This window comes from Vibrio sp. Isolate23 (genome assembly GCF_022398095.1).
Classification (GTDB): domain Bacteria; phylum Pseudomonadota; class Gammaproteobacteria; order Enterobacterales; family Vibrionaceae; genus Vibrio; species Vibrio coralliilyticus_A.
In genome coordinates this window covers 1-57,671 of sequence record NZ_JAKEUV010000004.1, presented here as the reverse complement: position 1 = coordinate 57,671, position 57,671 = coordinate 1, and the positions used below count along the sequence as shown (strand labels likewise).

Sequence of the window (57,671 nt, the reverse complement as noted above, 5' to 3'; positions counted from 1 at the left end):
GTACAAGAATGGATCCATTTTCGAGAGCAATGGATTTATGAGATAAGCCCTTTTTATCAAGAGCTTCAGTGACAGAATCCAGCGTTGACATATCTACAGAGGCGCCACGCGCCCCTGTAACTTGAATTGCCGGATCTTCACCGTAGATATTTGGAAGTGCATACAATGCTGCGATAGCGATGGTAAACACCACCATCAAGTACTTCCATAACGGATAGCGGTTAAGCACAGCGAGGATCCTTTAGCTGTTTTATAGAGACTTCAGCGTACCTTTTGGTAGCACTGCAGTAACGAAATCTTTCTTGATCACAACTTCGTTATTCGTGTTTAGCTCGATTGAGATGTAGTCGTTGTCTTCTGCAATCTTAGTGATTTTACCCACTAGGCCACCGCTAGTCAGAACTTCATCACCTTTGCCCATGGAAGACATCAGGCTCTTGTGCTCTTTCACGCGTTTAGCTTGTGGACGGTAAATCATGAAGTAGAAAATTACCGCGAACATACCAAGCATGATTAGCATTTCGAAACCGCCGCCTGCTGGTGCACTTTCTGCTGCGTAAGCTGGAGAAATAATCATTAAAACAATCCTCTATTATTTTTTATTAATATTCCAAGTTGGGCCTACGCTTTTGAGTTTCAAGAGAAAGAGTGACTATTAGAGATCACTCTCTCAAAAATTCACTGCGTCTGCCTACTTTATTAGCAAAAGCCTCTGGCGGAATGCCAAAGGCTTTAATTCTTTTATCTAGTCAATTACTGCTCTTTCGCCAGTGGTGGCACTTCGCGACCACGACGCTCATAGAACTCTTTGACAAACTCATCAAAGCGATCTTCATCAATCGCCTTACGGATACTTTCCATCACACGTTGGTAGTAACGCAAGTTGTGAATGGTATTCAGGCGAGCACCTAGAATTTCATTACAGCGATCTAAGTGGTGTAGGTACGACTTAGAGTAATTCTGACAAGTGTAACAGTCACACTCTGGATCCAATGGTGTTGTATCCGTTTTATGTTTCGCATTACGGATCTTGATCACACCACCAGTCACAAATAGGTGACCATTACGGGCATTACGCGTTGGCATTACGCAGTCAAACATATCAATACCGCGACGTACACCTTCTACTAAATCTTCTGGTTTGCCAACACCCATTAAGTAACGAGGTTTGTCTTCCGGAAGCTGTGGACAAGTGTGCTCAAGAATACGATGCATGTCTTCTTTTGGTTCGCCAACAGCCAAACCACCGACAGCGTAGCCGTCAAAACCGATTTCCGTCAGGCCTTTCACCGAGACATCACGCAGGTCTTCGTAAACGCCGCCCTGAACGATACCAAATAGGTTGTTCTGATTTTCTAGCTTATCGAAATGATCACGTGAGCGCTGAGCCCAACGCAGCGACATTTCCATCGACTTCTTCGCTTCTGCGTGCGTCGCTGGGTATGGCGTACATTCATCGAAGATCATCACGATGTCAGAACCAAGGTCTTTTTGGATTTCCATCGACTTCTCTGCGTCCATGAAAATCTTGTCACCGTTTACAGGGTTACGGAAGTGTACGCCCTCTTCAGTGATCTTACGGATGTCACCTAGGCTGAATACCTGAAAACCGCCTGAGTCTGTCAGGATAGGACCGTGCCAGTTCATGAAATCGTGCAAGTCGCCATGCATTTTCATGATTTCCTGCCCCGGACGTAACCAAAGGTGGAAAGTGTTACCAAGAAGAATCTCAGCACCTGTGCCTTTAACTTCTTCAGGCGTCATACCTTTAACAGTACCGTAAGTACCAACAGGCATAAACGCAGGTGTCTGAACAGTGCCACGTTCAAAGGTCAGTTGACCACGACGTGCAACACCATCTTTCTTCTTAAGATCAAATTTTAACTTCACGAAGCCTCCAATTGTCAGAGAAACAGTCTGACGATATTTTCGGGGTTATCCCCATTAGGGAGCGGTCGCCTTCCATGCGAGATACAAATCAACCTATTGATTTGCGTCCTAGCTTACTGCTAGCACTCGTAAATAACTCAATTTAAAAAAGCTGACTAGCGTAAGAGGCAGCTAGTCCATTGTTTTCCTGATGAACATCGAATCACCATACGAGAAGAAACGATACTTGTTTTCTACCGCATGTTTGTACGCGTTCATCGTATTTTCGTAACCTGCAAATGCACTGACCAACATGATCAGTGTCGACTCTGGCAGGTGAAAGTTAGTGATTAAACAATCCACTAACTGATATTCGTAACCTGGGTAGATAAAGATTTCAGTATCACCAAAGAATGGCGCAAGCGTAGTACCTTTCTTCAGTGCATCCTGAGCAGCACTTTCTAGGGAACGTACCGATGTTGTACCCACTGCAATGACTCGACCATTGCGCGCTTTGGCAGCGTTAATCGCATCCACCACTTCTTGTGGTACTTCCACATACTCTGCGTGCATGTGGTGATCGTTGATGTTGTCGACCTTAACCGGTTGGAATGTACCTGCGCCTACGTGAAGCGTCACATAAGCAAACTCAGCACCTTTCGCTTTCATTTTTTCAAGCAAAGCTTCATCAAAATGCAAACCTGCTGTTGGCGCCGCTACTGCGCCTGGTTTTTCGTTGTAGACCGTTTGGTAACGCTCTTTATCTGAGTCTTCATCAGGGCGATCGATATAAGGAGGGAGCGGCATATGGCCAATCTCTTCCAATACCGCTAAAACGTTTTGTTCTGCATTAAATTTCAGCTCAAACAAGGCATCATGGCGGGCAACCATTTGTGCTGAGTACTCGTCGTTCTCACCAATGAAAATGGTTGAGCCCGGTTTAGGCGATTTAGAACAGCGCACATGAGCCAGAATACTTTTTTCATCCAGCACACGCTCCACCAATACTTCCAGCTTACCACCTGACTCTTTACGGCCGAACATACGCGCAGGAATCACACGAGTATTATTGAAAACCACGAGATCGCCTGGCTGTATTTGCTCAAGCACATCGATAAACGTGCCATCGTTAAGCTCACCGCTGTTGCCGTCGAGTTGAAGCAAGCGGCTAGCAGTTCGCTCTGGCTGAGGGTAACGAGCAATAAGCTCATCAGGTAAATCAAAGTGGAAATCGGATACTTGCATGTTACTAATCTTTTGTCGTGATTTCTTAATGTCGTGATGGAAGTCGAACTGATTCTGTCACAAACAGACGACGAGTTTTTCGCAGCCGACTAGTATATTCCCCACCAGCTCAATAGCAAGGATTGAGGTGTGAATTATTGTAATCCGTATTGAATTAATTTGAGTGAGCAAGAGGGCTGTAAATCTGGCTGGATTCTCTGTACACAATTCGCCACATTATTTTCAAGGTTATCGGAATGAAAATCTATCCAGCTCTCATACTGCCAAGCAGAAAGTTACTATATTAAGAGAGAACAAAACAATAACTCAGGAGGCAGCCATGATAAAAGTCGAAGATATGATGACGCGCACCCCTCATACGTTACTGCGCTCACACCAACTTGCCGACGCTAAACACACCATGGAAGCACTAGATATTCGCCACGTCCCCATCGTCGATGCTAATCAGCAATTACTGGGCGTGGTTTCTCAACGTGACGTGTTGGCCGCACAAGAATCAAGTTTACAAAAAATTCCCGAAAATCAGTCATACACCTTAAACACACCACTGTATGAAGTAATGAAAACCGGTGTCATGACAGTTTCTCCTCAAGCTGGGTTGAAAGAAAGCGCCATCTACATGCAGAAGCACAAGGTTGGCTGTCTACCTGTGGTCGAAAAGGGTCAGTTAGTCGGTATTATCACTGACAGTGACTTTGTTGCCATCGCTATCAATTTGCTAGAACTGCAAGAAGAAGCCGAACCTGAAGAAGTTGAGTGATAGCCAAAAAAAAAGAGCCTCATAACTTATTATGAGGCTCTTTGTAGTCAAAGAGTGTTTGGTTGTTTCAGAATCCAAAACTGTACGCATGTTCATCGTTAATTTCTAATTGTATTTTATATACGTTAACAAACACTAACTCATTTCTGCAAAGTTGTACTGAAATTTTCTCGACTAGCATTGCTCATCTGTTATTATTTTTAACTATATAAACAGGCGCTAAATAAAATCATCCTTACCTAAGAAATAAGATTTGTTCCTCTTAATTTTATATTCATCTCTTACCCCTTTTATAACACCGAATCCAAAGACGATGTTTAAAGATGAGAATGAAAATAACAAATCAAAGTAGTCTGAATTTTCATTATGTTGGGAATGAAAAACCACATTCAACTCCCTAAGGGGAACAAAGCTTTCCGACCATGCGACAACTATCCCTCCAATGGACAGCAGCATAATGGTACATATAAACAAACAGTAACGCTTCGCTTGTGCTAAGTTAGTTGGTAAAAAGCAATTATCAAACCAAGCAACTATTACTGCTGTTGGAAAAACCACTGAGCTAGCAAATAAAACAGCCCAATAAATCATATTTATCGAAAGGCATAATTCATTTTCGATTACCTCGGACACTAATTCTGAATGTTTAATAATGGTGCAGTATCCATAGGTGTCAAATTGATACACTGTCCATATTGCAAACCCAAAAAAACATGCTCCACCTACGCACAGTATTTTTTGTATAGTTTTTTTTATCATAAATTTCAGGCTCACTTAGAAATTCACTAACGTCATTTTGAACGTAGGTGTTATCGAATACACCAGATGAGGAAGTATTTGAACGCTTTCCTTGTTACTGTCTCTGTTTGAATCTGTACTACTTTCAGTAGGCGCATCAACTTTCGATGAAGAAACACCCGCATGCGCAATGGAACAGGGTATGATACTCATTACACTTCTTGAATGGCATAGATTGGATCCATGCTACCAACCAGTTCACTCCCCCCTCCTTAAATAAAATGTTAGACAATATTACATACTCTGAAACAAGAGAAACTACTGAGCAGGAAGAAGAATAAATAAAAGCTATCAACTAGTAGGAAAAAAATGCCATATAACAACATATTGAGGAATGCAGATTGTTATTATCAAATAATAAAAAAACAACAAATAATTTATGTGATGAATGAGACTTTTGAGGCGTGCGAGGAATTTATATTAATTATAATGATACAAATAATAATATCTGAATAAAAAAAGAGCGACTTAATGTCGCTCAAAGCATGTCAAAGTTTATGCCTAAACAGAATATCGATGACCGAAGGCTAGTAAGTAATAGCCTTGGTCATCATGATAGGGATACTTTAGAACTGGTCCTCTTCTGTTGAGCCAGTCAGAGCCGTGACTGATGAGCTACCACCTTGGATGGTGTTGGTCATCTTATCGAAGTAACCTGTCCCCACCTCTTGCTGGTGAGCAACGAAGGTGTAGCCTTTCTCTGCTGCCTGGAATTCAGGGCGCTGTACTTTCTCAACGTAGTGGCGCATACCCTCACCTTGTGCGTAGTCATGCGCAAGTTCGAACATGTTGAACCACATATTATGAATACCCGCTAGTGTGATGAACTGGTACTTGTAGCCCATGTCAGATAGCTCTTGCTGGAATTTAGCAATGGTTTCTGCATCCAAGTTCTTCTCCCAGTTGAAAGAAGGAGAACAGTTGTACGCAAGCAGTTGGTCTGGGTATTCAGCGTGAATCGCTTCTGCGAACTTACGCGCTTCTTCCAGACACGGAGTTGCCGTTTCACACCAGATAAGGTCAGCGTATGGTGCGTAAGCTAGGCCGCGAGAGATAGCTTGGTCAATACCTGCACGTACACGGTAAAACCCTTCTTGAGTACGCTCACCGACAATGAAGTCTTTATCGTACGGATCGCAGTCCGAAGTCAGTAGGTCTGCCGCGTTTGCATCCGTACGAGCAATAACCAGTGTAGTGGTACCTGCTACGTCAGCAGCTAGACGTGCAGCAACTAACTTCTGGACTGCTTCTTGAGTCGGAACCAGAACCTTACCGCCCATGTGACCACATTTCTTCACGGATGCTAGCTGGTCTTCAAAGTGAACACCTGCCGCTCCTGCGTCAATCATCGACTTCATTAGCTCGTAAGCATTGAGCACACCACCAAAACCGGCTTCGGCGTCTGCAACAATTGGTAGGAAGTAATCGATACCGCCTTCATCCGCCGGTGATTTACCGCCAGACCATTGGATTTGGTCCGCACGACGGAATGAGTTGTTAATGCGCTTAACCACTGAAGGCACTGAGTCAACTGGGTAAAGTGACTGGTCAGGGTACATGGTCGATGCAGTATTGTTGTCAGCCGCTACCTGCCAACCCGATAGGTAAATCGCTTCAATACCCGCTTTCGCTTGCTGCACCGCTTGACCACCTGTCAGTGCACCCAAACAGTTTACGTAGCCTTTCTTAGCATCGCCGTTGACCAAAGACCACAGTTTGTCCGCACCGCGCTGTGCAATTGTGTTGGCTGGCACCATCGAACCGCGCAGTTCTACGACTTCTTCTGCTGTATATGGACGCTTTACATTTTTCCAGCGTGGGTTAGTTGCCCAGTCTTTTTCAAGAGCTTCGATTTGTTGGCGGCGAGTTAAATTAGTCATCGGTCTATCCCTCTTTTGATGTGCGCTGCTATTTGTTGACAATACGGGCGCTGTTTTTATTTTTCTCTGGCGGTACATCCTTCTCCGCCTCGAAATGTTCACGTTACTGATGTTGTTATTGATTCATTAGTCCAGATAGTCATAACCTGGAATGGTTAAAAAGTTCGTGAGTTCGTCGCTGGTGGTCAATCTGGCCATCAGTTCAGCCGCTTCTTCAAAACGACCCGACTGATAACGCTCATCTCCAACTTCTTCTTTCACGACGTCAATTTCTTCACTAAGGTACTGCTCAAACAAGGCTTTGGTTACCACCTGACCATTGTCGAGCGCTTTTCCATGCTGAATCCATTGCCAGATAGAGGCTCGAGAAATCTCTGCCGTTGCGGCATCTTCCATCAAACCGTAGATAGGGACACAGCCATTGCCAGAGATCCAAGCTTCAATGTACTGAAGTGCCACTCGAATGTTGTGGCGCATGCCCTGCTCTGTTCGTTCTCCTTGGCAAGGCGCGAGCAGATCATTGGCAGTAATTGGCGCATCGTCTGAGCGGGAAACATCAAGTTGATTGGTTCTCTCACCCAGAACACTGCCAAACACTTCCATTGCTGTATTGGCCAATCCAGGGTGAGCTACCCAAGTGCCGTCATGACCGTTATTTGCTTCCAGTGATTTATCGTTTTGAATTTTGTCGAGAACCTTTTGATTCTCCTGTGGATCTTTTGCTGGAATGAATGCTGCCATTCCCCCCATTGCAAATGCACCACGACGATGACAGGTACGAATAAGTAAACGCGAATAGGCATTTAAGAACGGCTTATCCATGGTCACAACCTGACGATCCGGAAGGACACGATCTGGGTGCTTTTTCAGTGTTTTGATATAGCTAAAGATGTAATCCCAGCGGCCGCAGTTAAGACCAACAATATGTTCTTTAAGCGAAAATAGGATCTCATCCATTTCAAACACGGCTGGCAGTGTTTCAATCAGCACGGTGGCTTTGATAGTACCTGTGTCTAGGCCAAAGTAATCCTCAGTAAAATGGAACACTTTGCTCCACCACTGTGCTTCTTTATGCGATTGCAGTTTTGGTAGGTAGAAGTAAGGGCCGCTGCCCTTTTTCATTAGCGCTTTGTAGTTATTGTAAAAATAAAGCGCAAAGTCGAATAAAGCTCCCGGAATGATCTCACCATTAAACGTCACGTGTTTTTCTTTTAGGTGTAAGCCACGCACTCGGCAGATCAAAACCGCTGGTTCATCCTTCAACTCATATTGCTTACCATTAACCGGGTTGGTGTAACTGATGTTGCCCTCTACCGCGTCACGCAGGTTGATTTGACCATCCAACACCTTGTCCCATGCGGGGGACATCGAGTCTTCAAAGTCCGCCATGAACACTTTCACGTTCGCATTCAGCGCATTAATCACCATTTTACGGTCAGTAGGACCGGTGATTTCTACGCGGCGGTCTTGCAGATCTTGAGGGATCCCGAGAATTTTCCAGCTACCTTCTCTGATATCTTGTGTATCTTCGAGAAAGTCTGGCAGCTCACCGGCATCGATACGAGCTTGCTTTTCTTCACGCTGAGCAAGCAAGGTATCGGTCTCACTGGCAAACTGAGCACACAGAAGAGATAAAAAGGTTTGGGCTTCAACAGGGAAAATCGCCTGATGTTCTGGTGAAAGGGTACCAGTCACTTCAAGCATGCCTTCTTGGTGTAAAGTTTCTTGGGCTTCAGCTGTTGTTTTTTCTCTATCTGGTGTGTTGGCAAGCATATTCTTCTCTTCCTTTAACGCCCCGATACAACGACGATGTTTTGGGGTTGTATCAGTGGTTGCTCGAATTTTCGAAGAGTTACATTTGTAACTATAAAACAACAATCAAACATCCTAATTGATTACTATCTTCTTCGTTTATTTTGTCTTATGAACTCTACCTTGGCTAACTTGGTTTGCCTTTTCAATCTAGACATAAGTCTTACAGAGCCTTCATTTAAACTACACCAACATACGGTAGAGCAAAAGACCTAAAGCAGCCTTTAAACTAAATTCAAAGTTTTATTCCGCTGCCTATAAGTTGTTGATTTTGATCACCAAAATGTAACCATTTACGTAATTTAATTACAGTAAAATTAAAGCTGTAAAACCGTTTCAAACACACGTTTAACTTACGAGTGAGTTAGGCACCGCTTTATCAGCAAGGGATTTCATGGCTATTGCGTAGGTAGGTCAAACAGAGTATTTTTAGTGAGTAGTAAAATTGACACTGTGAAATTTCACAATTTAATGAAAGCTTCATTAAGATTTCTTTGTAAAATTTTACAAGTTAAAGTTCACCAACAGAATAAAATGCTAAAAAGCACACTAAAACTAGTGTGCTTTTGGAAGGTATCATCGAGATTTGGTCTAATACTTAACGCTAAAGCAGCTCTGACACGACTTGTGCCAGTTGATTAAAAGTATTCACTCTTGAAGAGCTGGGGCGCCAAACTAATCCAATGTGACGATGCGCTTGCTGCCCTGGAGCGTCTACAACCACCAAATTCTGGTTATCGAGCAGCCCGTGATCGATCGCCATCTGAGGGATAAAGGTGGTTCCTAACCCATTGGCAACCATCTGAACTAAAGTATGTAAACTGGTTGCTGAAAATGGGTTAATCTTCTCTTTCTTAGTCAGCTGGCAAGCAGAAACGGCATGTTCTGTTAAACAGTGTTCTTTTTCCAGTAAGAACACAAACTCATCAGGTAAGTCATCGTACTTAATTGGGGTCTGAATCGCGTCGGCCTGATTGCGGCTGATGATCATTCGAAAGGGGTCATTGCCGACGATTTTACTTTCCATGCCATCTATATCAACTGGCAAAGCTAAGATCAGTACATCTAATTCACCATGGCGCAGCGCCGCCAGTAAATTGGTTGTAGTGTCTTCTCTTAACAGTAAATTCAGCAATGGGAAACGCAGGTTCACTTCCTGCACCAAGTCACCGAGCAGAAAAGGCGCAATGGTTGGAATACAGCCAACACGCAGTTGTCCTTCCATTTCATCTCCCTGACAAAGACGACCAAGTTCCACTAGATCTTGTCCTTTTGCCAGAAGTTCACGCCCTTGTTGGACAACTTGCTCTCCCGCCAGTGTAAACACTAATGGGCTTTTCTTATCTTTCTTCTCATAAAGCGGGCAACCAATCAGCTCCTCGAGGTTTTGAATACCTTTACTGAGCGTTGACTGACTCACGAAGCACCGTTCCGCCGCCTCACTAAAGTGGCGTGTTTCGTGAAGGGTAATCAAATAATGTAATTGCTTGAGACTAGGCCACTTATTCATAATTTTATATGTAACTCTTACTCATCCAGTGATCGAAGGAATGATTTATCTATCATCGCTTTTTTCGATTAACTCAATCTATTTATTTCGCTTTTTTCAATACTACTATCTGTACTATAGTTTGTCGCGTACAAACACGGACCAAACCTAAAACTCATAGTTTGGTTTGGAACTAACCATATATTTTAGGAGCAAAAAAATGGTACTAGTAGGTCGTCAAGCCCCAGATTTTACTGCTGCAGCTGTTCTAGGTAACGGTGAGATCGTTGATAACTTCAACTTTGCAGAGTTCACTAAAGGTAAGAAAGCGGTTGTTTTCTTCTACCCACTAGATTTCACTTTCGTTTGCCCATCTGAGCTAATCGCATTCGACAACCGTCTAGCTGATTTCCAAGCTAAAGGTGTTGAAGTAATTGGTGTTTCTATCGATTCTCAGTTCTCTCACAACGCATGGCGTAACACTGCTATCGAAGATGGCGGTATCGGTCAAGTTAAGTACCCACTAGTTGCTGACGTTAAGCACGAAATCTGTAAAGCATACGACGTTGAGCACCCAGAAGCAGGCGTTGCTTTCCGTGGTTCTTTCCTAATCGACGAAGAAGGCGTTGTACGTCACCAAGTTGTTAACGACCTACCACTAGGCCGTAACATCGACGAAATGCTACGCATGGTTGACGCTCTAAACTTCCACCAGAAGAATGGTGAAGTATGTCCTGCACAGTGGGAAGAAGGTAAAGCAGGTATGGACGCATCTCCAAAAGGTGTTGCCGCTTTCCTATCTGAGCACGCAGCAGACCTAAGCAAGTAATTTTGCTTTCGCACCCAAGCTCAACGGGTGTCTTGGTTGGACAATATAAAGCGAAAAAGCAAACGCCAATCAGTTTAAAGTAAAGTCTTTATTTAAAGAGCCCGAAACTCAGTTTCGGGCTCTTTTTATTTTGCTTTCACACTCAATAACCATTATCGCCCTCACAACTTCCCTATATAGATAAAAAGACAAAATATCGCTAAAGAGACAAAACGTATCGACCTACAGACTTTATCTGTTTCCGCTCTTTAAAGTCGAAAAAGCTCTCTTTATGATGAACTCAACTGATTTGGAGGAAGAGATAACTCTTCCTGACTGACGATTACTACACGGAGATTCAACATGGCTTACTTTTCTCTAGCCTTCGGTACGGCAACCAAAAACCGCGATGGAAAAATCATTGAAGCATTTTTCCCGAACCCAGTTCTTAACCCGTCGGACGCACTAGTAGACGCTGTCTCAAAAGTAGCGGGTTACGAGCAAGGCAACCAAGCGATCGAAATCTCTGCGGCACAAAGTGCAGAACTTGCTGGTGTATTCGAAGCAAACGGTGATGCTGCAAACGCCTCATTCGCAGCTAAAGCAGCAGAGTCTTCACAACCGCTGGTGCTAGTTATTCTAGCAACTGATGAGAAGCCAGCTTCTGTAGCTGAAGGCTTCCTTAAGCTACAACTGATCTCTAACCGCCTAGTTCAACCTCATGGTACTGTGCTTGACGGTATCTTCGGTCTACTACACAACATTGCTTGGACTAACGAAGGCCCTATCGATCTGCCAGAACTGGCTGACCGCCAAATCGAAGCACGCCTAGCAGGCCGCAACCTATCTGTCGATTGTGTCGACAAATTCCCTAAAATGGTCGATTACGTGGTACCTGCTGGTGTTCGTATCGCTGATACTTCACGCGTTCGCCTTGGAGCTCATGTTGGTGAAGGCACAACCGTTATGCATGAAGGTTTCATCAACTTCAACGCGGGTACAACGGGTGTAAGTATGGTTGAAGGCCGAATCTCTGCTGGCGTTGTAGTTGGTAACGGCTCTGATATCGGTGGCGGTGCTTCAATCATGGGTACACTGTCTGGTGGTGGTTCGGTTGTCGTTTCTATCGGTGAAAGTTCACTGCTAGGCGCGAACGCAGGCCTTGGTTTCCCACTGGGCGATCGTTGTACTGTTGAGTCTGGTCTGTATGTCACTGCGGGTGCTAAGGTTCGCATGCTAGATTCAGAAGGCAATGAAGTAGAAGTGGTGAAAGCACGCGACCTAGCTGGCGTGTCTGACTTGCTGTTCCGTCGCAACTCAGTGACTGGTCAGATTGAATGTCTGGCGAACAAAACGGCAGTAGAGCTGAACTCTGAGCTACACAGCAATAACTAAGCTGGTAGCCGAACAGAAAAAGGGTTGATGTGTATGCATCAACCCTTTTTCTTCTAAGTGAATCTCATAGCGCGCGAATGCAGCCGTTACCTACTTAACCAGGATGACCATCGACTCTCGCTTTTAGCAACATAGGGCCAAACTTAATCACATACAGAGTAAAAGCCAGTACCCATAACAGCCCGCTGATATCGATCATCAACATCATTTGAGCTGGCCACAGAACCACACCAACGCTGCGAACTAGCGCAGCAGTCGTCAGCATAGCGAATGCTAACGCCATGCTTGGCCCCCGATAAATGGCTCGCCCAGTATGCCCCATGGTGACACGAGCTATCATCGCCAGTATCAAACCACCGAGCGCCCCTATAGCAAACAGATGCAACATATTGTGGCCTGCAAGTGGGTTATCGAGTAACCCTCTCAATAATAGGCTGACTGGAATACATAAGTAAGCTAAGTGCAGTGCCCACACTAACGGCTCTTTAACAGTGCGCCACGGCTGCCATCTCATCACACGTACTAAATGCGCTAAGCCGGAAATGATCATCAGAGAAGGCCCAAGCTGAGCAAAAGTGACGGGGAAAAAGCTCAGAATAAATAAACTGACCAGAGGTAGGTTTGCCGTCCATTCTAGCCAAGTCATCGGCTGTGGTTTCTCAAAATTAAACCGCCGCGCAGTGAAGAATGGGATCACTCGCCCGCCCATCACTGACAGTAAAATTGTAAACCACCACAACATTGCCTGCCAGACCGCCGAAGAAGGAAACGGCGGCATCCCCTTAATGGTCGCGTAGCTGGCAAAGTTCGCCACAATCGCTAAAACAAACAAAGGCACAAAGAACAGATTTTTCCACCCTTTGACTTTGATTACTCGGCTACCAACTTCATACGCTGAAAAAGCGATAAACAGAGCCTCGATCGATGAAATCAACCACAAAGGGGCAGGTGTCCAAAACAGCACACGCGGAAGTAGCCACAAGCCAACCAGTAGCGCCAATCTATGGTGCTTGGTGCCATTGATTCCCGTCCAGTTTTGCACTGCGGTCAAGACAAACCCCACCACAATCGCCATCGAGAAACCAAACAACATCTCATGCACATGCCACCACAAAGCAGGCACCCTTAACGCCGCTGGCTGGCCGTTTTGAAACATCCATACCCACAAGGCGACAGCAATAACAGCGTAAACGGCCCCGAGTAAAAAGAAGGGCCGAAATCCCAAACGTAAAATCGGCGGAATGGCTTGTTCGACTTTTTTGTCAGTAATATTGAGCACTATGGTCACTCCAAATATTGAATCTAACTCTAAAAAGCAATATCCATTCCAGTCTTAAATCAACCATAACTCAACAGATTAAACATAAAATCATGTCTTTATGACTCTTTATTAAAGATACAAAAGAAAACACAGAGGTCATAAAGACATAATTGGTAATTTAAAGGTTTTTGACATGTTTAATGAACCGAAATCACCTAAAAATAGAGTTACCAAACTCCAGTTTCTAATATTTTTACTTTCAAACAAAAGGATAAAAAAGACAATAATAAACATAAATAACTGATATTAAATAAATTAAACGGAAATTATTCAATTAATCACAGTTAGATCAATTATTGAGTAAGATCACATTCCAAATTCATAGTTACAATAATTTAGTAAATGCATTTCTAATACACTAAATTTTGTTGACCGTTTCCTCCACAATCACCCTCAGATAAAACAACAAGTTCCGCACAGTTCGGAACCAATCGGGGTAAACGAGATGATCACAGATTTAATCAATAAAGAGTTGATTTGCTTAGATCTCCAGGCAACAACCAAACAGGAAGTGTTCGAAGAACTGATCGACCTACTAAGTAGCAACCACCGCATCAGTGACAAAACTCAATTCCTCAACGACATTCTGGCTCGAGAAGATGTTGGTAATACTGGTTTTGAAGACGGCGTCGCACTACCACATGCCAAAAGTGCCGCGGTTTCCAAGCCCGCTGTCGCGATTGGTATTAGCCGCCAGGGGATAGAGTACGGCGCGGAAGACGGTCTACCGAGTAAGCTATTCTTTATGATTGCCTCTCCTGATGGTGGTGCCGATCATCATATCGAGGTGCTGGCTGAACTCTCTTCAAAACTGATCGAAGACGGATTTATCGAGCAATTTATGCTGGCTAGCTCTGCTGGAGAGGCATTGGAATTACTGCTCGCCAAACCACGAAGTCAGCAAGATAACCCTGAAACTCATCAAGGCTTTTTAATCGGTGTTACCGGCTGCCCAGCAGGGGTCGCGCACACTTACTTAGCTGCCGAAGCCTTAGAGAAAGGTGCCGCTGAACTTGGCTATCAAATCAAAGTTGAAACCAATGGTTCTATAGGGGTAAAAAACACGCCGAGTGCAGAAGAGATAGCTCAAGCTGATGCTATCATTGTCGTCTGCGATAAACAGGTTGATATGAATCGTTTCACTGGGAAAAAAGTCATCATAACCAACGTCAAAGCTCCAATCAGCGATGCCAAGGGATTGATAGAAAGAGCGCTACAAGCGCCACTCTATACAGCGAGTGAAGAAAACCAAACGACTGAAACAGCCTCTTCGAATGCACGTAGTGACTTATACCGCTACCTGATGAATGGTGTTTCGCACATGATTCCATTTGTGGTCACAGGAGGCCTGCTGATCGCACTCGCGCTGGCCATTGGCGGCGAGCCAACGTCAGCGGGCATGGCAATTCCTGAAGGCAGCATGTGGCAAAAGGTCCTAGATGTCGGTGTGGTTTCATTCACCTTGATGATCCCTATCTTAGCCGGTTATATCGCCTATGCGATTGCAGATCGTCCAGGTCTCGCACCAGGATTAATCGGTGGCTGGATTGCGAACAATGGTTCTTTCTATGGTGCGGAAGCTGGCACAGGCTTTATCGGAGCCATCGTTGCAGGCCTACTGGTCGGCTATTTTGTCAAATGGCTGACGAGTATCAACTACCATAAATTTATTCAGCCATTGGTGCCTATTATGATTGCACCAATACTAGGATCTTTGTTTATCTCCAGCCTGTTCATCTTCGTCATTGGTGCCCCCATTGCAAGCTTAATGGATAGCCTGAATGCGATGTTAGTCAGCATGAGTACCGGCAGTGTCATTCTGTTGGGAATTGTCTTAGGTAGTATGGCTGGTTTTGATATGGGTGGGCCGTTCAACAAAGTCGCATTCTTGTTCTCTGTCGGCATGATCGCCAGTGGTCAGACGCAATTTATGGGCGCTATGGCGTGTGCGATTCCTGTAGCACCTCTTGGTATGGGTCTAGCCACTTTCCTTGGTCGTAAATTCAATCTATTTGAAGAATCAGAAATCGAAGCTGGTAAAGCGGCTGGCGCCATGGGCCTAGTCGGTATTTCAGAGGGGGCAATTCCCTTTGCCGCGCAAGACCCAATGTCTGTGATTCCTGCTAACGTGCTTGGCTCTATGGTAGCAGCCGTAATGGCATTCTCATTTGGCATCACCAACAGCGTCGCACACGGTGGTCCGGTTGTCGCACTACTTGGCGCTATGAACCTACCATTGATGGCACTAGTTTGTATGGCGGCAGGTACCGTCGTGACCGCCCTGACCTGTATTTCACTTAAGAAGATGCGTAAAGCGAAAGCACAGCTAGCAACCGCTTAATCATTTAAGCACCTTAAGCGCCATCCACCTATTTTGCGCGCTATTCAGACCCCGTTTTTACGGGGTCTTTTCTTTTGTGATAAAAACCTTTAGGTTATTTGTTGAACACAGAAGGAAAATACATGGCAATTTACATCTTTGGCTACGGCAGTTTAATGAACTCCGCATCGAGACAACTGACGGGAAAAACCGCCCAAGCTTTACCTGCCATCGCTCACGGTTTCAAACGCTACTGGGGTAAAGTGGATGACAGTTATATCCTTTCGCCGCTGGTCGTAAATCAAGGCGAAGGTTTAGTTAATGGCGTATTACTCGAAATCAGCGAAGATGAGCTAAGTGAATTTGATGTTCGCGAACGAGGCTACCATCGAGTGGAAGTCCCCCATTCACAGCTTGAGTGCGATAACCCGTTTCATGCCAATGATCAGGTATGGGTGTATATCAAAGACAACCCAGAGCCACCATGTAGCCTGAGCCCTATCATGCAAACCTATGTCGATACCGTATTAGCAGGGTGTCTGGAGATTTCCGAACCATTTGCCAAACAATTTATTCAGCACACCATCGGCTGGCACTTCCCACGAGAAGACGACCGGCATGCGCCTAAGTATGGCAACCTCGCCGGGGTAGAAGAACACCATTATCCGGTGATTGATAAACTAACAAAGGGAGCGTAATGCTCCCTTCCTCTATTCGCTAGAATGACGATCAGAATTTGTAGTCAAGACCTAAGAACATTGTGTCCATATCGAAGTCAGCATTATCGTATTCTGCCGTTGTTGTACGGTATCCAGCGTTAATGCTCCAATGGTTATTGAATGTATATCCAGCTTCTACACCGTAAAGCACTGAAGAGCCCGAAGCCGTAGAACCATTGGACTCGTTTTCAGCACCAACACCACCGATACCAAAGATTCCTCCTAGGTAGAAATCGGAGTTACCAAAATAGAATTGAGGTTTTACGTTCAAATTAAAAGCAGCAAAATTCAGATTCCTCACCGTACTACTATTATTTAATACCACATCAAAAGAGCCGTAATAAGCGTACTCAGCTTCGAAACCAACAACAAATGTGTCAGCAATGTGGAAGTTATAACCAATCGCCAAAGCAGCGCTCGTAGATGACACTTCACCAGTAGAGCTCACGCCATCCCAATTCTTGGTATTCAGATCAGTATCAATGATATCTGCGCCTAAATACCAGCCATTTGCAAGGTGACCACGTCCAGCCTGCTGTGTCTCTACGCTTTCCGCACCAACTGCCTGAAATGACACTGCCGCTATTAGAGCCGCTAATAATTGTTTATTCATTATAATTCCTATATATTTTGAACTACTTCATAAAAGTTCGCGTGCGAATATAGGAATCCCACCAATAAATAAAACCATTAATATTTAATATAATGATCAATATCTCATTATTATTTAAAATATGAATGCTAATTGTACAGTCAGGCTAGCGATACAATCTCTAGGCTAAACAATACGCGTCTCCGCCGGCATTGATCGTTCAGGAGTCAATAAAACACTTTCTGACTCATCATCGGCTTCAGCGCACAGCAACATACACTCAGAAGTTTCTCCACGTATCTTGGCTTTAGCGAGGTTACATAACATCACCACTTCTTTGCTCATCAGCTCTTGTTCCGTGTAATAAGGAACTAAGCTTGTCACGGCCTGCAGTCGCTTTTCCCCAACATCGATTTGAACAATGTACAGTTTGTCGGCGTTGTGATGACGGGAAACTTCAATGATCTTGCCCGTTCGCATCTCCAGTTTTGAAAAATCAATGTAAGCGAACGCATTCACGATAAAGGCCAAATAAATTTTACTAAAAGATAACGTTTACACTAAAGCTTAGATCTTACTATTAAAAGTGGTAAAAATTGTATCTATCACAGTAAGAAATGTCTCAAATTGCTTCACTTTCACAAACAGTGTTTAATGTTCAGGTTCAATTGATGAGGTAAAAAGATGGCAACGATCAAGGACGTAGCAAAAGAAGCGGGCGTTTCTGTCGCAACGGTTTCTCGCGTAATCAACAAATCCCCGAAAGCTAGCCAGTCGTCCATTGACTCCGTAACTAAAGCAATGAAAAAGCTTGGCTATCGTCCCAATGCTGCTGCACGCGCATTAGTCAGTCAAAGTACCAATACCATGGGTGTGCTGGTTAGTGATGTCTCCGATCCGTTTTTTGGCACTTTAGTTAAAGCCGTCGACACTGTTGCTCATGAACATGGTAAGCATATTTTGATTGGCAATGGTTATCACGACGCGGAGCAAGAGCGAAAAGCGCTCGAGCTTCTGATTAATAATCGCTGTGATGCCCTCGTCATCCATGCTAAAGGCCTGTCCGATGAAGAATTGATCGGCTACGCCAAAGAAGTCAAAGGTATGGTCATCATCAATCGTCATATACCTCAGTTGGCGGAACGTTGTATCTCGCTCGACAACCATAAAGGGGCTTACCTAGCAACGGAATACTTGATTCGTCACGGTCATACCAAGATTGCCTGTGTTGCCTCTAACCATGCCATCGAAGACTCACAGCAACGCATTGAAGGATACCTTGCTGCATTGAGAGATCATGATATTGAGTTGCCAACCAGCTATATCGAATGCGGAGAGCCGAATAACGATGGCGGTGAAGTTGCCATGACCAATTTGCTGACTAAGTCACTAGAAATCAGTGGGGTAATCGCTTACAACGATTACATGGCGGCTGGTGCACTATCGGTTCTTGATGCAAATGGTATTCAAGTACCGCAGCAGGTGTCGATGATGGGCTTCGATGATGGCTTAATTGCGCGCTATGTACATCCTCACCTCACAACTGTACGTTACCCGATTCAAATGATGGCCGATAAAGCAGCTCGTCTTGCATTGTCTTTGGCGAGTCAAGACCCTTTAGAGAGTGGCACAATGATCTTCTCACCTACTGTAGTGCGAAGAAACTCGGTAGAGAAAGTCACCTAACAGGCTAAATAAAACCATTAGCCGCAACATACAAACAAATTGCATAAGCATAATCTATACTTTGTCTGGGCAATGGTGCCATCATCGTGTGCAGGCTAACCAACATGACAAAAACCCCACCTATCAATCATCTACCTACTTACTTATGCCTTTTTGTCAGTTACTTGTTGCTCGCCACGCTTTCTCTTGTGCTCAGTCGTGGAGAAGGCACTTTGGCAACGGTTTGGTATCCAAACATTGTTGCAGGATTTATTATTGCTCAGTTGCCAGTAAGAACATGGCTGGCGTGCCTTGTTATCACCCTAGTCGCTAATGTTGCCGCCGATTACCCCTTTAGCAACAACTTAGTTTCATCACTTATATTTGTACCCGCAAATATGTGTGAGGTTTTTTTGATTGCTTGGATGATCAGGCAATCAAAAGATATGGCTCACAGCCTAAAAAACTTGCCAGCATTCATAAGATGCCTTACTTCCACCTGTTTAGTCCCTTCTTTTTTTGCTTCATTAATCGGTGCGATATCCTTGAGTATTCATTATGAGAAATCTGTAATGGAATTTTGGGAAGTTTGGGCTTTAGGCAGTATGGTCGGTGCCATTACTTTTTTCCCCTTCTGCTTACTTCTGCTCTCCAAGGCCACCACTTTTTCATTACGTGAATTCTTAGAGCCAAAAGAATTAGCCATTATTGGGCTCAGTATCTTTGTCACCTATGGTAGTTTTATATTCCTACCATACCCATACGCTTACCTTTGCGCTTTCTTATCTTTCGCTGCTATTTTTTCTCGCTTCGCTACACTCAGCGTTGCAATAGCTCTCACTGGCGTACTCACGACTTATATTATCTCCAATGGTGTCTACCACCCCATTACGGATGACTATGACCATAAAGCCTTCTTTTTTTACGTACCGATGTTATTGACATTTATCACCCCTAGCTTTCTCTCAATCAGTATCGAGGTAACTCAACTAGCCAATACATTATTAGAGCAAGCCAAACAAAGTTATGTCGATTTATATGAAAAAACGCCTTCCGCTATGCATTCCATCGGGCATGATGGAAAACTGGTGTCCGTCAGTGACGAATGGCTAAAGTTGTTAGGCTACGAAAGACATGAAGTGATTGGGCGGCCCTCAACGGATTTTTTAACAGAGGCCAGTGCAAAACTCGCAAGAGAAGTCATTCTGCCGATTTTTTTTAAGACCGGAAAAATTTCGGACATTCACTACCAAATGATACGTAAATCAGGAGAAGTTATTGATGTCGAGTTGTCAGGCTTTTTAGAAACAAGTAGTAAAGAAACGTCAGGTCGATCCATGGCTGTTTTGAAAGATAAAACTAAGGAATACGCTCTGGCTCGCTCATTGGCAAAAGAAAAAGAGCTACTGGAAGTCACTCTGACTTCGATCGGCGATGGCGTGATCACCACAGATATCAACCAAAAAATCACCTTTTTAAACCCTGCAGCTTCAGCCATTTTGGATATCAGTACCGGGCTCGCTCAAGGTCGTCAATTTATCAACACCGTTGTCCTAATAGATGAAAAAACAGGTAAATATATAGATAATCCTTTAGATAAAGTGCTAAAAACGAACACCACTTTTGCTTTACCTGAGACCACCGCTCTTCAGTGCTCAAATGGCTCCGTTTTTTCGATTCAAGGATCAGTGACGCCCATTACTGACTATCAAGATGATTTACATGGCGCAGTCATGATATTTCAAGATGTTACGGAATCAAGAAATATATCACAGAAGCTCTCATATCTTGCTCAGCATGATGCACTCACAGAACTGCCCAATCGACTTCTTTTGACCGATAGAATTTCGATTGCTTGCCTGAATTACCAACGAAAGAAAATAGGTTTTACTCTTCTTTACATCGATTTAGACAACTTTAAAACCATTAACGATTCTCTTGGGCATCATGCGGGAGATGAGCTATTAAAGTTTGTTGCGAAGAAACTGCATGCACACACCAGAGAAGTTGACACGGTTTCTCGGGTTGGAGGGGATGAGTTTGTTGTCCTGCTCGACGCTTTTACTTCAAAACGGGATATCGCAACCTTTACTGCAAAACTGATTGAGGGAATCGCTCAACCCATATTATTAGAAGGGCAGAGCTATTACATCACACCCAGTATTGGTATCGCACTATGCCCTGAAGACGGAAGCGATGTGGAATCGCTGCTAAAACGGGCAGATTTTGCAATGTACAGAGCCAAAGAAAATGGCAGAAACCGTTTTCAATTCTATTGTTCCGACATTGAGCGAGATGTAGAGAATAGAATTGAAAGCGAGAAGAAACTGCGTCTTGGGCTTACAAATAAAGAGTTCTACCTTCATTTTCAACCTATTGTGACCAGTATTGATTATCAGATTCTCTATTGGGAAGCGCTGTGCCGTTGGAGTCATGAAGGGGATGATATTCCGCCATCGGACTTCATTCCGCAACTAGAAGAGATGGGGTTAATCAACGAGTTAAGGATGGAAGCCTTAAGCCAAGCTTGCGACTTTATAAAACAAGTCAGCTATTCAAACCATGATGCAAGGCTGTCGGTTAATATCAGCGCCGCCCAATTGTTAGATAAAAAATTTGGCGACAAAGTAAAGCAATTATTAAAAGAAAAAGGCGTTGCCGCTTCCAGCTTTATCTTTGAAATTACGGAGTCCGTCTTAATGGAAAACTGGCAACAAAACCTATCAGTTCTCAACAAGCTAAAACAGCAAGGTATTTTACTTGCTGTGGATGACTTTGGCACAGGTTACTCGAGCCTAAGCTACTTAAAACGCTTCCCCATCGATATCGTGAAAATTGATAAAGAGTTTGTTCGTGATTTAGCCGTTGATTCCCAAGACAACGTTTTTGTCAATGCCATCATCACTATGGCAGAAACGCTTGGAATGACCACCGTCGCCGAAGGCGTTGAAACTCAAGAGCAAGCTGATTTATTGAGCAAAATGCACTGCCCAATGCAACAAGGCTATTATTTTGGCAAACCGCAAAGTCAAGATTTTTGGCTAGCCCCAAACACACCGGCACTCAATGTTATCGATTTTCGGCAGAAATAAGATGACCTAAGCTACTGTGATTAATGTGATATGACCTTGTTTTTGGCCATCATAACTTCATGCTCTTTACCACTCCTTTCGTCTCATCGTTTCTTCCTAAACACATCAGCCCTCTCAACTTGAGAGGGCGATGATATCAAAAAGCGATCAGTTCAAGACTTGGTTTGCTTCAAGTGGTGCAACCTCAACTCCTTCTGCAAATTCACCACGTTGGAGTTTCTCACGCAAAATCGCATGTTGGTCTTCCGTAAAAGTATAGCGAGACATAATAAAGATACGTACCAAAGCCCCCAGAGCAGGCTGCAGGGCGATACAGAAGAACATACCACTTAATGCGGTTTCAGTTTGCTCTGCATTGGGTACATAGCCGATCGCTGTAAGAATCAACCCTGTTAGCCCCCCAGCAACCGCCACAGAAAGTTTACCTGTGAAAGTTTGCCCAGAGAAAGTGATCGCAGCAGTGCGTTTACCACTGTGGTAATAAGAGTATTCAACAGTATCGGCAATCATGGCTGAGATGAGTGGATTGGTCATCATAAATATGCCCGTGATCACTGCAAGCCATGCCATCACAGCCGTTGATTACAGTCTGACTCCTGCTGTTTAATTAGTGAGTTCGAGATAGCTCGTTGGGTGGATGAAAATCAACATCCATCAGAGAGTCGTCAACAACTCGTGACGGATGAGATCGGCCTGATGCTAAAACGAGTATGCCTTGATGGCTGGCAACAACTTTTAACGAGCCGAGCAGACAAAGCGACGAAAAGCGGCACTTCTAAACACTCACAGTTTTATGTCAGCCAAATGCTGGAATACATCGCAACACATCACAACACTCCCCTCACCGCTCAGAAAGTCGCTGATTATGCTGGCTTGCACGCCAATTACGCCATGACCATCTTTCAGCGCACCATGCAAATGACGATAAAGCAGTACATCACGGCCATGCGCATTAACCATGCTCGCGCCTTACTCAGCGACACCGAACGTACCATTCTCGATATTTCTCTGACGGTCGGCTTCAACTCGATCAGCCGCTTTTATGATACCTTTCGCCGTTATATGGAAGTCACACCGACCCAGTATCGTAAGCTCAGTCGCGAAGATCATCGCTGGGGATGGAAGGATGCCAACCCCATCAACCAATTGGAAAAAGGGGCGTGTGATGGAAAGAGACCGCTAACGATAAGCCGTAATATAGAAAGATAAACAGACAGCGGAGATCTCATTCACCTCTGAGAGAGTTGCTCTACACTTAAGTGTAGGAGCAATAAGACCTTCATTTTAATGAAACCTTTGACTCAGACTTCTCCCCATTCACAATGGCAGCATATCAAAACGACTCTTCATCAGGATAGAGTGCTTTATGGGTATGTATTTGTCACAACCCTACTTTTATACGCGCTGTCTTTTTTGCTCGGTAGTGACGCCAAGTTTGACTTCAATCCTTTCATCTACCTCGCGACATTACTCCAAGTCTGCTATGTCTCCTTTTTAGTTTGGGCAAGCATTTATTTTGTCATTCTGCTTTACCGGAAAGCACCACATCCTTTGGTTCACTTTCTCCAAGCCATTAAAGGGTTCTTCCAACCTTTATCTAAAGCCGTCAGTTTTATGTTGTTGGTGTTGGCACTGAACTTGACGTTCTCTAGTTATACCTTTCTAAAACCACTCATTCCCGACATTAACCCCTTTCAATACGATGTGCTTTTCTATCAGATCGACAAGTGGCTTCACTTCGGTTACTCCCCTTGGGAACTGACACACACTATCTTCAGTAGCGCACTTGCAACAAGTCTGCTGAATTTTCTGTACCACCTTTGGTTTCTGCTAATGTGGGGAGCCGTACTGTTTTTCATCGTTCGGCGCGATTTAGTGAAATTACGGACTCAGTTTCTTATTACGTTTCTGACCAGTTGGCTGCTCATTGGGGGAGTAGGGGCGATTCTTCTTTCTTCTGCAGGGCCTTGCTATCTTCATTTGCTGGATCCAAGCGCATTGCAATATGAGCCATTGATGCAAAAGCTTGAGATGCAACATCAACAACTGATTCAAAGTGGCTGGTTCGGCTTATGGGCATTGAATGTGCAAGACACACTTTGGCAAATGTACTCAAGCGATACACCGGGGATCGGTGGTGGGATCTCTGCAATGCCGAGTATGCATGTGGCCATCGCTGTCGCCATGGCGCTGGCCGCTTATCGATACAATAGGAAACTAGGGGTCGTCATGTGGAGCTATGCGTTAGCCATACAAATTGGCTCAGTCCATCTCGCGTGGCATTACGCCATCGACGGATACCTGAGCTTTATTTTGACAATCGTAATTTGGAAGCTGATTGGGTGGCTACAAAACCGACATCAACAAAGCACTACTTCACAACACGTGTAACGATGCTGCGCAGCCAAATACTTTTCTCCTCATGTTGATTGGCACTAAGAAACAATAGCTTTATGTCGAAGTCTGGGACCTCCAAAGGAGCTGGCACCGCTTTTAATCTGTGGTTGTCTATGTCTAATTCAGCAAACCTTTTCGGCACAATACAGAGCATCTTACGCCCAATCAGTAACCTTCTTATGGTCAAAAAGTGTCTCGATGCCACGCCCACTCTTCGTTCATGGCCCATTTTAGCCAGCGTTTTATCGATCTGGGTGTCCAGTCGACCATCTGGGCTAACTAACGCATGTTCCACAGAAACAAATTGCTCCAATGTGAGAGACTCTTGCTCGTCAAACGGCATAGGGTCAAACAGACATACATGCTGCTCAGAGTAGAGATAGTGAGATACGAAACGACGATTAGGATTCTCAATACTGCCAATGATGGCATCAAGTTGTTCGCTGTCTGCTATGGTTTGGTAGTTGCTCCGGTTAACGTTAAAAAAGCTGATCTGTGAGTGAGGCGACCCCTTCTTTATCGTATCGTATAATCGAGGTGCAAAGAGCTGCTCAGCGTAATCCGTCAGTCCGATTTTCCACACCCCCTGATAATTTTCAGCTTCAAAGCCTTTCTTACTCAATAAATCGTTTTTAATGCACGCTAAGAGTTGATCAACAACTGGAGCCATATCATGGGCTCGTTGTGTGGGTTCCATGCATGTCCCTACACGTTCAAATAAAGGATCATCAAATAATGCCCGCATTCGCTGTAGTGTATGACTCATCGCTGACTGACTAATATAACAATCTTGCGCTGCAAGGCTGACACTCTGCTTGTGATATAAGGCTTGGAAAGCCACCAAAAGATTGAGGTCTACCCCCTTCCAGTTAAACTCTTTCACACTCAATCCCATTTAATTCATAGATAATATTAAAACTATTAATTTGAGTCATTTTAGTACATTTCTTAAAGTGTCTGCTGTATTTGTTCTAAGAGTAATCAGACCATGTTGTCTATTTTTAAAACCTTTTTCTGGCTAGGTTGGATCAGCTTTGGCGGTCCAGCTGCTCATATAGGCTACTTTCGCCATACCTTTGTTGAAAAGCTCAATTGGCTCGACGATGAAGAATACGCACAAATTGTCGCATTGAGTCAATTTCTTCCGGGCCCGGGCTCCAGTCAAGTTGGCTTTGCTCTCGGTTACAAACGTGGTGGCTTGAGCGGCGCCTGTTTGGCGTTTCTGGGGTTTACGCTACCATCGGTGCTTATCATGCTGACTCTAGCGCTACTCAGCAGCCAGTTAACTGAGACAACCTTATTCCAAAATATCGTTCATGGCCTGAAACTTTTAGCAGTGGTTGTCGTCGCGGATGCGACATGGGGAATGTACAAAAACTTCTGTAAAGAAAGAGTCTCGGTAACCCTCTGTTTAGTGACTGCAATTTCCCTTTTACTCTTACCCGGTATTGCAACCCAAGTATTGATTCTGCTTGTTGCCGCACTGATTGGTATGATGTGCCTCAGAAAACAAGATCAAACAGTCCCAAAGCGCTTTGAACCATCTGTCCTTCCTCTGGCTCTCTTTGTGGCTTTGCTTATGGGCTTGCCTTTCATCACCCACATTATGCCAGCCCTCGCGCTCTTCAACGATTTCTTCCAAGCAGGGAGTTTGGTATTTGGCGGCGGCCATGTTGTCTTACCCTTACTACAAAATATGGTAGGAGACCAGATCACTCAAGATGCTTTCCTCACAGGCTACGCTGCTGCTCAAGCCGTACCAGGACCGATGTTTACCTTTGCAACCTACATTGGTTATGAGTTGTTACCACAAGCACCAGTAGCAGGCGCATTGATTGCCACTCTGGGGGTATTTTTACCAGGTTTCTTGCTGCTACTTGGCGTGCTAAAAAACTGGCAATCGCTATCGCAAATGCCGAAGGTGTCTGGTGCGGTAAGCGGTGTCAATGCTGCCGTTGTGGGCTTGCTGATCGCAGCTCTCTATCAGCCCGTATTTACCAGCGCGGTTATGAGCCCTCTGGATATTTCACTGGTTCTGGTTGGCTTTTATCTACTCAAGCAGATGAAACTGCCTATTGTTTGGATGGTCATCTTCTTCATGATTGTGGGTGTAGCTGGCGGATACCTCACTTAAAACCAGCTCACTCGTTTACCAAGTAGGGAGAAAAAACTCTCCCTATGACTATTCTGACGCAGCAAGCCCTTCTGCCGCCTTTTCTTCCCTGACCATAGCCAACGCCCGTTCAAGGTTTTCATTAGCCACCTTGTAATAGGAGGTTTTGCTGTCTATCGCTTGTTGTAAGTAGGGAATGGCTTGGTCAGGCTTACCCTGTAAGATCAGAAAATAACCGACATTGTTGAGAGCTTCCGGTTTGTCCATATGCTTGGAGAATACATTGACGGCACGAGTGATCTCCCCTTTCCCCAAATAAATCAGTGCGAGGTTATTCAATGCTTTCTCGTTACTTGAGTCTTGCTTTAATGCCTGTAATACGAAGCGCTGAGCTTTACGATAATCTCCCGACATATAAAAAGAGTAACTGACATTAATCAACGTCTTAATCGAGTCCGGCTTTATACTCAATGCTTGTTTATAAAACGCCTGAGCGAGTTTGTGTTCCGCATCTAAATCCGCAATCACTCCAAGCCCCATATAAGCGTATTCCGGAGAGTATTGGTCAACGTTAAGCTCAATCACTTCCTGAGGCTTAACCAAATCTTTTTCATTCAGTGTTTTATTGCTCTTGAAGCGGATCTGATCCGCGTTAATTGAGCGAAGGAAATAACTCTTACCCAACTCTAAGTCACCTGACTTGCTGTAGATGGTGCCAAGTTGCTCCAACACTTCGATATTATTCGGGTTTTCATTGATTGCGAGTAAGAATGCTTTTTCCGCTAAAGGCAGATTGCCTCTCGACTGATGAATTCGGCCGATATTGTATAGCGATCTGTCCTTATACTGGCCATTTTCGAAAGATAATGAGCGAATGTACTCGTAGAGGGCCAAGTCACTGTTCCCCGCACTTAACGCCGTATCACCGCGCGTAATCGCTTCTTGCTCCGTTTTTGGTGGCTCATCTGAGGATAACGTATCAATCGGTTTACCTTCGTATAACGAGGTATCGATACCTGGCTCATTGGATGCACAAGCGGTCAAAAACATCATAGACAGAGTGAGCATTATAAAATGAAGTCCTTTCATAACTGGTTCCTTAATTACCCGTTACCTAAAGTCGACGTGAACAGCAACATAGATGGACCAATCGCAACAATAAAGAAGCATGGCCAGATAAATAGCAATAATGGGAAAATCATTTTTGTCGGGATTTTCGCTGCAATTTCTTCGACTTCCTGATTTCTTTTATCTCGATAGTCTTCCGTATATTCACGTAATGTTTGCGACAAACTACCACCGATACGTGAAGCGTGAGCCAACATAGTGACCAAGCCTGCAATTTCAGTCAGACCAGTGCGTTCAATCAGGTCTTCAAACGCATCTGACATTTCAATCCCCGCATTGATCTTTACGCATACGGTATCCAATTCATCGGCAAAGTCTGGATGAGAGATAGTGAGTTCGTCAGCGACTCTTCTCAGTGCAGAATTAAAACCTAACCCTGACTCTGTACATACCACCAGCAAATCCAGCGCATCAGCGATACCGCCACGAATTCTTTTCTGCCGCTTTTCCACTTTGTAGTTGAGCGCCATGTTAGGTGCATACAACCCCATCCCTGCGCTAATCGCCATTGCTAGATTCAACATCGACATATCAGGAGCGAGGAAATAAAAACCAGCCGCCATCCCAAGGCCAACCACCAAGGACATCCCTTTAAAAGCATAAAAAATGGTGAGTGCGTTGGCATCGTGATACCCCGCATGCATCAGCTTTTGACGAATACTTTCACTCTCTTTCGAGTTAGAAGGCTTCATCATCGGGGCTAACGACTCAAGCGTGTTATCAAACTTGCGTCCTTTTTTCAGTTTGTCGGCACGAGTAGAATCTCTGAGCTGCTCTAACTTGGCTCTCAGTGGTGATTTAGACCCTACGAGCAGCAGAGACAAAGTGAATACTATCAATATGGTCGCAAGAAGAATAAGGCCAAGAAATACCGTTTGTTCATCCAGATTATAAGTGGTGAATTGTTCAAAAATGTTCTCCATGCTACACCTCAAAATTAATGATGTTGCGGATCCATAAAGAACCAAAAAACAAACTGACAACGCCACCGCTTACTAAAGTCATGCCTCTTGGATCAGTGTATAAAGGCTCGACATACCCCGGGTTGATAAAGCTAAGAAAGATAAACAACACAAAGGGAGACAACACCAAAATCCAAGCAGACAGTCGGCTTTCTGCTGACAAAGTTTTAATTTTTCGCTGCAATTTAAACCGAGAACGTAGCACTTTGGATACTTTTTCAAGGTTTTCCGACAGGTTCCCCCCAGTTTCCTTCTGTAATAACACCGCACTGGAAAATGCCAACATGGAAACCGTAGGTGTCCGTTCTGCCATCTGCATGATCGCCATACGCATGTCATAGCCATAATTAAGAAGGTTAAAGGTATTCTTAAACTCAATACCAATCGGGGCTGGCATCTCGTTCCCAACCTCACTGAATGCCTGCGTCACGGGCTGACCGGCTTGCAACATACGCCTCATAATATCTAGAGCTTCAGGGAGTTGCTCCTCAAACGCAGCGAGTCGATCTGAAATCTTCTTGTTGAGCCAAAAGTAAAGACACACCCAAACCCCCACAATTGCCGCGGCGCCAACGTAAATGGGCTGACCAATTAGCAAGACGATAAAAAAAGCACACACCGACAAAATCGACGTCACCATTAAGGTTTGAGTTAAACTCCAGTCATAGCCTGAAAGCTCAATCATCTTCTTAAGCGAGGAAAACACTTCGACTTTAACGAGCTTTCTATCAAGTGGGGTCAAACTCTTGAGATAGTGCTCCTGAAGTAAGGAGCGAGCTTCTTCATCCAGCTTTGACTGCGATTCCCTCAGTCGGTCTGAAAGTTCCTTATGTTTCGCCTTACTCCCCGCAGCGGGAAGGATCAGTGCCTGCGATATGAAAACAACCGCAAAGAATAATAGTATGAAAAATAACGTGGCATCCTGCGTCATGACTCCCCTCCTTATGAGTAAGACTCATTAAAAATATCAAACGGCAAGTGCATCCCTTTTTTAGCCAATTGGTCATGGCATTGAGGAACAACGCCAGTGGCCGTAAAGTAACCAATGACGTTGCCTTCTTCGTCCATTCCTTTTCGCTGAAACTTAAAGATTTCAGACATGGTAATAATCTCGCCTTCCATGCCGTTGATTTCACAAATACTGACCATACGACGTTTACCATCCTCCTGACGCTCCATTTGAACGACAAGGTGAATCGCAGAAGCAATCTGAGATCTGAGGTTCTTGGCGGACATATTCCAGCCTGCCATCGCAAACATATTTTCAACCCGAGAAAGGGCATCGCGAGGGGTGTTAGCGTGAATGGTTGCCAAAGAGCCATCGTGGCCAGTATTCATGGCCGCTAGCATGTCTACCGCTTCCGCTCCCCGCACCTCCCCAAGCACAATTCTATCTGGTCTCATACGTAAGGAGTTTTTTACCAAATCTCGCTGAGTAATCTCACCTTTACCTTCCAGGTTGGCAGGTCGCGTTTCTAACCGCACCACATGTGGCTGTTGAAGCTGCAGCTCTGCGGAATCTTCAATAGTCACAATACGGTCATCAGATGGAATGAAATTAGAGAAGATGTTCAGTGTGGTGGTTTTTCCTGAACCGGTACCACCTGAGATGAGTACATTCATCGCCCCTCGGACAGCGGCTTCGACAAATTTGGCCATTTCCGGTGATAGGGAATTAAAGTTCAGCAGGTTGTCCATATTAAGCTTTTCCACCGCAAAGCGTCGTATGGAGACGGATGAACCGTCAAGCGCTAATGGCGGGATAATGGCATTCACACGAGAGCCATCAATTAAGCGAGCATCGACCATGGGGGAAGCTTCATCGATACGTCGACCAACCTGACTAACCACTCGGTCAATGATGTTTCTCAAATGACGCTCATCGAGAAAAGTATAGGGCGTTAACTCAAGCTTACCTCTGCGCTCTACAAACACGTGCTTTGGCCCATTAACCAAGATATCAGAAACAGTAGGGTCATTGAGCAGTGGCTCCAAAGGACCCAAACCAAACACCTCATCTTCGATTTGCTGTATTACCCGTTTACGGCCTTCAGCACTTAAAGCATGGGTCTGATCGTCCGCCATTAACTGCACGATAGCGTCGTGGAGCTCTTTTTTCGCTCTGTCTTTTTCAAGGCTTGCCAATAGTCCTAAGTCGAGAGTTTCAAGCAATCTTTGGTGATAATAGTGCTTAACCGCTAATTCTTGCTCAAGTTGCTTCTTCGCCTCTTCAACAGCATGTTCTTTCGCTTCAGCTTCTAACTTTCGTCTTTCTTGAAAGGTTTCAGCCACTTCCGTGTTTACCTGAACGTCTAAAGTGACCGTTGGGGTAAGTTCTTGTTGCAGCGGTTTCTGCGTTTCTTCTGCTTCGGCAACTTTTTGCTGTAGTTCTGGGTTTATATTTTTTCTTTTAAAAAACATAAAGCGTCCCTTTTATGCACAATGCCAACTATGAAAATAGCTTTTTAAACCAACCTTTTTTGACGTCTTGGTCGGGTAATAAGGTGTTGGCGAATTTTCTGACAGACTTAGCGATTGAGCTGCTTTTCTTAGCTTGAATAAATGGGCGACCAAGATTGGCACTTTCGATAGCCACCTTAAACTCATTAGGTACGGTATGAACTTCTATATTACCTACGGTATCTTTAACATCTTTGAGTTTGATTGACTGACGCTTCTCATATCGGTTAACTACTACTTCCATCTGTTCCTTGGATACACCAAATTCGAATGTCAGTAATTTCAGAATTTGAGTGGTATTTTTAATCGCGACTAAATTTTGCTGGGTAATCAAAAATATCTTTGTTGCTGGGGAGATCACCGAAGCAAACAATCGGTCTAAACCTCGAGATAAATCCACAATCACATAAGGATAGCGCTCTCTCAATAGCGGAATGAGCTTATTCATATGATGGGCTTTTTCAAAATTATCGTGACTACTTTCTCTTTTAAAACCAATCACATGTAAACCGGATTCATGCTTGGTGACTAAGCTACCTAAAGAGACTTCATCCAAGTCAGATACATTGGCAATGGCATCAGCGAGGCCATAGGTGCTATTAACATTCAGGTAATCTTCAATCACACCAAACTGCATATCAAGATCGAGTAGTAACACTTCATCCGGGTGCCTTTTCGCTACCGTAATCGCCGTATTGAGCGCCAACATAGAAGCACCAGCGCCCCCTTTGGTATTCATAAATACCAGCAACTCACCAAGGTTACGATTCGCGACTTTCTCTTCAGCCACATTTTTTAAAAGCGGTACCAGCTCTTCCAGTGTGGCTTTGTCAGACATAAAGTCTGTGGCGCCTATTCGCAAAGCGATCTTCAAGGCCCCATTGTCACTCTCATTACCAAAAACGATAAGCGATGCGTCATGCCCAGTATCATGGGATTCAGGTGCTTCAAACTGCTGTAGCTCAACAATTTTCTGCGCCCAGTTAGGCCCAGTCTCAACAAAAATAAGATCCGGCGGTGCAAAATGAGCCAAATTGCCCACCACTAATCCATGAAATGAAATCATTTCGAAACTGATGCTTTGGCATTTTGAGAGCTCGTGACTGATGTGTAGATGAAAAGCATCAGACGAATAAAATACCCAAACTGTTAAGCTCGTTTTTAATCGGATTGGACTATCTCCATTCGGTGTTAGCTTAACCGCCTCTCCCATTTACACATCTCCTAACAATCCGTGTCATTGGTTGGATTCAGGGGCGTCGATCGATGACGCCCCAAATTCTCTCTTGGGCGAGTGGTTTCAAATTCAGGAACAGCTAACAACCCTGTTAAGCTGACAAAGCTCAGTAAGCCCGTAAATTGATAGTCAAAGTTAACGACTCTTGCCCTTACATATTCAATTGTAGGAAACACATCGTTATCTGTCAGAGTTCCTGTCACGACATTCCCTGAAGCATCAAGATACTCCACCGTTAAGTTAGCAGCGGTGAAGCCCACTGGCGCATTGTCAGACAAAGCTAAAGCTGGAATATCATTTTGGTCTTGAACTCGGCATACCACTGCCAGTCTCGCCGCAACTCGAGTCATATCATTCACCACTTGTAATGAATAGACGTAGCGCCCGACTTCTATCACAGCAAATATGATCAGCAATAGCGTCGTCGACACTAAAGTGAACTCAATGATGGTGACCCCTTTTTGCAGTTTCATGGCGCTGTCCTCATCATGGCAGAGGCATTCAGCGGCACATTAAAATTAATGGTGGAACTAAAGCCAGAAATAATCGGAGTATAGGTGTGATTGATCGTGATAGTGACATAGCCGCTAGAGTGATTAACGGCAACATCTGACGTACTGACACCAGACATCAACGATGTGGAACCCGTCCCTGTATGGCCGTACACGACCATATTTTTTATCTCATCAACATCAGCAATTTGATCATAACTTTCCGTTCCAGTAATTCCTGAAGTCGCATAACGAACACCACTCTGAGCCATTTTGTTTAAAGTGGTGTATTGAATAAATGCGTTACCAAACTCGGTAATCGACATTAAGACCATCATCAAGACAGGGACGGCAATCAGCATCTCGACGGCTGCTAAGCCCCCTTGTCTCCATTTCTTCGTCGAGTAGTTGAGATACATCATGACTCCTCCCCACTCGGATCTTTATACAAGACAATTGTAAATGGGCCGTCACTGGTTGAATCTTGCCCGGGGTTTCCTCCCGAAGCAGTACAATCAGAGATAAACTCACCAAACACCGCTTCTTTACCACTATTCGTGGTCGGTGCTTGCTGTAACATAAAGAAACAACCTAAGGCCTCAACAGTAAAACTGCTAGTACCGCCACTCGCTCCAGTGCAATCCACAATAGGTATCACCAATATACGCCTATCATGCTGTCCACCCGATGCGATTCGACAATCCGAGTCCCCCGTACAATCTGGCAAAGCCGCCTGATAGTCGTCATAACCCCACGTATCTGTATATTGCACTTCACCGCTGTTATCTAAAGATGCTTTATTGTCAGGTTCTTTGACATAGATATCTGACGGGTAATCACTCGAACTCAGCCCACCACCACTATAGCTACCAAAGCGCGTATTTAAGCCTTGCCCCACCGGACCTATGGTATTACCTGGCTTAGTCGTCACAGTATCCCCAACACCAACACTACCTTCGTACCCACCGGCAAGCGCTTGTCTCACGGTATCAGCACCGGAACCGAAGTCTAACAACTGATAATTACCCGCGCCCATATCACTCTGATTTTGATCAGCTATTTTTAATGCGTAGATTTGACCTGTGTTGTATCCAGTAGAACCACCATCTTCACCTTCACAAATTGCCATTGGGACTACATTCACAACATCAATACCTGTACTCGGGCCCGCAACGGCACTCGCACTAAGCTGTTTACTTACACCAAAAATATCAGCAAAGAAGTTATCTAATGGATATGAGTCCACTGTGATACGAACATAGGTATCTAAGTTAGCGCTGTAGCTTGCCTGAGGAAAAACGGTGGGGTCGTTGGAATATTCAATCGAAATACTGGCAGAGGAGAAATCCATCTCATCGTTACCAGTCGCTCCAGCCATATTACTTAGAGTAGTATTCGCAGCAGATGTGGCATCGGCGTTAGTCCCTTCGCTGTCCATCACAATTGCGGCGGCCAGCGCTGCCGCATCAACGCTATTTTGTAATCGAGCTTTATTGAGGACAGCATGACTCACGTCTATAGCCAAGGCTGCGACACCCACCAATGCAAGCATCGCAACAGTCACCATGACTAATACTAAGCCTCTTTGCCGGTTTGGCGTTCCCCGGCATCGCCTTGCCAAATTCATAGTGGTTTCCTTAAGGGCTACTTACTCTGCCCTTCTTCAACAAATTGACTGTCGGTACCTTCCAGATCCATATCCTGCTTACCGGTATAAACCTGATAGGCACCTTCCATTCGTTCACCACTGCCCGTTGGAATCACACCCAAGTTGTCTCGGGTGGCATTCAAATTATAGGTTTGCTCCGTTTGCAATTTCGCAACATGAGCCCCTAACCTTTCAGCATTATTCACACAACCTAAGAGCAATAATGATGAGCAAAAAACACTAATGATTAATAGATTATTATTCATGCTAATCGTCCCTATAAGCTGTGACCAAATGTGCCTTCAGTACCACCTTTTGAATGGTCAATAAAACTTTCATCATTGACTTGGTGGGTCTGGTGAGGGCTATCTGGAGAAATATATGCGCCGCGACCTAACAAGTAATACTCAAAGTCGTTCGGCTCCACAAAGGAGTCTGTGGGTAGCGACACTTTATTACGGTCCACCGGCCTTGCCAGCCTTGGGGTGACTAAAATAACCAGTTCAGTTTCACCCGAAATATACTCTTGACTGTTAAACATTTGGCCTAGGATAGGAATATCACTAAAGCCGGGCATTTCTCCGACAATATCTCTGACGTTTTCACTAATAAGGCCTGCAATACCTATGGTTTGACCATCCGCTAATTCCAGTGTCGAAGAGGCGCTTCGTCTCGTAATCGGAGGAATAACGTAGGTGGTATTAGTCAGGTCTGGGCTGAGTGTTAACGAGGATGTATTAGCAATTTCGCTGACATCGATAGCAAGGTTGAGGTTAATTTTCTTGTCTGTGAGTACGGTCGGAATAAACTTCAGCCCAACCCCATACTCTTTGTATTCAATAGTAATACCATCATCATCTGGTACAGGGATTGGGAACTCTCCCCCCGCTAGGAACTCGGCTTTAGCACCACTTAATGCAGTCAAGTTTGGTTCAGCTAACACTTTCGCCGTCCCGTTTTGCTTGGCAATATCAAGGGCAAAAGTGAATAAGGTATTGCCATCAATGAAAGTGCCCAATAAACCCGTACTATCGATTGCGGGGTTATTCAGAATGGGACCAATCACGCCACTGCCAGTATCACCAATACTCCCACCAGCAGAGGTTCCTCCCCAACCGAAGTCACCGCTTTGTTGAAAGAAGTGAAAATTCGCATCAAACTTACGAACTAAGCTTCTTTGAACTTCAGCGACGGTGACTTCCAGCATGACTTGCTGAGCACCACCAATAGTCATTAGGTTGATGACACCCGTTTTATCCACTTGTTTGCTTAATGAGACCGTTTGTTTGTCGACTTCTTCACCCGCAGCGTAAGTTTCCGCAACTCTCAATGCAATGTTCATTGCCGCTTGATTGCTGATTTGCCCACTTAAGATCAGACGGTTTTGAGCACTGTGCACTTTGATCTCTTCATCCGGTAAAAACTCAAACAGCTTCGCTTTCAAGCTATTGAGATCATGCGTCACCTCAATATTAATTGATTCGATCAACCGTCCTCGGCTATCCCAAGCCATTAAGTTGGTTGAGCCGAGCTTTTTACCAATCAAGAACACTTCATCAGATTTCAGCATCACGATATCCAGCACTTCCGGATCACCCAACGACACTCGCTTAGCTTTTCCGGCTAACGTCACGTGAGTGGATTTATGATGCGGAACTAGAACAGCCTTACTTGACTGGGTTGCCGCATGGGTACCAGCTGCACTAAAACACAATAAGGAGATTAGAATTATTAGATTTCGCATGGTTCACCTCAGTCCTTGACTCTGATGTTGCGAGATTCGGTGCCTTTGATAATGGTGACACTGGGTGCAACGTAGCGTTTGACGACTTTTTCTTCTTCGTGAGGATTACGTAGAGCAAGCTGAATTTCGCCTTTACTCTGAGCAGAGAGTAGTTTCTCTGCTTCTCTTGGTGAGACTTCTAACGTCACCGCGCGAACAATAATCGGCTTGTTCTCTTTGGTTTTTGCTGTCTGGTCAACAGCCAACACCTTAATCTCTTTCAGAACCGTCACCGTCGAGGCTGATGTCGAACTGTATTTGATCGTGTTCAGTACATCGACTTTATTCCCTGGCAGTAGGAACCCAGCCACACCGATAACATCATTCACTCGAATGGTCACGGCTCGTTTATTCTCTGGGATTAACGACGCCAAGGTTGACCCTTCTCCAGGCCTAGCCAAACGGTGAGTAGTTACAATCTCTCCCGGATAGATATTGGTGGCCACCACTTGGCCAACTAAATCTTCTGCGTTAGAAAACTGAAACTCATCACGCCATGCTTTCTCAAGTAGTTTGGTGGTGATGTGCTGTTCTTCAATCACACTCCCCGCTAAAATTTCCTGCGTACTGACAATCACCGGCTCCCTTTCAACCACCTCGACTTCTGTCTGAGGTTGCATTTGTCTATCCATCCACTGTTTAGCAAAAAATACGGCGCCTAAACCAAATGCAATAGAGAGTAAAAAAAGTAAAATCACCTGATTGCGACTCATCGTTCACCTCCTCCCTTGCCATCAGCAGTGAAATACACTTCCCACGCGCGGCTTACTATTTCAGGGGAGATAACGGGTTCTACTTCTTCAAAAATGATGATATCTCGGCTGATACCGACTATGTCCTTGGGCAAACAAGGATAAAAGCCCACGTTATGCTGACGATGTAAGTCAAATAATGTGTCAAAGCATCCATCCCCAATGGACAGATCTTTCGATTTAGAAATGATTCCCCACAGCTCTCTGTATTCCTCTTCTAATAACGGCCCAAATTGGATTTTGTACCCTAAGCGACGTAAAAATGCGGGGTCACTGATCTTTTCCGGATCCAAGTTCGTAGAAAATGCCAGAGTGAGGATAAATGGAATACTGATCTGCTGACCATTAGGAAGATTGAGGTAGTCATAAAAATATTCCATTGGCACGATCCAACGGTTGAGCAAGGTGTCAACAGGCATAGGCTGGCGACCTAAATCATCGATAATAAAGATGCCGTTGTTTGCCATCATTTGTAATGGTGCCATCCAAACTTTGTTGTGTTCACTGTGATTGACCTCCAGCATATCCATGGTCAGTTCACCACCGACTTGGATACTTGGCCTCTCACACAATGCCCAACGGCGATCAAAATGCTCTTTAAAAGTAATGGAATGAATTTCATCACTGCGAACGCGTTTGTGATGTTGCGGCGAGAATACTTTGATGATGTTACCTGCAGCAAACACCGAGTAAGGTACATAAATAGAGGTGTTCAAAGAATTAAGTATCTTCGTCGCGACAAACGTTTTACCAGAACCCGCACTGCCATAGAGAAGCAGTGCACGACCAGAATTGATCGCTGGGCCTAACACTCCAACCATTCGGTGAGCACCCAGCACATCGGATAGCGCGTATTCGACATCATCCCGATTGACCATCTGCGCTCTTACATCCTGGGCAGTGACCATCTCACTGTATGCATTCAGCGATACTGGGACAGGCCCCAAGTATGCGTCCTTAACGAAAGCGGTATCTGCTTCTTGCATGCCCGCTTCGGACAAACCATATCGTACGTGACCACTGGTCTGAACCGAAAAAGAGCTAGAGGCTGCCTGAAACACTTCAACCAAAGATTTCGCTCTTAAAGCCGCGATAATGTCTTCAATCAAATGACTGTTGATACACAGGAGTTTCGTGAGTTGAAGAATGTCTGATTTGGGGTAGGCAGCGATATGCTTGATAACAAGGTTTTCGACCACAGCTTTAGGTATTCCCAAGTCGTCGAAAGTGGTTGGGACCGGAGGCTCCGGAGCTTGCGGAGTGAGCTCAGTTCTATGTCGTATTGGAGACGTAACCTGAACCATAATGACTCCTTGTCATTAATTCAAAAAATAAAAATAAATTGCAATTCCTAACACAACGACTGGAGCAAATGGCATTCTGTAATGGTCGCTCATCTTCCTTTTGAACGAACCACCTACAACTTTCGAACCAGATTCACCATACATAGCAAGAAGAGAGTATTTATTAAATATGGCCTTCGCTTTTTCTGGGGATTCCGCTATTCGTAATAACGCATAGAAAGCACCCACCACTACGCTTGACACTGCAATCCAAAATATCGCCTGAGTAATATGTTCGCTTCCTAACCAGAAACCAACCACACCCAAAAGTTTTACATCCCCAGGCGCCATCACTTTTAAAAAGTAAAGAAGTAGCGCACAAATAAAGCAAGTAATACCAGTAATAAATGACCAAAATAGAAGGGAAATATCTTGAAGGAAAAAAGCTTTGTTGATAAAAGCCAAGCCAATAATAGCTAATAACAAAGTATTAGGTATACGATGTTCTTTCGCATCGGAAACGGCTACAGCAAATAATACAATCCATATAAGTAAATTCATTTAACCGCTCCTGCGATCTCATCCACTAACTAAATAGTGACGCAAACTCAGTGGTCAGTATTCCTCTAAATGCAACAAATAAACCAGCAAATCCCACCACAATAAGACCAGCCCCAACCACATATTCCACCACAGTCAGGCCTTCTTCATCTTCCAAGAAGCGTTTTATATTGTTCACGATGCCATTCTCCTTCGACAAACGCACAAATGACCCACGGCCTAAGCCATGGGTCGGGAATCATCAACTATGCTTAGATTAGCCACCTGAACTAAAGATACTACCTAGTTGAGTTGTCAGTGTGCTACTAAAGGTGGTAAAAATCCCCGTTAAACCCGCAACAAGAAGGCCAGCACCGACAACGTATTCAACGACCGTTAAACCTTCTTCATCCTTAAGAAATGCTTTGATATTGGTTAGTACTTTATTCATGACCAGTCTCCTTTCTAAAAGTACATGTAAGCTGTCTCGCTTAACCTTTAATTTAGATATTTGATCGAATAAGAGTTAGGATTTTTTTATCCATCTTTGGTACTTTTTTGCTATAAATTTGCTTAATAAAAGGCAATAAAAGCGAATAAAAATAATACTTAGGTCATAATTTAGATTATTTGCCCTAATATAAATTTAAAAAAAACACCTCACAATATATTGTTTTATAAAGTTAATTTTTCCATAGAGATAAAACCCAAACGAGAGCAGAAATTTATTTTTTCCATGTATCAACTTTGATACTTGACAAGATCCAACAAAAACAAAATGAAGATCCCCATCACATAAAATCTAAAAATAAAATACAGCAAACTCAATAAGAACACTCAATGGGCATGGTGTTAAGGATGAAAATGATAGGAAAGTCTTAGTTGAGATTATCCAGACCTCACCTAATCTTATTAACAGAACACAAAACAACAGTCTAGGAATGCGCTTTCAGTGGATGTATTACATAAGGGATATTGGCTTGGCCAATCAATAAGTTACGTTCATAAAGATACGGTGAGAGAGTTAGAGAGATTTTTTCACCTTCTTGACTATGGTTATGACGTTTCAGTATTGAGTGAGCCAGACATCGATTTTTGTTTTTTTTTCTACGAAGAAAATTTTGAGTCGCTGTTTCTGACTACAGCAAAGATCTGTCAAAACCTACACAAACACCTTGTTCTGTTATATCGCGATCACTTGGATCCCGAAGTCGAACAATTAGAGGTTGTCTTTTCAACACTCGATCTTAACGATAAGTCAATCAAACCTTGGGTCGAAGAGCTAAGTAAGCAAGTTCACTATCAGTTTAACAAGCACCAAGAGATCTTAGAGATCCATAAACTTCCCGCTATAGCAGAACAAAAGAAAATCAGTAAAGATCTGGTTGAGATTCTTAGATACATTGATAAAAACCTATCACGCACCATTCGCGAAGAAGATATAGCTGAGTACTGTCATTACTCAGTAACCTATTTTTCTAAGTTCTTTCATAAGTCGATAGGAGTCAGCTTCAGAGACTATTTAACACTAAAAAGAATAAGCCTTGCAAAGCAACTGCTTAGTGAAAAGCGAAAAGAGAAAATTTCCTTCATCGCCTTTCAATGTGGCTACAATGATGTGTCTTACTTTGCGCGTATTTTTAAAAAGAAAACGGGCTTCAGTCCGGCTATTTATCGGCAACTTCACTAGTTTTCACGTCACGGTCACAAGTTCCTGTTCAACTATCCTCTTATGCTTCCCTCTCTTTCACCCTGCGTGCTAAAGTTAACAAGCTGTTAACAATAAAAATATCATAACTTTGCCAATAACATGGAGTTAGAAAATGATTCAGCCTAACGAGTTAAGCAAAACAACTTGTGCTCTCCCACCACCAAATGAAATGATCCTTCGCTGGGCAGAGGAACGCCCGAATGAAGTGTATCTAAAACAAATAATTAACCGTCAATTCGTTGAATTTACCTACGCAGAAGTTGCCGATAAAGCGCTTAAGCTGGTTTCTGCGTTGCAGGAATTAGGCTTGCAGCCTCGGGACAAAGTTGCTTTAGTCTCGAAAAACTGCGCTGAATGGTTTATTTGTGATTTAGCGATGATGCTTGGTGATTTTGTCAGTGTACCGATTTTTCCAACAGCAGGCGCGGACACAATTGAGTACTGTGTCACTCATAGCGAAAGTAAAGCCTTGATAGGAGGCAAGCTCGATGACGCAGCAGCAACCCAGCAAGTGCTGGATGCAATACCAAACCTGATCAGTATTGCACTTCCCTACGATACCGCTCCAAAGTGTCAGCACAGCTTTAATGATTTAATCGCTCAGTCTCAGCCCAGTACGGCAAGACCTGAGCATTACGATGATAAGTTAATGTCGCTGGTTTATACATCAGGTACATCAGGTTTACCAAAAGGTGCGATGCTCACCTACGGAGCCTTTAGCTGGTCAGTACAACAATTGATCGATCATATTGGTATCCAAGAAAATGACCGCCTATTCTCTTATTTACCACTCGCCCACATTACTGAGCGAGTATATATCTTTGGTTCTTCTATCATGGGTGGCGTTCCAACCGCTTTCCCAGAATCGCTAGACACCTTCATTGAAGATGTAAAAATGCAAAGGCCAACGCTGTTCATCTCAGTTCCACGTTTATGGACACTGTTCCAGCAGCGAATTCAAGACAAGCTACCTCAGAAGAAACTCAATATCCTGCTCAAAATACCTTTCATTAACTCATTGATTAAGAAGAAACTGGCTGATGGCCTTGGCCTAGATCAAGCTCGTGTTCTGGGCTGTGGTTCTGCTCCAGTCTCACCAGCACTACTTAACTGGTATCACAGCGTCGGACTCAACATCACAGAAGCTTGGGGAATGACGGAATCATTCGCTTACAGCACGCTTAACTACCCATTTAGAGCCGACAAGATTGGCTCTGTCGGTAATGCAGGGCCTGGTATCGAGCTAAAAATCGCTGATGATGATGAGATCATGGTGCGCGGTAAGGGCCTTTTCTCTGGCTACTACAAGAACGACATTGCGACACAGGAGTCGTTTGACTCTGAAGGTTGGCTGCACACTGGTGATATTGGCTCCATTGACAGTGACGGATACTTAACCATTCAGGGCCGCAAAAAAGACACCTTCAAGACCGCAAAAGGGAAGTTTGTTGCGCCAGTCCCTATCGAGAAAAAACTCTTTGAGTACAGTCGTGTAGAAATGATGTGCTTGATTGGCCTTGGATTACCGGCACCAATCCTTTTAGTTGTACCGCATGACTTCCCTAACTTTGATCGTGAGCGCTATGAAAGAACAACAAACAAAGTGATCAAGAGAATGAACGCGGAGCTGGAATCTCATGAGCAAATCAAAGGTGTCCTGATGATAAAAGAGCCATGGAGTATTGAGAATGGCATTCTTACTCCGACGTTAAAGATCAAACGTCATGTCCTAGAACAGAAATATCATGACATCGGCCACAACTGGCCGAAAGGACAGCTTGTCGTCTGGGAAGACTAAACCAAGGAGAGCGAAAGCTCTCCTTTTTGCTTTTTTATCATTTGTCATTATGATGCATAGCCACAATGGAGCTTATTGAAGGGAATCTCTATGGATGCAAGACTGCATCATCTACCTGGTTTACGCTATTTTGAAGTCGCAGCTAGGCTGAACAGCTATAGCCGAGCGGCAGAAGAGCTGTTTGTCAGCCAAGCCGCGGTGAGTCAAAAGATACGTCAACTTGAGGACGGATTAGGCTGTAAACTCTTTATCCGCGACGGGCGAGAAATGCGCCTGACGGAACAAGGGAAAATCCTTTTCAAGCATGTCTCTTTGGGGCTTGAAAACATCATCACTGGCCTAAACCAAATTCAGAGCGAACCGATTGAAGGCTTACTTTGTGTCAATTCAACCCCTTCGTTTGCATCTAGGTGGTTACTTCCTCGGCTTTGGAAATTCTCAATTCAGCATCCCAACATCCCTATTCGTATCCTAACCAGTTGCGACGCACCAAACTTAAAACAAGGTGATGCCGATCTAGCGATTTGGCAAGGCGAGCAACTCGATATAGAAAATAATAAAGCTTTCCACAAAGAGTTCCTGTTCGAAGAGACCATTTACCCTTTTTGCTCTCCTCACCTAGCAAAATCCATTAATTTAAAAAAACCTTCTCAGCTTCAAGCTTGTTGGTTAATCCATTATGAATCCGGCGGTTATCCTTGGGAGTCATGGTTTGCTCAAGCAGGTGTCCGTATGAGCAAGAACTCTGTTCGCTGGATGGAAGTCAGCACATTCGATCATGCCATGAAAGCGGTGATGTCTGGACACGGGGCTTGTCTCGCCTCTGATTCACTGGCCAATGATTATGTTGAGCGAGGCTTACTCATTAAGCCTTTTGATATTGGCATGACGCCGGGCATTCAGTTCAACCTCTTTTATGACAAGGAATCCCCTCGCCGACAACGCATCGCTGCATTTACCAACTGGCTGCACAGTGAAATTGCAGAGTAACCCTTTTACGGATTACTCATCCCAGAATCGTCGAATGCTTTCTCCATGCGATTGCTCTTTTGTTAAACCTAGATCATCAAGCAGGTGATCAGGCAGATGTTCAAGTTGTTTACGTGTTGTATGATTACGCCACCAGCGTGCAATTTTAGTTAAGATTTTTTTATCCCAAACCAAAGTGTCAGATATTCTTTGCTTATAGCCATATTCTGAAGTTTCCATATTTACTCTCCGATATTGTATTTACTGAGTAAATAATTAACTATATTGATACCTTCCTCAAACGATACAGATTGACCATCAGTTAAGGAAAACTAAAGTGAAAGATCGGCTACCTCCTTTACAAGGTATTTATTACTTCTACACCGCAGCGAAACTCGGCAGTTTCAAACTTGCGGCTCAAGAGCTCTACGTAACGGCTGCTGCAATCAGCCAACAGATTCGGCAATTGGAAGACTTTTTGGGTACCGAGCTTTTCCTACGACAGCATCGTAAAGTCACTTTAACGATGGAAGGCGAGATACTATTCGACCAAGCCCAGCGAGGGTTTGAACATCTTCATCGTGGTATTAGACAAATCAACCAAGACCCGAATCCTAATCAGCTATCCATCTCAACCTTACCTTCTTTCGCACAGCACTGGCTGGTGCCTAGAATTGGTCATTTCAGGCAACAAAACCCCGATCTTGAACTCATGATTGAACCCACTAGCGAGCTAGCCAATTTTCAGACCTCCAGTCTCGACTTATGTATTCGCTATGGTCCCGGGAATTACCCCAATATTGCCTCAGAGTTACTTATGGAGGAGCTGCTTTATCCGGTTTGTCATCCTATCTATCAAAAGCAGCATAGTATTTACGAGTTGAGCGATCTGACAGGCGCAGATTTAATTGAAGATTACTGGCGAGACATAGATTGGGGAGTTTGGCTCAGCAATGTCGGTCATAAAGCTTCAAAGCCAAGTTTAAAATACAATGGCTCACATTTTGTTTTGGAAGGCGCTCTAGCGGTGCAAGGCGTTGCCCTAGCAAAACATACGTTAGCACAAAGATACATTGAAGAAGGGAAATTGGTGCGTATTGGCAATTTAGCACAAAGAACAGATTACAATTACTTCCTTTGTGCTCCGAGTGCCTATTTTAGACGTGAAAAAATTCAACAATTCTGCGATTGGATTTTCGGTCAAGTTGAAGAATGTAGAAAGGAACACCCTAGTGGTTTGGAGATTATTGATACTCGAAGCCTAAAGTGAACGTAATAATAGCCAGAAATACAGTGAGCCATGTTCAGTCCCACTCGTACTTCAAAACAACCCCTTTTTCGGCCCAAAAGAAAACCCCTGAAGCTTTCACTTCAGGGGCTTTAAAGCTATCTAGCTAACGTAAAGAATTACTTCTTCTCGTTACGCTCTTTAACTTCTGCGATTACTTGCTCAGCAACGTTTGCTGGACATGGTGCGTATTGACCGAACTCCATAGAGAACTGACCACGACCAGAAGTGATAGTACGTAGGTGACCGATGTAACCAAACATTTCTGATAGAGGAACGTCAGCTTTAATACGAACGCCTGTAGTACCAGCTTGTTGGTCTTTGATCATACCACGACGACGGTTAAGGTCACCGATTACGTCACCAACGTTGTCTTCTGGAGTGAATACGTCAACGTTCATGATTGGCTCAAGAAGTTGTGCACCCGCTTTAGGCATAGACTGACGGAATGCGCCTTTAGCAGCGATTTCGTAAGCGATAGCTGAAGAGTCAACTGCGTGGAAACCACCGTCGAATAGTTCAACTTCTACGTCTAGAGTTGGGAAGCCAGCTAGAACACCAGTTTCCATCATAGATGCGAAACCTTTCTCAACTGCAGGCCAGAATTCTTTAGGTACGTTACCACCAACAACTGTTGAAGAGAACGTGAAGCCAGAGTTTGGCTCACCAGGGCGGATGCGGTAGTCGATCTTACCGAACTGACCAGAACCACCAGACTGCTTCTTGTGCGTGTAGCTATCTTCAACTGCTTGAGTGATAGTTTCACGGTAAGCTACCTGTGGAGCACCTACTTCTAGCTCAACGCCGTAAGTACGCTTAAGGATGTCTACCTTGATGTCTAGGTGAAGTTCACCCATACCTTTCAGGATAGTTTCGCCAGATTCTTCGTCAGTCTCAACCTGGAATGATGGATCTTCTGCAACCATCTTACCGATAGCGATACCCATCTTCTCTGAACCGCCTTTGTCTTTTGGCGTTACAGCAATAGAGATTACTGGTTCTGGGAAGATCATAGCTTCAAGAGTACATTCGTGCTTAGGATCACATAGAGTGTGACCAGTTTGAACGTTCTTCATACCAACGATAGCGATGATGTCACCAGCTTGCGCTTCAGTAAGTTCGTTACGCTCATCAGCTTGCATCTCACACATACGGCCGATACGCTCAGTCTTACCAGTTGCTGAGTTAAGGATAGTGTCACCCTTCTTCAGACGGCCAGAGTAGATACGTACGAACGTTAGAGCACCAAAACGGTCATCCATGATCTTGAATGCTAGTGCTTTTAGTGGCTCATCAGCAGATACAGTAGCAACTTCGCCAGTTGGCTCACCAGTTTCTGGATCTGTTAGAGGCTGAGGATCAACTTCTGCTGGAGCTGGTAGGTAATCTACAACAGCGTCAAGGATAAGTTGCATACCTTTGTTCTTGAACGCAGAACCACAGAACGTTGGGAAAAACGCTAGGTCACGAGTACCTTTACGGATACAAGCTTTTAGTTGCTCGATAGATGGCTCTTCGCCTTCCATGTAAGCTTCCATTAGGTCGTCGTCTTGCTCTACAGCAGTTTCAACTAGCTCTTCACGGTACTGTTCTACATCATCAACCATGTCAGCAGGGATTTCTTGAACTTCGTAGTTCTCTGGTAGACCAGTTTCGTCCCAAACGTAAGCTTTACGGTTTAGTACGTCTACAACACCAACGAAATCGTCTTCACGACCGATTGGCAGAGTCATTACTAGTGGGTTTGCACCAAGAACGTTCTTAACCTGGTCAACAACGTTGTAGAAGTCTGCACCCATACGGTCTAGTTTGTTTACGAAGATCAGACGAGCAACTTCTGAATCGTTCGCGTAGCGCCAGTTAGTTTCTGACTGAGGCTCAACACCACCAGAACCACAGAATACACCGATACCACCGTCAAGAACTTTAAGTGAACGGTATACTTCTACTGTAAAGTCAACGTGTCCCGGAGTATCGATAACGTTTAGGCGGTGGCCATTCCACTCACAAGTTACGGCAGCAGACTGGATTGTGATACCACGCTCAGCTTCCTGCTCCATGAAGTCAGTTGTAGACTCACCGTCGTGTACTTCACCAGTTTTGTGGATTTTACCAGTAAGCTTTAGAATACGCTCAGTGGTGGTAGTTTTACCCGCATCAACGTGCGCGAAAATACCAATGTTTCTGTACTTTGATAAATCTGCCATTGTCTTACTCTGTTTATAAGGTATAAATTGCGCGCAGAGTATATCACAATCTGTCAAGACTGATAGCTTTGCGTGCCTATGTGAATAAAAAAAACTTTTCTCACCAATACTAGCAGTAAATGATGAGTTTTATGATCAATCTAAGCCCGTTACACGAGCTTATATAGAGAAAAAGGGCTGCTCATATCATCATTCGCAGCACCTTTGTGTTACTTAAACCACGGCTTATCCGCGTGGGCAGATTTCAGCTTGAGGGAAGAAGAACTCAATTTCACGCGCTGCGGACTCTGGGCTATCTGAGCCATGAACAGAGTTATGGCGCATGCTGAGTGCGTAATCAGCGCGAATCGTACCACATGCCGCTTCTTCCGGGTTGGTTTTACCCATTAACTCACGGTAACGCGAGATAGCATCTTCACCTTCAAGTACCTGAACCATGATAGGTCCGGAAGTCATGAATTCTTTCAGAGCAGGGAAGAAAGGCTTGCCTTCATGCTCTGCGTAGAAACCACTCGCCTGCTCTTCAGTTAACTGCACCATTTTCGCAGCGATAATCTGAAGGCCCGCTTTTTCAATACGGTGATAGATTTCACCAATCAGGTTACGTTCTACTGCATCGGGCTTGATGATAGAAAAAGTTCTTTCTAGAGCCATAGGGTATCCTTTTATTTTCTTTGTTTTACTTCAAGAAACAGCTAGCTGTTTCTTGGATTTATTTGTTTGCTTGCTGAATGAGTAGGCCTGCAAGAGTACGCACGCCAACACCTGTCGCACCAGCTGCCCACTTGTCGGTGGCAGACTTACGGTACGTTGCAGCACAGTCGAAATGTAACCAACCTTTCTTATAGTCTTCTACAAAGTAAGAGAGGAAAGCGGCAGCGGTACTTGCACCTGGAAAATAATCACCGCTGCTGATGTTGGATAAGTCCGCAAAGTTTGACGGTAACATCCCACGATGGAAATCCGCTAAAGGTAGAGGCCAAAGGCCTTCCTTTTCTTCTCTTGCCGCCGATTGCGCTTGTTGAGAAAGCTCTTCATCAAAACTCATCAGTGCGTGGTAATCGTTACCCAATGCATTTTTGGCTGCGCCCGTTAGAGTCGCGCAATCAATGATCAGTTCAGGGTTTTGTTCACTCGCATAAATAAGGCCATCGGCAAGAACAAGGCGACCTTCCGCATCGGTATTCATGATCTCAACGGTTTTGCCATTTTTATAGGTAATGATGTCACCCAGTTTAAGTGCACGCCCAGAAATCATATTCTCTGCGCAGCAAAGGATCAGTTTCACACGCTTGTTCAACCCACGCATAATCGCGAGGCCTAAGCCGCCAGTAATAGTACCTGAGCCGCCCATATCCGCTTTCATCGCCGTCATAAAGCCAGATGGTTTAATGCTGTAACCACCTGAGTCGAAGGTAATACCTTTACCGACCAAACATGCCCACACTGGTGCGTCTTCGTCACCAGTTGGGTTAAAGTCTAATTGGAGCATCGCCGATGTACGTTCAGAGCCTCGACCTACCGCATAGATGCCTTCCCAGCCTTCCGCTAGCAAGTCTTTATCTTTCACGATTCGAGCTTTAACCGTACCTTCTGGCGCGACCGACTTGATAAACTCAGCAGCCATGGTCGCGAGCTGACGTGGTGCCACTTCTTCAGCAGGCTTGTTAATAATATCGCGAGTAAATTCCGTCGCTTTGATGCGCGCTTCCAACTCACTCTGAGCCGCTTCCACTAACTCAGGTAAAGCTAATGTGTTGTTTTTCTTTGGTCCACGATAGCCTTGGTGAAATGCCCATACACTTTCTAGGTCCCAACCTGCGCCTTCTAGAGAGACAGCCGCAATACCTTGTGAATCCAATTTACGCGCTGCGCGTTGGACAGCGCCAAGATCATGGCCTTCACCGAGGTGAATGGTGGCACCATTCTCAGTGAAAGAAAGGATCGCTTTTTCCCCCCAGTGCGGTGCAGCGGGCTCTTGACTCAAAAATACTGACATCTGTGTAGACATGGTTTCTCCTTGTCCTTTTATTAGCGTTGCCTACGCCATTTTGCTTAACGTTCGGATGTTAGCATTTTGTAGGGTTAAAATGTCAATTCGATAAAAAAACGGGCACTGAGGCCCGTTATTTTTAGTAAAATTTGTTAACTGGAAAGACTTTTTCAGCAGTATCAATCCATTTCATCCATCCAGCATAGGATCACAGCTTCAAGAATCTTCTCATTTGAACGATTAGGCTCGTCATCAAAGTCATCCAGTTCCATTATCCATTGGTGTAGATCGGTAAAACGTACTGTCTTTGGATCCACTTCTGGAAATTTATCGCACAATTCAATCGCAATGTCGCGGGAGTCTGTCCATTTCATGATTACACGTCCTATATGATGATACGTAGATTAGTGATCTTCTGATGCGTGGTTTAATGTGTACTTAGGGATTTCAACTACAAGGTCTTCGTCAGAAACTCTCGCTTGGCAGCCCAAACGAGACTCAGGCTCTAAGCCCCATGCTTTATCTAGCATGTCATCTTCAAGCTCATCGCTCTCTTCCAAGGAATCAAACCCTTCGCGGATAACAACATGACAAGTCGTACAGGCACACGATTTTTCACACGCATGCTCAATACCAATACCATTTTTCAGAGCCACATCCAGTACAGTTTCACCCGTATTTGCTTCCAGTACAGCACCTTCTGGGCATAAATCTTCGTGTGGTAATACTATAATTTTAGGCATAACTTCTTATCTCTTAAATATCATCTACCGATTGACCTGACAGTGCAGCTCGAATCGATTTATCCATACGGCGTGAAGCAAATTCTTGGCTTGCTTTGTCTGTATCCTTGATTCCCTGCTCAATAGCCTCTGCATTTTCGCCATTACGAAGTTCAATCAAAGACTCAATAGCTTTGATCAACACTTCTCTTTCAGCTGTAGACAATAACTCGTCACCATCAGCTTGCATTGCAGCTAGCAAACCTTCAATCACTCGGTCAGCTTCAACACGTTGCTCTGCCAAAGCTCGCGCCTTCATATCTTCTTTCGCATAAGTCATCGACTCTCGAAGCATGTTTGCGACTTCGTCATCACTCAAGCCATAAGAAGGCTTCACTTGAATTTCAGACTGAACACCCGTGCTCTTTTCCATCGCAGTCACAGAGAGTAAACCGTCCGCATCCACTTGGTATGTCACTCGGATATGTGCGGCGCCCGCAGCCATCGGCGGAATACCTTTGAGTGAAAAGCGAGCGAGCGAGCGGCAATCATCCACCATTTCACGTTCACCTTGAACAATATGAACACTCATGGCCGTCTGACCATCCTTAAACGTGGTAAATTCTTGTGCTCGTGCGACTGGAATCGTGGTGTTGCGTGGGATAATTTTTTCAACCAACCCACCCATGGTTTCAATGCCGAGCGAAAGTGGAATAACATCGAGTAGCAGCATTTCTGAGTCAGGCTTGTTACCCACTAAAATATCCGCTTGAATACCTGCACCAATGGCAACCACTTCATCAGGGTTGATGCTAGTGAGCGGCGTTCTGCCAAAAAAGTCGCCAACCATTTCGCGGACAAGCAGTGTACGAGTTGAACCGCCAACCATGACAACTTCAAGTACATCATCCGCATCAACGTCTGCATCTTTCAGTGCTCGGCGACAAGACATCAGGGTTTTCTTTACAAGAGGCTGAATTAAAGATTCAAATTCCTCTCGCGTCACACAACCTTTCCAACCAAGGATGTCAACGTCGACACTATCTTGCTTAGAAAATGCAATTTTTGTTTCCGTCGCGATATTGAGAACCTTGCGGTTTTGCTTGGCCGTCAGTGCGGTGTGAACTCCAGCCTTTTCAATCAAGAATTCAGCGAGGAGATGATCAAAGTCGTCGCCGCCTAATGCTGAGTCTCCACCAGTAGCCAGTACTTCGAATACACCCTTTGATAAACGAAGTATTGAGATATCAAACGTACCACCACCGAGGTCATAAACAGCAATGATGCCTTCCTGACCAGAGTCTAGACCATATGCAATCGCCGCCGCCGTAGGCTCGTTCAAAAGACGAAGCACATGAAGGCCCGCCAGTTTAGCTGCATCCTTAGTTCCGGCGCGCTGAGCATCATCAAAATATGCTGGTACAGTAATCACTACACCCGCTAAATCTCCCCCGAGCGTTTCCTCAGCTCGCTGTCCTAACGCTTTCAAAATATCGGCTGAGACTTCAATTGGGTTTTTATCGCCGGATGCGGTCTGAAGAACAGGAAGACCGTTATCACTCGCTTTAAATTGATAAGGTAGATTTGGATAGCGAGCCTGAATATCTTCAAGTGAGCGGCCAATTAACCGCTTCACTGAAATCACAGTGTTCTGTGGGTCAACTTCGGCTTGCGCTTTCGCGTCATAACCTACTTCAGTTTGCTCACCATCATAGTGGACGATTGATGGCAGGATGCTACGCCCTTGCTTATCTTTTAGCGTTGCAGCATCGCCGCTGCGAACAGACGCAACAAGTGAATTTGTCGTGCCAAGATCGATGCCCGCAGCCAGTTTATGCTCATGTGGCGCCGAGCTTTGACCCGGTTCTGCGATTTGAAGTAATGCCATGGTGGTTCCTTATCTATAACTAGCCGAGGAGTTTCTCTTCCACTAGCTCGATTTCATTTTTTAATTTGGCGATAAATTTTAGCTTACGTACACGCTCAGCGGCTTGCTGCCAGAGACCATCATTCAGTTCCTGCTCAACAGACTGAAGATGCTGCTTGTACATTTTGCTCACCTTGCTATCAAAGTCGAATAGCGCGTCTTCTGGGTCAGACTGAGTCGAGATCGCTTCAAGCTCTTCACGCAGCTCCATTTGCTCCATTAGAAACATGGGATCACTCATCGTTTGCTGTTCGCCACGAATATCCACACCATTTTCAGCAAGAATGTACTCTGCACGAGAGAGAGGGCTTTTTAAGACTTGATAAGCATCGTTAATCTCTGATGCTTTTTGTACCGCCATTAGGCGATCACGCTCGGATCCATTGGCAAAGTTGTCTGGATGGAAGCGTTTTTGAAGATCACGGAATTGTGAAGAAAGAAGGCTACCATCCAGCTGAAACTGGCTTGGTAGCCCAAATAATTCAAAGTAATTCATGGAGAATTCGGTCCTTGGTAATCAGCCTGCAAGTGAGGCTTGCAGGTGCTATCAATTATACGTTGAAGCTTTCACCACAACCACATTCACTTTTAGCATTCGGGTTATTGAATTCAAAGCCTTCATTCAACCCTTCTTTAACATAGTCAAGCTCTGTACCATCTAAGTACACTAGGCTCTTTTGATCGATAATAACCTTAACACCTTCGTGTTCGAATACCGAGTCTTCTTCGTTAAGTTCATCTACAAATTCAAGCACATAAGCCATACCAGAACAGCCAGTCGTCTTGACACCTAAGCGTAAACCGATACCTTTTCCTCGGTTTTCTAAGAATGTTCTAACGCGACTTGCCGCGGTTTCTGTCATTGTGATGGCCATACTGCACCTTGTGTGTTGATTTGCGAACGGAATGGGAGCTTTAGGCTCCCATTATATACTGATTACTTAGTCTTGGTGTTTTTTCTTATAGTCAGCAACAGCTGCTTTGATTGCATCCTCTGCAAGAATTGAGCAGTGTACTTTTACCGGCGGTAATTCAAGTTCTTCAGCAATTTCAGCATTCTTAATCGCTGCTGCTTCATCAATACTCTTACCTTTAACCCACTCAGTTACCAGTGAGCTTGATGCAATCGCGCTACCGCAACCGTACGTCTTAAACTTTGCATCTTCAATAATACCTTCCGGTGTTACCTTGATTTGAAGTTTCATTACGTCACCACAAGCAGGTGCTCCCACCATGCCGCTGCCTACCGCTGGGTCTTCTTTATCGAATGAACCAACGTTGCGTGGGTTCTCGTAGTGATCAATTACTTTTTCGCTATATGCCATGTTATTTACCTCGAATCCTCTATTACTATCCTTGGAGCTTTAGCTACTGATTAGTGGTGTGCCCACTCAACAGTACTTAAATCCACTCCCTCTTTGTACATATCCCATAGAGGAGACATGTCGCGCAGCTTAGTAACGGCTACGCGGATTTGTTCAATTGCGTAATCCACTTCTTCTTCAGTAGTAAAGCGACCGAATGAGAAACGTACAGAACTATGTGCCAGCTCATCGTCTAAACCTAGAGCGCGAAGAACATACGAAGGTTCTAGGCTTGCAGATGTACACGCACTGCCAGAAGAGACGGCAAGATCTTTAAGAGACATCAGCAATGATTCACCTTCTACGAAAGCAAAGCTAATGTTTAGGTTATGCGGTACGCGCTGTTCAAATGAACCGTTTACAGTAACGGCTTCAAGATCCTTAACTCCATCATAAAGACGGTTACGCAGTGCCATTGCATGGTCATAATCTTTCTGCATATCTTCTTTAGCAATGCGGAAAGCTTCACCCATACCAACAATTTGGTGTGTCGCCAATGTGCCAGAACGAAAACCACGTTCATGACCACCACCGTGCATCTGAGCTTCTAGACGGATACGAGGCTTACGACGTACATACAATGCGCCAATACCCTTAGGACCGTACGCCTTGTGCGCAGATAGTGAAATCAAATCGACTTTCATTTCTTGCACATCAATTGGAAGCTTACCAGCTGATTGCGCTGCATCCACATGGAAAACAACTTTGCGCTCACGGCATAATTCGCCAATTGAAGCGATATCTTGGATAACACCGATTTCGTTATTCACATGCATGATAGAAACCAATACCGTGTCTTCACGCATCGCTGATTCAAGCTTTTTAAGATCGATCAAGCCATTCGATTCTGGCTCAAGGTATGTCACCTCGAAGCCTTCGCGTTCTAATTGACGACAAGGATCTAGGACGGCTTTGTGCTCAGTTTTGCACGTAATAACGTGTTTACCTTTCTTCGAATAGAAATGAGCTGCACCTTTGATTGCAAGGTTATCTGATTCTGTCGCGCCAGAAGTGAAAACAATTTCGCGAGGGTCGGCATTCAGTAGATCAGCAATTTGCTCACGAGCAGTATCAACCGCTTCCTCTGCCTGCCAGCCGTATCGATGTGAACGAGATGCTGGGTTACCAAACGTACCGTCCATTGTCATGTACTGAACCATTTTTTCAGCCACACGAGGGTCTACAGGGCAAGTCGCTGAATAATCTAGATAAATAGGCAGTTTCATTCTCTACTCCAATGTAACAGGCAAACCGCTTAAGAGCGGACATTTACACCGATGGGCGCGGTGTTAGAATTCTTGTTAGAAAACCCATGATTTACCGCAAGATCTAGGTCTTGTCGGTCTGAAATTTCAAGGACTTCATTATCCGTCATCAACTCACCCAAGGTGATGTTGTTTAAGAAGTCACTAATACGTGAGCTCAAATCACGCCAAAGAGTGTGCGTCAGGCAGCGCGTTCCACCTTGACAGTCGGCTTTACCGTGACACTTAGTTGCATCCACAGACTCATCAACAGCGGCGATAACGGTGCCGATAGCAATGGTATTCGCTTCAGCTCCCAATCGGTAACCGCCACCAGGACCACGAACGCTGGATACTAACCCCGCTTTACGTAGTTTGGAAAACAACTGCTCCAGATAAGAAAGCGAGATACCTTGACGTTCAGAAATGTCCGCCAACGGTACTGGGTTTTGCTGTGAGTGCAGAGCCACATCTAACATGGCTGTAACTGCGTATCTTCCTTTAGATGTAAGTCTCATATAACACCATATCCACATCGTTTATGTGGTATAGAGTTTTTCATACTTGAGTAATTTGGTCAAGTATATAATTGACTATTTTACTCAAGTATTCAACCCCACATAAAAGGAGGATAAATCAACGACTCATTTTCTTCTCAACAGAGGTCAAAATCCCACGCAGAATATTCAGTTCTTGAGCTTCAGGTCGGGCCCGATTGAACAAACGACGTAGCTTGTTCATAACCTTTCCTGGATGATCATCACTAATGAATTGGGTTAACTTAGCCACTTTTTCAAGGTGCAGGAAAAACAATTCGAGTTCTTTGTGCCTAGGGTATTCCTCAGTCGTAACGGGTTGATATTGGCTTTGTTCTTTATCTAAGTAAGCCATACGAACTTCGTAGCTAAGTGTTTGTACTGCCATCGCTAAGTTCAACGAACTGTATTCGGGGTTGGCTGGAATACATACGTGATAATGACAAGTCTGTAATTCCTCATTCGTTAACCCTGTTCGTTCACGACCAAATACCAAGGCAACAGGAGCCACAGAGCCTTGTTCCACGAATTTCTTACCACATTCACGAGGCTCTAGCATTGGCCATTCTAAGCTGCGCGAACGTGCACTGGAGCCAACGACCAAACTGCAATCCGCAACGGCATCACTCAAAGTCTCTGCAATAGTAGCCTGCTGTACAATGTCAGCAGCCCCAGCCGCGAGTGCAATAGCCTGATCATCGATCTCACATTGAGGTTCAACCAGAACTAGGTTAGACAATCCCATCACCTTCATAGCGCGAGCTGCAGAGCCGATATTTCCTGAGTGAGATGTGCCAACCAGTACTACTTTGACATTGTTTAGCATTGGTGTTTTCCAAGACAGAATTTTGAACTGCGCGATATTATCATATACCTGAGTAAAATGGTCAGACCCTTTCACGGAATTAACTCAAAAGTGTAAAAATCAACCACTTCCATTTGGAGGTTTATCTGGTATACTGCTGCCCGTTTTTCTGTTCTTTAACATCTGTTGGGAAATTAGTATGCATCCAATGCTTAATATTGCTATTCGTGCTGCACGAAAAGCAGGCAATCATATTGCTAAATCTTTAGAAAATGCTGAGAAGATTGAATCGACTCAAAAAGGCATCAATGACTTTGTTACTAACGTAGACAAAGAAGCAGAAGCTATCATCATCGATACGATCAAAGCGTCTTACCCTGATCACACTGTTGTTGGTGAAGAATCAGGCCTTATTCAAGGTAAAGATGACGAAGTGCAATGGATCATCGACCCACTGGATGGCACAACAAACTTTGTAAAAGGTTTGCCTCATTTTTCTGTATCGATTGCTGTACGCATCAAAGGCAAAACAGAAGTCGCTTGTGTTTATGACCCTATGCTCAACGAGCTCTTCACGGCTCAACGTGGTTCTGGGGCTCAACTTAACAATGCTCGCATTCGTGTTAAGCAACTAAAAGATCTTCAAGGCACTGTTCTAGCGACAGGTTTCCCATTCAAACAGAAGCAACACTCTGAGTCTTACTTCAAGATCATGTCTTCACTCTTTGTTGATTGTTCAGACTTCCGTCGTACGGGCTCTGCCGCCCTAGACTTATGTTATTTAGCAGCTGGGCGTGTTGATGGATTCTTCGAACTTGGCCTAAAGCCTTGGGACATCGCTGCAGGTGAATTGATTGCTCGCGAAGCTGGCGCTATTGTCACCGACTTCGCTGGTGGTACAGATTATATGAAATCTGGCAACCTTGTTGCTTCAAGTGCACGTGGTGTAAAAGGCATTCTTAAGCACATCCGTGAAAATGGCAATGAAGCACTCCTAAAATAACCAAAAGCTCCGTCACAGCTGAAATTCTTAGCCCACTCTACAACGAGTGGGCTTTTTGTTTAATTAGATTTTGATAGCTTCACAAAAACTCACATCAGCCCTACCCGTTTTCTCATCATAAGAATGATACAGTTCGAAACATGGGCGCTGATCCAGCTCAAACTTTTTCGCAATGATTTCCTCAATCAACTGATTCCAGTATTTTTCATATTGCTGTTTATCTTCAACAGTTTTACGTAATACTGCATAGCTCCCCGCAGGGATCACCTCGATAGCAACGCCACTCCCACCAGTCGTACCTTCAGGTACTTGCAAAGCGATATCTGTTCGACACTTATCAGCAGGTGTAATTTCAGGGTTATCATGATAGAGAAATAGGCATTCTCCTTGTAAACCTTTAGCCCCAGCCCATAAATAGAGCTTTTCTACCGCTTCTTCATAGTTCTCACCGTAAGGCCCAACAATCCGAACATACGCAACCGTTCTCTTTTCTAAATTCACTGTCTTCATATCAATATTCCCTTGCTTCTTTAATTCGAAATCAGAATATCTGAGAGAAGCACCTACTTCGTTACCATTCTTGCGGAGCTTGGATCCAATCTTGCTATTTCTCATTAAAGCCGAGTATTCCTGCATGGTTTGGCATTGCTTAATTTGAGTTGGGGTGACACCAATATAAGTTTTAAAGCTTTTGGCCATAGCCTGAGAGCTTGAAAAGCCACACTCTAGTGCCACTGCTGTTATTGAAGAGGATTGAAACATGAGTAACTGTGCAGCTTTCTCATACCTTATTCGGCGTATATATTCAGAGATGGTCTCCCCTGTTACGACTTTAAACACTCGATGTAAGTGGAAAGGTGAGAGATTGGCGACCTTTGAGGCCTTATCTAAATTAAGTCGCTCAGAGCAGTTCTCCTCTAAATAGAATTGAAGCTGTCTAACCCTTTGCAAGTGATCCATTCCCTCTCCTATCATCCAATCCTGCTACCATGCTAACACAGTAAAGTAAGATCATTAGGTAGTAGATTCACAGGCGATTGTTTTGTGACAGATATAAATCCATCATTGATAAAGGTGGCTATCGGTTAGACTGAAGACAAACGAGAAATGAAAAAGGCTCTAGTCTTTCGACTAGAGCCTTAAATATGGCAGGGGTGGAGAGATTCGAACTCCCAACACGCGGATTTGGAATCCGCTGCTCTGCCAATTGGAGCTACACCCCTATCTCGTGTTTAATGAGACGACTCTCTAATAAGTGGCGGAGTGGACGGGACTCGAACCCGCGACCCCCGGCGTGACAGGCCGGTATTCTAACCAACTGAACTACCACTCCGCAGTGGTATCATCCGCTATTGCAGATGCCCAAAATATAAAGCCTGGCGATGTCCTACTCTCRCATGGGGAAGCCCCACACTACCATCGGCGCTATTGCGTTTCACTTCTGAGTTCGGCATGGAGTCAGGTGGGTCCACAACGCTATGGTCGCCAAGCAAATTCTTTAATTCGGAAAGCTGTTTTAAGTTCTCTGTTTACACATTCAATTCG

Annotated in this window: 55 protein-coding genes, 2 tRNA genes, 1 rRNA gene and 2 pseudogenes (1 of these 60 running past the window's edge); 15 read left to right on the top strand and 45 right to left on the bottom strand. The window is 44.4% G+C overall.

Going from position 1 to position 57,671, the window contains the following annotated elements; all coding sequences use genetic code 11:
- The 4 genes from secD to queA form a co-directional block, all read right to left on the bottom strand.
- A protein-coding gene (secD, locus tag L1D31_RS12425) for a protein translocase subunit SecD (protein ID WP_345772839.1) crosses the window boundary here: on the bottom strand, positions 1–229 show its beginning. 1,628 nt of this gene lie to the left of the window's left edge; 229 of the gene's 1,857 nt are visible here — the first part of the coding sequence; the start codon lies at positions 227–229; the stop codon falls past the left edge of the window.
- Between the two features lie 21 nt (positions 230–250).
- The gene (gene yajC / locus L1D31_RS12420; protein WP_006959758.1) at positions 251–577 is read right to left on the bottom strand and encodes a preprotein translocase subunit YajC; all 327 of its coding nucleotides are present in this window, start codon (positions 575–577) and stop codon (positions 251–253) included.
- 176 nt (positions 578–753) lie between these two features.
- Positions 754–1,890, bottom strand: a complete 1,137-nt coding sequence (tgt, locus tag L1D31_RS12415) for a tRNA guanosine(34) transglycosylase Tgt (protein WP_019274130.1) — start codon at positions 1,888–1,890, stop codon at positions 754–756.
- 171 nt (positions 1,891–2,061) lie between these two features.
- Entirely contained in the window at positions 2,062–3,114 is a 1,053-nt protein-coding gene (gene queA / locus L1D31_RS12410) for a tRNA preQ1(34) S-adenosylmethionine ribosyltransferase-isomerase QueA (RefSeq protein ID WP_239837435.1), read from the bottom strand.
- 319 nt (positions 3,115–3,433) lie between these two features.
- Between queA and L1D31_RS12405 the strand changes: the two genes are divergently transcribed.
- On the top strand, positions 3,434–3,874 hold the full coding sequence (locus tag L1D31_RS12405) for a CBS domain-containing protein (protein WP_239837434.1): 441 nt from the start codon (positions 3,434–3,436) through the stop codon (positions 3,872–3,874).
- Positions 3,875–4,093: 219 nt separating this feature from the next.
- Here the strand turns inward: L1D31_RS12405 and L1D31_RS12400 are convergent, their stop codons facing one another.
- The 4 genes from L1D31_RS12400 to L1D31_RS12385 form a co-directional block, all read right to left on the bottom strand.
- Entirely contained in the window at positions 4,094–4,648 is a 555-nt protein-coding gene (locus tag L1D31_RS12400; RefSeq protein WP_239837433.1) for a hypothetical protein, read from the bottom strand.
- A 590-nt stretch (positions 4,649–5,238) separates the two neighbouring features.
- Entirely contained in the window at positions 5,239–6,552 is a 1,314-nt protein-coding gene (aceA, locus tag L1D31_RS12395; protein ID WP_239837432.1) for an isocitrate lyase, read from the bottom strand.
- Between the two features lie 126 nt (positions 6,553–6,678).
- On the bottom strand, positions 6,679–8,325 hold the full coding sequence (gene aceB / locus L1D31_RS12390; protein WP_239837431.1) for a malate synthase A: 1,647 nt from the start codon (positions 8,323–8,325) through the stop codon (positions 6,679–6,681).
- A 643-nt stretch (positions 8,326–8,968) separates the two neighbouring features.
- Complete coding sequence (locus L1D31_RS12385; protein ID WP_239837430.1) at positions 8,969–9,874, bottom strand: hydrogen peroxide-inducible genes activator; 906 nt, start codon at positions 9,872–9,874, stop codon at positions 8,969–8,971.
- Positions 9,875–10,073: 199 nt separating this feature from the next.
- On the opposite strand from L1D31_RS12385, the gene L1D31_RS12380 reads away from it, so the two are divergent.
- Both L1D31_RS12380 and dapD read left to right on the top strand, forming a co-directional pair.
- Positions 10,074–10,682 (top strand): peroxiredoxin C, encoded by a 609-nt coding sequence (locus L1D31_RS12380; protein WP_239837429.1) that lies wholly within the window; start codon positions 10,074–10,076, stop codon positions 10,680–10,682.
- Between the two features lie 342 nt (positions 10,683–11,024).
- Positions 11,025–12,056 (top strand): 2,3,4,5-tetrahydropyridine-2,6-dicarboxylate N-succinyltransferase, encoded by a 1,032-nt coding sequence (gene dapD / locus L1D31_RS12375; protein WP_239837428.1) that lies wholly within the window; start codon positions 11,025–11,027, stop codon positions 12,054–12,056.
- A gap of 94 nt (positions 12,057–12,150) precedes the next feature.
- Here the strand turns inward: dapD and L1D31_RS12370 are convergent, their stop codons facing one another.
- Positions 12,151–13,335, bottom strand: coding sequence for an NnrS family protein (locus L1D31_RS12370; RefSeq protein ID WP_239837427.1), 1,185 nt, complete (start codon positions 13,333–13,335; stop codon positions 12,151–12,153).
- 487 nt (positions 13,336–13,822) lie between these two features.
- Between L1D31_RS12370 and L1D31_RS12365 the strand changes: the two genes are divergently transcribed.
- Entirely contained in the window at positions 13,823–15,718 is a 1,896-nt protein-coding gene (locus L1D31_RS12365) for a fructose-specific PTS transporter subunit EIIC (RefSeq protein ID WP_239837426.1), read from the top strand.
- Between the two features lie 122 nt (positions 15,719–15,840).
- Entirely contained in the window at positions 15,841–16,395 is a 555-nt protein-coding gene (locus L1D31_RS12360) for a gamma-glutamylcyclotransferase family protein (RefSeq protein ID WP_239837425.1), read from the top strand.
- A gap of 31 nt (positions 16,396–16,426) precedes the next feature.
- On the opposite strand, the gene L1D31_RS12355 is transcribed toward L1D31_RS12360, so the two are convergent.
- Together L1D31_RS12355 and L1D31_RS12350 are read right to left on the bottom strand one after the other, a co-directional pair.
- Positions 16,427–17,029 carry an outer membrane beta-barrel protein gene (locus L1D31_RS12355; RefSeq protein WP_239837424.1) on the bottom strand — a complete coding sequence of 201 codons (603 nt, stop codon included), beginning with the start codon at positions 17,027–17,029 and terminating at the stop codon, positions 16,427–16,429.
- Positions 17,030–17,194: 165 nt separating this feature from the next.
- Entirely contained in the window at positions 17,195–17,527 is a 333-nt protein-coding gene (locus L1D31_RS12350) for a tRNA-binding protein (protein WP_239837423.1), read from the bottom strand.
- Between the two features lie 165 nt (positions 17,528–17,692).
- Here L1D31_RS12350 and L1D31_RS12345 point away from each other — a divergent pair, with 165 nt between their 5' ends.
- A complete protein-coding gene (locus tag L1D31_RS12345; protein WP_239837422.1) occupies positions 17,693–18,694 on the top strand; it encodes a substrate-binding domain-containing protein in 1,002 nt (333 codons plus the stop codon).
- Positions 18,695–18,798: 104 nt separating this feature from the next.
- Positions 18,799–21,765, top strand: coding sequence for an EAL domain-containing protein (locus tag L1D31_RS12340; protein WP_239837421.1), 2,967 nt, complete (start codon positions 18,799–18,801; stop codon positions 21,763–21,765).
- 147 nt (positions 21,766–21,912) lie between these two features.
- On the opposite strand, the pseudogene L1D31_RS12335 reads toward L1D31_RS12340, so the two are convergent.
- Positions 21,913–22,338, bottom strand: a pseudogene (locus L1D31_RS12335) (MFS transporter); the annotation flags it as partial.
- A 9-nt stretch (positions 22,339–22,347) separates the two neighbouring features.
- Here L1D31_RS12335 and melR point away from each other — a divergent pair.
- Both melR and L1D31_RS12325 read left to right on the top strand, forming a co-directional pair.
- Positions 22,348–22,974 (top strand): annotated as a pseudogene (gene melR, locus L1D31_RS12330) (transcriptional regulator MelR); the annotation flags it as partial.
- A gap of 78 nt (positions 22,975–23,052) precedes the next feature.
- The gene (locus tag L1D31_RS12325) at positions 23,053–24,156 is read left to right on the top strand and encodes a phosphatase PAP2 family protein (protein ID WP_239837419.1); all 1,104 of its coding nucleotides are present in this window, start codon (positions 23,053–23,055) and stop codon (positions 24,154–24,156) included.
- On the opposite strand, the gene L1D31_RS12320 is transcribed toward L1D31_RS12325, so the two are convergent.
- A complete protein-coding gene (locus tag L1D31_RS12320) occupies positions 24,137–25,045 on the bottom strand; it encodes a LysR family transcriptional regulator (protein ID WP_239837418.1) in 909 nt (302 codons plus the stop codon). The two genes, L1D31_RS12325 and L1D31_RS12320, sit on opposite strands and share 20 nt — an antisense overlap.
- A gap of 105 nt (positions 25,046–25,150) precedes the next feature.
- Between L1D31_RS12320 and chrA the strand changes: the two genes are divergently transcribed.
- A complete protein-coding gene (chrA, locus tag L1D31_RS12315) occupies positions 25,151–26,296 on the top strand; it encodes a chromate efflux transporter (protein WP_239837417.1) in 1,146 nt (381 codons plus the stop codon).
- A gap of 48 nt (positions 26,297–26,344) precedes the next feature.
- On the opposite strand, the gene L1D31_RS12310 is transcribed toward chrA, so the two are convergent.
- The 15 genes from L1D31_RS12310 to L1D31_RS12240 all read right to left on the bottom strand — a co-directional run bounded on the left by L1D31_RS12310 (position 26,345) and on the right by L1D31_RS12240 (position 39,010).
- On the bottom strand, positions 26,345–27,364 hold the full coding sequence (locus L1D31_RS12310) for a tetratricopeptide repeat protein (protein WP_239837416.1): 1,020 nt from the start codon (positions 27,362–27,364) through the stop codon (positions 26,345–26,347).
- Positions 27,365–27,378: 14 nt separating this feature from the next.
- The gene (locus tag L1D31_RS12305) at positions 27,379–28,326 is read right to left on the bottom strand and encodes a type II secretion system F family protein (protein WP_239837415.1); all 948 of its coding nucleotides are present in this window, start codon (positions 28,324–28,326) and stop codon (positions 27,379–27,381) included.
- A gap of 1 nt (position 28,327) precedes the next feature.
- A complete protein-coding gene (locus tag L1D31_RS12300) occupies positions 28,328–29,296 on the bottom strand; it encodes a type II secretion system F family protein (protein WP_239837414.1) in 969 nt (322 codons plus the stop codon).
- An 11-nt stretch (positions 29,297–29,307) separates the two neighbouring features.
- Positions 29,308–30,786, bottom strand: a complete 1,479-nt coding sequence (locus L1D31_RS12295) for an ATPase, T2SS/T4P/T4SS family (protein WP_239837413.1) — start codon at positions 30,784–30,786, stop codon at positions 29,308–29,310.
- A gap of 28 nt (positions 30,787–30,814) precedes the next feature.
- Positions 30,815–32,038, bottom strand: a complete 1,224-nt coding sequence (locus L1D31_RS12290; protein WP_239837412.1) for an AAA family ATPase — start codon at positions 32,036–32,038, stop codon at positions 30,815–30,817.
- Positions 32,039–32,049: 11 nt separating this feature from the next.
- Complete coding sequence (locus L1D31_RS12285) at positions 32,050–32,535, bottom strand: TadE/TadG family type IV pilus assembly protein (RefSeq protein ID WP_239837411.1); 486 nt, start codon at positions 32,533–32,535, stop codon at positions 32,050–32,052.
- On the bottom strand, positions 32,532–32,975 hold the full coding sequence (locus L1D31_RS12280; RefSeq protein WP_239837410.1) for a TadE/TadG family type IV pilus assembly protein: 444 nt from the start codon (positions 32,973–32,975) through the stop codon (positions 32,532–32,534). Before L1D31_RS12280 ends, L1D31_RS12285 begins: the two co-directional genes overlap by 4 nt.
- Complete coding sequence (locus L1D31_RS12275) at positions 32,972–34,180, bottom strand: TadE/TadG family type IV pilus assembly protein (protein WP_239837409.1); 1,209 nt, start codon at positions 34,178–34,180, stop codon at positions 32,972–32,974. The genes L1D31_RS12280 and L1D31_RS12275 overlap by 4 nt, the downstream gene beginning before the upstream one ends.
- A 17-nt stretch (positions 34,181–34,197) precedes the next feature.
- On the bottom strand, positions 34,198–34,467 hold the full coding sequence (locus L1D31_RS12270; RefSeq protein ID WP_239837408.1) for a hypothetical protein: 270 nt from the start codon (positions 34,465–34,467) through the stop codon (positions 34,198–34,200).
- 11 nt (positions 34,468–34,478) lie between these two features.
- The gene (locus L1D31_RS12265) at positions 34,479–35,945 is read right to left on the bottom strand and encodes a type II and III secretion system protein family protein (RefSeq protein WP_239837407.1); all 1,467 of its coding nucleotides are present in this window, start codon (positions 35,943–35,945) and stop codon (positions 34,479–34,481) included.
- Positions 35,946–35,953: 8 nt separating this feature from the next.
- Positions 35,954–36,697 carry a Flp pilus assembly protein CpaB gene (gene cpaB, locus L1D31_RS12260; protein WP_239837406.1) on the bottom strand — a complete coding sequence of 248 codons (744 nt, stop codon included), beginning with the start codon at positions 36,695–36,697 and terminating at the stop codon, positions 35,954–35,956.
- Positions 36,694–38,040 carry an AAA family ATPase gene (locus tag L1D31_RS12255; RefSeq protein WP_239837405.1) on the bottom strand — a complete coding sequence of 449 codons (1,347 nt, stop codon included), beginning with the start codon at positions 38,038–38,040 and terminating at the stop codon, positions 36,694–36,696. The genes cpaB and L1D31_RS12255 overlap by 4 nt, the downstream gene beginning before the upstream one ends.
- Before the next feature lie 15 nt (positions 38,041–38,055).
- Positions 38,056–38,580 (bottom strand): A24 family peptidase, encoded by a 525-nt coding sequence (locus tag L1D31_RS12250; RefSeq protein ID WP_239837404.1) that lies wholly within the window; start codon positions 38,578–38,580, stop codon positions 38,056–38,058.
- A 25-nt stretch (positions 38,581–38,605) separates the two neighbouring features.
- Positions 38,606–38,758: a hypothetical protein gene (locus L1D31_RS12245; RefSeq protein WP_239837403.1), complete on the bottom strand. Its 153-nt coding sequence runs from the start codon at positions 38,756–38,758 to the stop codon at positions 38,606–38,608.
- Positions 38,759–38,836: 78 nt separating this feature from the next.
- Complete coding sequence (locus L1D31_RS12240; RefSeq protein ID WP_239837402.1) at positions 38,837–39,010, bottom strand: Flp family type IVb pilin; 174 nt, start codon at positions 39,008–39,010, stop codon at positions 38,837–38,839.
- Positions 39,011–39,511: 501 nt separating this feature from the next.
- On the opposite strand from L1D31_RS12240, the gene L1D31_RS12235 reads away from it, so the two are divergent.
- The 3 genes from L1D31_RS12235 to L1D31_RS12225 all read left to right on the top strand — a co-directional run bounded on the left by L1D31_RS12235 (position 39,512) and on the right by L1D31_RS12225 (position 43,058).
- Positions 39,512–40,249 carry an AraC family transcriptional regulator gene (locus L1D31_RS12235; protein ID WP_239837401.1) on the top strand — a complete coding sequence of 246 codons (738 nt, stop codon included), beginning with the start codon at positions 39,512–39,514 and terminating at the stop codon, positions 40,247–40,249.
- Between the two features lie 133 nt (positions 40,250–40,382).
- Positions 40,383–42,068: an AMP-binding protein gene (locus tag L1D31_RS12230; RefSeq protein ID WP_239837400.1), complete on the top strand. Its 1,686-nt coding sequence runs from the start codon at positions 40,383–40,385 to the stop codon at positions 42,066–42,068.
- 90 nt (positions 42,069–42,158) lie between these two features.
- Positions 42,159–43,058 carry a LysR substrate-binding domain-containing protein gene (locus tag L1D31_RS12225; protein ID WP_239837399.1) on the top strand — a complete coding sequence of 300 codons (900 nt, stop codon included), beginning with the start codon at positions 42,159–42,161 and terminating at the stop codon, positions 43,056–43,058.
- Between the two features lie 12 nt (positions 43,059–43,070).
- On the opposite strand, the gene L1D31_RS12220 is transcribed toward L1D31_RS12225, so the two are convergent.
- The gene (locus tag L1D31_RS12220; protein WP_239837398.1) at positions 43,071–43,277 is read right to left on the bottom strand and encodes a DUF1127 domain-containing protein; all 207 of its coding nucleotides are present in this window, start codon (positions 43,275–43,277) and stop codon (positions 43,071–43,073) included.
- A gap of 97 nt (positions 43,278–43,374) precedes the next feature.
- On the opposite strand from L1D31_RS12220, the gene L1D31_RS12215 reads away from it, so the two are divergent.
- The gene (locus L1D31_RS12215; protein ID WP_239837397.1) at positions 43,375–44,307 is read left to right on the top strand and encodes a LysR substrate-binding domain-containing protein; all 933 of its coding nucleotides are present in this window, start codon (positions 43,375–43,377) and stop codon (positions 44,305–44,307) included.
- A 137-nt stretch (positions 44,308–44,444) separates the two neighbouring features.
- Here the strand turns inward: L1D31_RS12215 and fusA are convergent, their stop codons facing one another.
- The 12 genes from fusA to trmJ form a co-directional block, all read right to left on the bottom strand.
- A complete protein-coding gene (gene fusA / locus L1D31_RS12210; protein WP_239837396.1) occupies positions 44,445–46,532 on the bottom strand; it encodes an elongation factor G in 2,088 nt (695 codons plus the stop codon).
- A 225-nt stretch (positions 46,533–46,757) separates the two neighbouring features.
- Positions 46,758–47,186 (bottom strand): nucleoside-diphosphate kinase, encoded by a 429-nt coding sequence (gene ndk, locus L1D31_RS12205; RefSeq protein ID WP_239837395.1) that lies wholly within the window; start codon positions 47,184–47,186, stop codon positions 46,758–46,760.
- A 58-nt stretch (positions 47,187–47,244) separates the two neighbouring features.
- A complete protein-coding gene (pepB, locus tag L1D31_RS12200) occupies positions 47,245–48,543 on the bottom strand; it encodes an aminopeptidase PepB (protein WP_239837394.1) in 1,299 nt (432 codons plus the stop codon).
- A 161-nt stretch (positions 48,544–48,704) separates the two neighbouring features.
- Positions 48,705–48,899 carry a Fe-S cluster assembly protein IscX gene (gene iscX, locus L1D31_RS12195; RefSeq protein WP_239837393.1) on the bottom strand — a complete coding sequence of 65 codons (195 nt, stop codon included), beginning with the start codon at positions 48,897–48,899 and terminating at the stop codon, positions 48,705–48,707.
- Between the two features lie 30 nt (positions 48,900–48,929).
- Positions 48,930–49,268 carry an ISC system 2Fe-2S type ferredoxin gene (gene fdx, locus L1D31_RS12190; protein ID WP_239837392.1) on the bottom strand — a complete coding sequence of 113 codons (339 nt, stop codon included), beginning with the start codon at positions 49,266–49,268 and terminating at the stop codon, positions 48,930–48,932.
- A gap of 13 nt (positions 49,269–49,281) precedes the next feature.
- Positions 49,282–51,135 carry a Fe-S protein assembly chaperone HscA gene (gene hscA, locus L1D31_RS12185; RefSeq protein WP_239837391.1) on the bottom strand — a complete coding sequence of 618 codons (1,854 nt, stop codon included), beginning with the start codon at positions 51,133–51,135 and terminating at the stop codon, positions 49,282–49,284.
- 19 nt (positions 51,136–51,154) lie between these two features.
- Entirely contained in the window at positions 51,155–51,670 is a 516-nt protein-coding gene (hscB, locus tag L1D31_RS12180) for a co-chaperone HscB (protein WP_239837390.1), read from the bottom strand.
- 55 nt (positions 51,671–51,725) lie between these two features.
- On the bottom strand, positions 51,726–52,049 hold the full coding sequence (gene iscA / locus L1D31_RS12175; protein WP_004747799.1) for an iron-sulfur cluster assembly protein IscA: 324 nt from the start codon (positions 52,047–52,049) through the stop codon (positions 51,726–51,728).
- A gap of 66 nt (positions 52,050–52,115) precedes the next feature.
- Entirely contained in the window at positions 52,116–52,499 is a 384-nt protein-coding gene (gene iscU, locus L1D31_RS12170) for a Fe-S cluster assembly scaffold IscU (protein WP_239837389.1), read from the bottom strand.
- A gap of 50 nt (positions 52,500–52,549) precedes the next feature.
- Positions 52,550–53,764 (bottom strand): IscS subfamily cysteine desulfurase, encoded by a 1,215-nt coding sequence (locus tag L1D31_RS12165; RefSeq protein WP_239837388.1) that lies wholly within the window; start codon positions 53,762–53,764, stop codon positions 52,550–52,552.
- Between the two features lie 29 nt (positions 53,765–53,793).
- Positions 53,794–54,300 (bottom strand): Fe-S cluster assembly transcriptional regulator IscR, encoded by a 507-nt coding sequence (gene iscR, locus L1D31_RS12160; RefSeq protein ID WP_239837387.1) that lies wholly within the window; start codon positions 54,298–54,300, stop codon positions 53,794–53,796.
- Positions 54,301–54,418: 118 nt separating this feature from the next.
- A complete protein-coding gene (gene trmJ / locus L1D31_RS12155) occupies positions 54,419–55,144 on the bottom strand; it encodes a tRNA (cytosine(32)/uridine(32)-2'-O)-methyltransferase TrmJ (RefSeq protein WP_239837386.1) in 726 nt (241 codons plus the stop codon).
- 178 nt (positions 55,145–55,322) lie between these two features.
- Here trmJ and suhB point away from each other — a divergent pair, with 178 nt between their 5' ends.
- Positions 55,323–56,126, top strand: a complete 804-nt coding sequence (suhB, locus tag L1D31_RS12150) for an inositol-1-monophosphatase (RefSeq protein WP_239837385.1) — start codon at positions 55,323–55,325, stop codon at positions 56,124–56,126.
- A 63-nt stretch (positions 56,127–56,189) separates the two neighbouring features.
- On the opposite strand, the gene L1D31_RS12145 is transcribed toward suhB, so the two are convergent.
- The 4 genes from L1D31_RS12145 to rrf form a co-directional block, all read right to left on the bottom strand.
- A complete protein-coding gene (locus L1D31_RS12145; protein WP_239837384.1) occupies positions 56,190–57,086 on the bottom strand; it encodes an AraC family transcriptional regulator in 897 nt (298 codons plus the stop codon).
- A gap of 186 nt (positions 57,087–57,272) precedes the next feature.
- Positions 57,273–57,349 (bottom strand) — tRNA-Trp (locus L1D31_RS12140).
- A 33-nt stretch (positions 57,350–57,382) separates the two neighbouring features.
- Positions 57,383–57,459, bottom strand: a tRNA-Asp gene (locus L1D31_RS12135).
- A 41-nt stretch (positions 57,460–57,500) separates the two neighbouring features.
- A 5S ribosomal RNA gene (rrf, locus tag L1D31_RS12130) occupies positions 57,501–57,616 on the bottom strand.
- Between the last annotated feature and the right edge of the window lie 55 nt (positions 57,617–57,671).

Bases quoted from the DNA above. Each gene is read 5' to 3' on its own strand.
- yajC (WP_006959758.1), bottom strand. From the start codon at position 577: ATGATTATTTCTCCAGCTTACGCAGCAGAAAGTGCACCAGCAGGCGGC.
- queA (WP_239837435.1), bottom strand. From the start codon at position 3,114: ATGCAAGTATCCGATTTCCACTTTGATTTACCTGATGAGCTTATTGCT.
- L1D31_RS12405 (WP_239837434.1), top strand. From the start codon at position 3,434: ATGATAAAAGTCGAAGATATGATGACGCGCACCCCTCATACGTTACTG.
- aceA (WP_239837432.1), bottom strand. From the start codon at position 6,552: ATGACTAATTTAACTCGCCGCCAACAAATCGAAGCTCTTGAAAAAGAC.
- aceB (WP_239837431.1), bottom strand. From the start codon at position 8,325: ATGCTTGCCAACACACCAGATAGAGAAAAAACAACAGCTGAAGCCCAA.
- L1D31_RS12385 (WP_239837430.1), bottom strand. From the start codon at position 9,874: ATGAATAAGTGGCCTAGTCTCAAGCAATTACATTATTTGATTACCCTT.
- L1D31_RS12380 (WP_239837429.1), top strand. From the start codon at position 10,074: ATGGTACTAGTAGGTCGTCAAGCCCCAGATTTTACTGCTGCAGCTGTT.
- dapD (WP_239837428.1), top strand. From the start codon at position 11,025: ATGGCTTACTTTTCTCTAGCCTTCGGTACGGCAACCAAAAACCGCGAT.
- L1D31_RS12365 (WP_239837426.1), top strand. From the start codon at position 13,823: ATGATCACAGATTTAATCAATAAAGAGTTGATTTGCTTAGATCTCCAG.
- L1D31_RS12360 (WP_239837425.1), top strand. From the start codon at position 15,841: ATGGCAATTTACATCTTTGGCTACGGCAGTTTAATGAACTCCGCATCG.
- L1D31_RS12355 (WP_239837424.1), bottom strand. From the start codon at position 17,029: ATGAATAAACAATTATTAGCGGCTCTAATAGCGGCAGTGTCATTTCAG.
- L1D31_RS12345 (WP_239837422.1), top strand. From the start codon at position 17,693: ATGGCAACGATCAAGGACGTAGCAAAAGAAGCGGGCGTTTCTGTCGCA.
- L1D31_RS12340 (WP_239837421.1), top strand. From the start codon at position 18,799: ATGACAAAAACCCCACCTATCAATCATCTACCTACTTACTTATGCCTT.
- L1D31_RS12325 (WP_239837419.1), top strand. From the start codon at position 23,053: ATGAAACCTTTGACTCAGACTTCTCCCCATTCACAATGGCAGCATATC.
- chrA (WP_239837417.1), top strand. From the start codon at position 25,151: ATGTTGTCTATTTTTAAAACCTTTTTCTGGCTAGGTTGGATCAGCTTT.
- L1D31_RS12310 (WP_239837416.1), bottom strand. From the start codon at position 27,364: ATGAAAGGACTTCATTTTATAATGCTCACTCTGTCTATGATGTTTTTG.
- L1D31_RS12305 (WP_239837415.1), bottom strand. From the start codon at position 28,326: ATGGAGAACATTTTTGAACAATTCACCACTTATAATCTGGATGAACAA.
- L1D31_RS12300 (WP_239837414.1), bottom strand. From the start codon at position 29,296: ATGACGCAGGATGCCACGTTATTTTTCATACTATTATTCTTTGCGGTT.
- L1D31_RS12295 (WP_239837413.1), bottom strand. From the start codon at position 30,786: ATGTTTTTTAAAAGAAAAAATATAAACCCAGAACTACAGCAAAAAGTT.
- L1D31_RS12290 (WP_239837412.1), bottom strand. From the start codon at position 32,038: ATGGGAGAGGCGGTTAAGCTAACACCGAATGGAGATAGTCCAATCCGA.
- L1D31_RS12285 (WP_239837411.1), bottom strand. From the start codon at position 32,535: ATGAAACTGCAAAAAGGGGTCACCATCATTGAGTTCACTTTAGTGTCG.
- L1D31_RS12280 (WP_239837410.1), bottom strand. From the start codon at position 32,975: ATGATGTATCTCAACTACTCGACGAAGAAATGGAGACAAGGGGGCTTA.
- L1D31_RS12275 (WP_239837409.1), bottom strand. From the start codon at position 34,180: ATGAATTTGGCAAGGCGATGCCGGGGAACGCCAAACCGGCAAAGAGGC.
- L1D31_RS12270 (WP_239837408.1), bottom strand. From the start codon at position 34,467: ATGAATAATAATCTATTAATCATTAGTGTTTTTTGCTCATCATTATTG.
- L1D31_RS12265 (WP_239837407.1), bottom strand. From the start codon at position 35,945: ATGCGAAATCTAATAATTCTAATCTCCTTATTGTGTTTTAGTGCAGCT.
- cpaB (WP_239837406.1), bottom strand. From the start codon at position 36,697: ATGAGTCGCAATCAGGTGATTTTACTTTTTTTACTCTCTATTGCATTT.
- L1D31_RS12255 (WP_239837405.1), bottom strand. From the start codon at position 38,040: ATGGTTCAGGTTACGTCTCCAATACGACATAGAACTGAGCTCACTCCG.
- L1D31_RS12250 (WP_239837404.1), bottom strand. From the start codon at position 38,580: ATGAATTTACTTATATGGATTGTATTATTTGCTGTAGCCGTTTCCGAT.
- L1D31_RS12240 (WP_239837402.1), bottom strand. From the start codon at position 39,010: ATGAATAAAGTACTAACCAATATCAAAGCATTTCTTAAGGATGAAGAA.
- L1D31_RS12230 (WP_239837400.1), top strand. From the start codon at position 40,383: ATGATTCAGCCTAACGAGTTAAGCAAAACAACTTGTGCTCTCCCACCA.
- L1D31_RS12225 (WP_239837399.1), top strand. From the start codon at position 42,159: ATGGATGCAAGACTGCATCATCTACCTGGTTTACGCTATTTTGAAGTC.
- L1D31_RS12220 (WP_239837398.1), bottom strand. From the start codon at position 43,277: ATGGAAACTTCAGAATATGGCTATAAGCAAAGAATATCTGACACTTTG.
- fusA (WP_239837396.1), bottom strand. From the start codon at position 46,532: ATGGCAGATTTATCAAAGTACAGAAACATTGGTATTTTCGCGCACGTT.
- ndk (WP_239837395.1), bottom strand. From the start codon at position 47,186: ATGGCTCTAGAAAGAACTTTTTCTATCATCAAGCCCGATGCAGTAGAA.
- pepB (WP_239837394.1), bottom strand. From the start codon at position 48,543: ATGTCTACACAGATGTCAGTATTTTTGAGTCAAGAGCCCGCTGCACCG.
- iscX (WP_239837393.1), bottom strand. From the start codon at position 48,899: ATGAAATGGACAGACTCCCGCGACATTGCGATTGAATTGTGCGATAAA.
- fdx (WP_239837392.1), bottom strand. From the start codon at position 49,268: ATGCCTAAAATTATAGTATTACCACACGAAGATTTATGCCCAGAAGGT.
- hscA (WP_239837391.1), bottom strand. From the start codon at position 51,135: ATGGCATTACTTCAAATCGCAGAACCGGGTCAAAGCTCGGCGCCACAT.
- hscB (WP_239837390.1), bottom strand. From the start codon at position 51,670: ATGAATTACTTTGAATTATTTGGGCTACCAAGCCAGTTTCAGCTGGAT.
- iscA (WP_004747799.1), bottom strand. From the start codon at position 52,049: ATGGCCATCACAATGACAGAAACCGCGGCAAGTCGCGTTAGAACATTC.
- iscU (WP_239837389.1), bottom strand. From the start codon at position 52,499: ATGGCATATAGCGAAAAAGTAATTGATCACTACGAGAACCCACGCAAC.
- L1D31_RS12165 (WP_239837388.1), bottom strand. From the start codon at position 53,764: ATGAAACTGCCTATTTATCTAGATTATTCAGCGACTTGCCCTGTAGAC.
- iscR (WP_239837387.1), bottom strand. From the start codon at position 54,300: ATGAGACTTACATCTAAAGGAAGATACGCAGTTACAGCCATGTTAGAT.
- trmJ (WP_239837386.1), bottom strand. From the start codon at position 55,144: ATGCTAAACAATGTCAAAGTAGTACTGGTTGGCACATCTCACTCAGGA.
- suhB (WP_239837385.1), top strand. From the start codon at position 55,323: ATGCATCCAATGCTTAATATTGCTATTCGTGCTGCACGAAAAGCAGGC.
- L1D31_RS12145 (WP_239837384.1), bottom strand. From the start codon at position 57,086: ATGGATCACTTGCAAAGGGTTAGACAGCTTCAATTCTATTTAGAGGAG.